The 55,093-nt window shown below is 73.7% G+C and carries 54 protein-coding genes; 25 read left to right on the forward strand and 29 right to left on the reverse strand.

Going from position 1 to position 55,093, the window contains the following annotated elements; all coding sequences use genetic code 11:
* Positions 1–98: 98 nt before the first annotated feature.
* Entirely contained in the window at positions 99–752 is a 654-nt protein-coding gene (locus AC07FY_RS15690; RefSeq protein ID WP_479005992.1) for an alpha-ketoglutarate-dependent dioxygenase AlkB family protein, read from the reverse strand.
* 37 nt (positions 753–789) lie between these two features.
* Between AC07FY_RS15690 and AC07FY_RS15695 the strand changes: the two genes are divergently transcribed.
* Together AC07FY_RS15695 and AC07FY_RS15700 are read left to right on the forward strand one after the other, a co-directional pair.
* A complete protein-coding gene (locus AC07FY_RS15695; RefSeq protein ID WP_479005995.1) occupies positions 790–1,542 on the forward strand; it encodes a maleylpyruvate isomerase family mycothiol-dependent enzyme in 753 nt (250 codons plus the stop codon).
* A gap of 178 nt (positions 1,543–1,720) precedes the next feature.
* Positions 1,721–2,248, forward strand: a complete 528-nt coding sequence (locus tag AC07FY_RS15700) for a hypothetical protein (RefSeq protein WP_479005998.1) — start codon at positions 1,721–1,723, stop codon at positions 2,246–2,248.
* Between the two features lie 169 nt (positions 2,249–2,417).
* Here the strand turns inward: AC07FY_RS15700 and AC07FY_RS15705 are convergent, their stop codons facing one another.
* Positions 2,418–3,410, reverse strand: a complete 993-nt coding sequence (locus AC07FY_RS15705; protein WP_479006001.1) for a spherulation-specific family 4 protein — start codon at positions 3,408–3,410, stop codon at positions 2,418–2,420.
* A 162-nt stretch (positions 3,411–3,572) separates the two neighbouring features.
* Positions 3,573–4,283 (reverse strand): TetR/AcrR family transcriptional regulator, encoded by a 711-nt coding sequence (locus AC07FY_RS15710; RefSeq protein WP_479006003.1) that lies wholly within the window; start codon positions 4,281–4,283, stop codon positions 3,573–3,575.
* Positions 4,284–4,436: 153 nt separating this feature from the next.
* Between AC07FY_RS15710 and AC07FY_RS15715 the strand changes: the two genes are divergently transcribed.
* Positions 4,437–4,895 carry a nitroreductase/quinone reductase family protein gene (locus tag AC07FY_RS15715; RefSeq protein WP_479006006.1) on the forward strand — a complete coding sequence of 153 codons (459 nt, stop codon included), beginning with the start codon at positions 4,437–4,439 and terminating at the stop codon, positions 4,893–4,895.
* Positions 4,896–5,203: 308 nt separating this feature from the next.
* Here the strand turns inward: AC07FY_RS15715 and AC07FY_RS15720 are convergent, their stop codons facing one another.
* Complete coding sequence (locus tag AC07FY_RS15720) at positions 5,204–6,406, reverse strand: geranylgeranyl reductase family protein (RefSeq protein ID WP_479006353.1); 1,203 nt, start codon at positions 6,404–6,406, stop codon at positions 5,204–5,206.
* A gap of 367 nt (positions 6,407–6,773) precedes the next feature.
* Between AC07FY_RS15720 and AC07FY_RS15725 the strand changes: the two genes are divergently transcribed.
* On the forward strand, positions 6,774–8,138 hold the full coding sequence (locus tag AC07FY_RS15725; protein WP_479006009.1) for a M20/M25/M40 family metallo-hydrolase: 1,365 nt from the start codon (positions 6,774–6,776) through the stop codon (positions 8,136–8,138).
* Between the two features lie 278 nt (positions 8,139–8,416).
* Positions 8,417–9,112, forward strand: a complete 696-nt coding sequence (locus tag AC07FY_RS15730) for an MBL fold metallo-hydrolase (RefSeq protein WP_479006012.1) — start codon at positions 8,417–8,419, stop codon at positions 9,110–9,112.
* Positions 9,113–9,206: 94 nt separating this feature from the next.
* Here AC07FY_RS15730 and AC07FY_RS15735 read toward each other — a convergent pair whose 3' ends face one another.
* Positions 9,207–10,244, reverse strand: coding sequence for an NUDIX hydrolase (locus AC07FY_RS15735; RefSeq protein ID WP_479006014.1), 1,038 nt, complete (start codon positions 10,242–10,244; stop codon positions 9,207–9,209).
* A gap of 189 nt (positions 10,245–10,433) precedes the next feature.
* Between AC07FY_RS15735 and AC07FY_RS15740 the strand changes: the two genes are divergently transcribed.
* Entirely contained in the window at positions 10,434–11,453 is a 1,020-nt protein-coding gene (locus AC07FY_RS15740; protein ID WP_479006356.1) for a LacI family DNA-binding transcriptional regulator, read from the forward strand.
* A 109-nt stretch (positions 11,454–11,562) separates the two neighbouring features.
* Here AC07FY_RS15740 and AC07FY_RS15745 read toward each other — a convergent pair whose 3' ends face one another.
* The 5 genes from AC07FY_RS15745 to AC07FY_RS15765 all read right to left on the reverse strand — a co-directional run bounded on the left by AC07FY_RS15745 (position 11,563) and on the right by AC07FY_RS15765 (position 16,134).
* A complete protein-coding gene (locus AC07FY_RS15745) occupies positions 11,563–12,861 on the reverse strand; it encodes a DUF6986 family protein (RefSeq protein WP_479006017.1) in 1,299 nt (432 codons plus the stop codon).
* A gap of 171 nt (positions 12,862–13,032) precedes the next feature.
* A complete protein-coding gene (locus tag AC07FY_RS15750; protein WP_479006020.1) occupies positions 13,033–13,995 on the reverse strand; it encodes an electron transfer flavoprotein subunit alpha/FixB family protein in 963 nt (320 codons plus the stop codon).
* 59 nt (positions 13,996–14,054) lie between these two features.
* Positions 14,055–14,840 (reverse strand): electron transfer flavoprotein subunit beta/FixA family protein, encoded by a 786-nt coding sequence (locus AC07FY_RS15755; protein WP_479006023.1) that lies wholly within the window; start codon positions 14,838–14,840, stop codon positions 14,055–14,057.
* Positions 14,841–15,041: 201 nt separating this feature from the next.
* The gene (locus AC07FY_RS15760) at positions 15,042–15,575 is read right to left on the reverse strand and encodes a flavin reductase family protein (RefSeq protein WP_479006026.1); all 534 of its coding nucleotides are present in this window, start codon (positions 15,573–15,575) and stop codon (positions 15,042–15,044) included.
* Between the two features lie 256 nt (positions 15,576–15,831).
* Positions 15,832–16,134, reverse strand: a complete 303-nt coding sequence (locus AC07FY_RS15765) for a TlpA family protein disulfide reductase (RefSeq protein ID WP_479006359.1) — start codon at positions 16,132–16,134, stop codon at positions 15,832–15,834.
* Positions 16,135–16,478: 344 nt separating this feature from the next.
* On the opposite strand from AC07FY_RS15765, the gene AC07FY_RS15770 reads away from it, so the two are divergent.
* Positions 16,479–17,201: a lysophospholipid acyltransferase family protein gene (locus AC07FY_RS15770; protein ID WP_479006029.1), complete on the forward strand. Its 723-nt coding sequence runs from the start codon at positions 16,479–16,481 to the stop codon at positions 17,199–17,201.
* A gap of 71 nt (positions 17,202–17,272) precedes the next feature.
* Here AC07FY_RS15770 and AC07FY_RS15775 read toward each other — a convergent pair whose 3' ends face one another.
* Positions 17,273–17,620, reverse strand: a complete 348-nt coding sequence (locus AC07FY_RS15775) for a hypothetical protein (protein WP_479006032.1) — start codon at positions 17,618–17,620, stop codon at positions 17,273–17,275.
* A gap of 328 nt (positions 17,621–17,948) precedes the next feature.
* Here AC07FY_RS15775 and AC07FY_RS15780 point away from each other — a divergent pair, with 328 nt between their 5' ends.
* The gene (locus tag AC07FY_RS15780; protein ID WP_479006034.1) at positions 17,949–19,187 is read left to right on the forward strand and encodes an MFS transporter; all 1,239 of its coding nucleotides are present in this window, start codon (positions 17,949–17,951) and stop codon (positions 19,185–19,187) included.
* Here the strand turns inward: AC07FY_RS15780 and AC07FY_RS15785 are convergent.
* Genes AC07FY_RS15785 through AC07FY_RS15800 form a run of 4 tightly spaced genes read right to left on the reverse strand, consistent with a single transcriptional unit; the run spans position 19,123 to position 23,039 of the window.
* The gene (locus tag AC07FY_RS15785) at positions 19,123–19,725 is read right to left on the reverse strand and encodes a transglutaminase domain-containing protein (RefSeq protein ID WP_479006037.1); all 603 of its coding nucleotides are present in this window, start codon (positions 19,723–19,725) and stop codon (positions 19,123–19,125) included. The genes AC07FY_RS15780 and AC07FY_RS15785 overlap by 65 nt on opposite strands.
* Before the next feature lie 46 nt (positions 19,726–19,771).
* Entirely contained in the window at positions 19,772–20,866 is a 1,095-nt protein-coding gene (locus tag AC07FY_RS15790) for a threonine aldolase family protein (protein ID WP_479006040.1), read from the reverse strand.
* A complete protein-coding gene (locus AC07FY_RS15795; RefSeq protein WP_479006043.1) occupies positions 20,845–21,606 on the reverse strand; it encodes an SDR family NAD(P)-dependent oxidoreductase in 762 nt (253 codons plus the stop codon). The genes AC07FY_RS15790 and AC07FY_RS15795 overlap by 22 nt, the downstream gene beginning before the upstream one ends.
* Positions 21,607–21,632: 26 nt before the next feature.
* Positions 21,633–23,039 carry a DUF6421 family protein gene (locus tag AC07FY_RS15800; protein ID WP_479006046.1) on the reverse strand — a complete coding sequence of 469 codons (1,407 nt, stop codon included), beginning with the start codon at positions 23,037–23,039 and terminating at the stop codon, positions 21,633–21,635.
* Between the two features lie 585 nt (positions 23,040–23,624).
* Between AC07FY_RS15800 and AC07FY_RS15805 the strand changes: the two genes are divergently transcribed.
* Complete coding sequence (locus AC07FY_RS15805; RefSeq protein ID WP_479006049.1) at positions 23,625–23,768, forward strand: hypothetical protein; 144 nt, start codon at positions 23,625–23,627, stop codon at positions 23,766–23,768.
* Between the two features lie 191 nt (positions 23,769–23,959).
* Entirely contained in the window at positions 23,960–24,652 is a 693-nt protein-coding gene (locus AC07FY_RS15810; protein WP_479006052.1) for a glycerophosphodiester phosphodiesterase, read from the forward strand.
* Positions 24,653–24,662: 10 nt separating this feature from the next.
* On the opposite strand, the gene AC07FY_RS15815 is transcribed toward AC07FY_RS15810, so the two are convergent.
* Positions 24,663–25,202 carry a GNAT family N-acetyltransferase gene (locus AC07FY_RS15815; RefSeq protein ID WP_479006055.1) on the reverse strand — a complete coding sequence of 180 codons (540 nt, stop codon included), beginning with the start codon at positions 25,200–25,202 and terminating at the stop codon, positions 24,663–24,665.
* Between the two features lie 145 nt (positions 25,203–25,347).
* On the opposite strand from AC07FY_RS15815, the gene AC07FY_RS15820 reads away from it, so the two are divergent.
* From AC07FY_RS15820 to AC07FY_RS15835, 4 genes are all read left to right on the forward strand, one after another.
* Positions 25,348–25,857, forward strand: coding sequence for a DUF5134 domain-containing protein (locus AC07FY_RS15820; protein ID WP_479006056.1), 510 nt, complete (start codon positions 25,348–25,350; stop codon positions 25,855–25,857).
* An 80-nt stretch (positions 25,858–25,937) separates the two neighbouring features.
* Positions 25,938–26,876, forward strand: a complete 939-nt coding sequence (locus AC07FY_RS15825) for a M56 family metallopeptidase (protein WP_479006059.1) — start codon at positions 25,938–25,940, stop codon at positions 26,874–26,876.
* Between the two features lie 104 nt (positions 26,877–26,980).
* Positions 26,981–27,688, forward strand: a complete 708-nt coding sequence (locus AC07FY_RS15830; protein WP_479006062.1) for a phosphatase PAP2 family protein — start codon at positions 26,981–26,983, stop codon at positions 27,686–27,688.
* A 37-nt stretch (positions 27,689–27,725) separates the two neighbouring features.
* Positions 27,726–28,346 (forward strand): TetR/AcrR family transcriptional regulator, encoded by a 621-nt coding sequence (locus AC07FY_RS15835; protein ID WP_479006065.1) that lies wholly within the window; start codon positions 27,726–27,728, stop codon positions 28,344–28,346.
* A 54-nt stretch (positions 28,347–28,400) separates the two neighbouring features.
* Here AC07FY_RS15835 and AC07FY_RS15840 read toward each other — a convergent pair whose 3' ends face one another.
* Entirely contained in the window at positions 28,401–29,885 is a 1,485-nt protein-coding gene (locus AC07FY_RS15840) for an LVIVD repeat-containing protein (RefSeq protein ID WP_479006068.1), read from the reverse strand.
* Between the two features lie 78 nt (positions 29,886–29,963).
* On the opposite strand from AC07FY_RS15840, the gene AC07FY_RS15845 reads away from it, so the two are divergent.
* Together AC07FY_RS15845 and AC07FY_RS15850 are read left to right on the forward strand one after the other, a co-directional pair.
* The gene (locus tag AC07FY_RS15845; RefSeq protein WP_479006071.1) at positions 29,964–30,650 is read left to right on the forward strand and encodes a DUF305 domain-containing protein; all 687 of its coding nucleotides are present in this window, start codon (positions 29,964–29,966) and stop codon (positions 30,648–30,650) included.
* Positions 30,651–30,702: 52 nt separating this feature from the next.
* A complete protein-coding gene (locus AC07FY_RS15850; protein WP_479006074.1) occupies positions 30,703–32,061 on the forward strand; it encodes an FAD-dependent oxidoreductase in 1,359 nt (452 codons plus the stop codon).
* Positions 32,062–32,092: 31 nt separating this feature from the next.
* On the opposite strand, the gene AC07FY_RS15855 is transcribed toward AC07FY_RS15850, so the two are convergent.
* From AC07FY_RS15855 to AC07FY_RS15865, 3 genes are all read right to left on the reverse strand, one after another.
* Positions 32,093–32,455 carry an ArsR/SmtB family transcription factor gene (locus AC07FY_RS15855; protein ID WP_479006077.1) on the reverse strand — a complete coding sequence of 121 codons (363 nt, stop codon included), beginning with the start codon at positions 32,453–32,455 and terminating at the stop codon, positions 32,093–32,095.
* A gap of 149 nt (positions 32,456–32,604) precedes the next feature.
* Complete coding sequence (locus AC07FY_RS15860; protein ID WP_479006080.1) at positions 32,605–33,705, reverse strand: NADH:flavin oxidoreductase/NADH oxidase; 1,101 nt, start codon at positions 33,703–33,705, stop codon at positions 32,605–32,607.
* A gap of 79 nt (positions 33,706–33,784) precedes the next feature.
* The gene (locus AC07FY_RS15865; RefSeq protein ID WP_479006082.1) at positions 33,785–35,125 is read right to left on the reverse strand and encodes a wax ester/triacylglycerol synthase family O-acyltransferase; all 1,341 of its coding nucleotides are present in this window, start codon (positions 35,123–35,125) and stop codon (positions 33,785–33,787) included.
* A 222-nt stretch (positions 35,126–35,347) separates the two neighbouring features.
* Between AC07FY_RS15865 and AC07FY_RS15870 the strand changes: the two genes are divergently transcribed.
* The 3 genes from AC07FY_RS15870 (at position 35,348) to AC07FY_RS15880 (ending at position 38,148) form a co-directional block, all read left to right on the forward strand.
* Entirely contained in the window at positions 35,348–36,439 is a 1,092-nt protein-coding gene (locus tag AC07FY_RS15870; protein ID WP_479006085.1) for a WD40/YVTN/BNR-like repeat-containing protein, read from the forward strand.
* An 11-nt stretch (positions 36,440–36,450) separates the two neighbouring features.
* Positions 36,451–37,137 (forward strand): uracil-DNA glycosylase, encoded by a 687-nt coding sequence (locus tag AC07FY_RS15875; protein ID WP_479006088.1) that lies wholly within the window; start codon positions 36,451–36,453, stop codon positions 37,135–37,137.
* 96 nt (positions 37,138–37,233) lie between these two features.
* On the forward strand, positions 37,234–38,148 hold the full coding sequence (locus AC07FY_RS15880; RefSeq protein WP_479006091.1) for a sirohydrochlorin chelatase family protein: 915 nt from the start codon (positions 37,234–37,236) through the stop codon (positions 38,146–38,148).
* A 127-nt stretch (positions 38,149–38,275) separates the two neighbouring features.
* Here the strand turns inward: AC07FY_RS15880 and AC07FY_RS15885 are convergent, their stop codons facing one another.
* The 3 genes from AC07FY_RS15885 to AC07FY_RS15895 all read right to left on the reverse strand — a co-directional run bounded on the left by AC07FY_RS15885 (position 38,276) and on the right by AC07FY_RS15895 (position 41,402).
* Positions 38,276–39,343 (reverse strand): lactonase family protein, encoded by a 1,068-nt coding sequence (locus tag AC07FY_RS15885; RefSeq protein WP_479006094.1) that lies wholly within the window; start codon positions 39,341–39,343, stop codon positions 38,276–38,278.
* 55 nt (positions 39,344–39,398) lie between these two features.
* Positions 39,399–40,535, reverse strand: coding sequence for a nitric oxide synthase oxygenase (locus AC07FY_RS15890; RefSeq protein WP_479006096.1), 1,137 nt, complete (start codon positions 40,533–40,535; stop codon positions 39,399–39,401).
* A 270-nt stretch (positions 40,536–40,805) separates the two neighbouring features.
* Positions 40,806–41,402 (reverse strand): GNAT family N-acetyltransferase, encoded by a 597-nt coding sequence (locus AC07FY_RS15895; RefSeq protein ID WP_479006098.1) that lies wholly within the window; start codon positions 41,400–41,402, stop codon positions 40,806–40,808.
* A 142-nt stretch (positions 41,403–41,544) separates the two neighbouring features.
* Between AC07FY_RS15895 and AC07FY_RS15900 the strand changes: the two genes are divergently transcribed.
* Positions 41,545–43,842 carry a HelD family protein gene (locus AC07FY_RS15900; protein WP_479006101.1) on the forward strand — a complete coding sequence of 766 codons (2,298 nt, stop codon included), beginning with the start codon at positions 41,545–41,547 and terminating at the stop codon, positions 43,840–43,842.
* Here AC07FY_RS15900 and AC07FY_RS15905 read toward each other — a convergent pair.
* Positions 43,832–45,328, reverse strand: coding sequence for an FUSC family protein (locus tag AC07FY_RS15905; RefSeq protein ID WP_479006362.1), 1,497 nt, complete (start codon positions 45,326–45,328; stop codon positions 43,832–43,834). The genes AC07FY_RS15900 and AC07FY_RS15905 overlap by 11 nt on opposite strands.
* Before the next feature lie 631 nt (positions 45,329–45,959).
* Between AC07FY_RS15905 and AC07FY_RS15910 the strand changes: the two genes are divergently transcribed.
* The 5 genes from AC07FY_RS15910 to AC07FY_RS15930 are packed head-to-tail and all read left to right on the forward strand — an operon-like array spanning position 45,960 to position 50,211.
* Positions 45,960–47,492, forward strand: coding sequence for a sensor histidine kinase (locus AC07FY_RS15910; protein WP_479006104.1), 1,533 nt, complete (start codon positions 45,960–45,962; stop codon positions 47,490–47,492).
* A 17-nt stretch (positions 47,493–47,509) separates the two neighbouring features.
* Positions 47,510–47,896: a roadblock/LC7 domain-containing protein gene (locus AC07FY_RS15915; protein ID WP_479006364.1), complete on the forward strand. Its 387-nt coding sequence runs from the start codon at positions 47,510–47,512 to the stop codon at positions 47,894–47,896.
* A complete protein-coding gene (locus AC07FY_RS15920) occupies positions 47,893–48,252 on the forward strand; it encodes a DUF742 domain-containing protein (RefSeq protein WP_479006107.1) in 360 nt (119 codons plus the stop codon). The genes AC07FY_RS15915 and AC07FY_RS15920 overlap by 4 nt, the downstream gene beginning before the upstream one ends.
* The gene (locus tag AC07FY_RS15925; protein WP_479006110.1) at positions 48,233–48,856 is read left to right on the forward strand and encodes a GTP-binding protein; all 624 of its coding nucleotides are present in this window, start codon (positions 48,233–48,235) and stop codon (positions 48,854–48,856) included. Before AC07FY_RS15920 ends, AC07FY_RS15925 begins: the two co-directional genes overlap by 20 nt.
* Positions 48,853–50,211, forward strand: coding sequence for a cytochrome P450 (locus AC07FY_RS15930; protein ID WP_479006113.1), 1,359 nt, complete (start codon positions 48,853–48,855; stop codon positions 50,209–50,211). The genes AC07FY_RS15925 and AC07FY_RS15930 overlap by 4 nt, the downstream gene beginning before the upstream one ends.
* An 11-nt stretch (positions 50,212–50,222) precedes the next feature.
* Here the strand turns inward: AC07FY_RS15930 and AC07FY_RS15935 are convergent, their stop codons facing one another.
* The 5 genes from AC07FY_RS15935 to AC07FY_RS15955 all read right to left on the reverse strand — a co-directional run bounded on the left by AC07FY_RS15935 (position 50,223) and on the right by AC07FY_RS15955 (position 55,004).
* The gene (locus AC07FY_RS15935; protein ID WP_479006116.1) at positions 50,223–51,323 is read right to left on the reverse strand and encodes a terpene synthase family protein; all 1,101 of its coding nucleotides are present in this window, start codon (positions 51,321–51,323) and stop codon (positions 50,223–50,225) included.
* Positions 51,324–51,334: 11 nt separating this feature from the next.
* Complete coding sequence (locus AC07FY_RS15940; RefSeq protein WP_479006119.1) at positions 51,335–52,246, reverse strand: SAM-dependent methyltransferase; 912 nt, start codon at positions 52,244–52,246, stop codon at positions 51,335–51,337.
* Positions 52,247–52,403: 157 nt separating this feature from the next.
* Positions 52,404–52,835 carry a universal stress protein gene (locus AC07FY_RS15945; protein ID WP_479006122.1) on the reverse strand — a complete coding sequence of 144 codons (432 nt, stop codon included), beginning with the start codon at positions 52,833–52,835 and terminating at the stop codon, positions 52,404–52,406.
* A 9-nt stretch (positions 52,836–52,844) separates the two neighbouring features.
* The gene (locus tag AC07FY_RS15950; RefSeq protein ID WP_479006125.1) at positions 52,845–54,356 is read right to left on the reverse strand and encodes an APC family permease; all 1,512 of its coding nucleotides are present in this window, start codon (positions 54,354–54,356) and stop codon (positions 52,845–52,847) included.
* Positions 54,357–54,410: 54 nt separating this feature from the next.
* On the reverse strand, positions 54,411–55,004 hold the full coding sequence (locus AC07FY_RS15955) for a histidine phosphatase family protein (RefSeq protein ID WP_479006128.1): 594 nt from the start codon (positions 55,002–55,004) through the stop codon (positions 54,411–54,413).
* Positions 55,005–55,093: the final 89 nt, after the last annotated feature.

The following is a 55,093-nucleotide window of genomic DNA, read 5'->3' on the forward strand; positions in this document are numbered from 1 at the left end:
CCCGATCCTCGCATGATCGGAGGGTGCCGGACGCCTCCCGCCAGGCCCCGTCGGCAAAGTCCCGCCTGGCCCGACCCGCGCCACTTTGACGACAGGACCTAGCCCAGCCCGCCGACCCGGAGCGTGATGTTCAGCCGGCCGGTGAGCCCCAGCTCCCGCGGGCCCGTGCCCGGCAGGACCTTCGGCACCCCGTGGTAGGCCAGTCGGCTCGGTCCGCCGAAGACGAACAGGTCACCGCTGCGCAGCCGCACGTCCTCGTAGGGACGGCCGCGCGAGGCGGTGTTCCCGAAGCGGAAGACACAGGTGTCACCCAGGCTGAGCGAGACCACGGGCGCCCCGGAACGCTCCTCGGCGTCGCGGTGCATGCCCATGCGGGAGTCGCCGTCGTAGAAGTTGATCAGGGCGATGTCGTAGACGACCTCCTGCCCCGGCGGCTCCCCGTACGCGGCGGCCACCGCCTCCCGCCCGAGGTCGGCGAGCCAGCCGGGCATCGGCTTGACCGGGGTGCCGTCGCCGTCGACGGCGGTGCGGGCGTAGGCGTACGGATACCAGTGCAGGCCGAGGCACACCTGCCGGGCGGTCATCGTGCCGCCCCCGGGCGTGCGCACCGTGCGCAGGCCCGCCGGGGGCAGGGCCCAGGCCCGGCAGGCGGCCAGCAGCTCCCGCTGCCGCGCGGCTTCCAGCCAGTCGGGCACGTGCACGGCGCCCGGCGCGATCTCGGTCCGCTCCCGCGGGAAGAGTTCCCCGTCCATACCTTGATTGTCGCGGACCGGCTGACAGACTTCCCGCATGGAGATCATCGAATTCGTGAAGACCTTGGAGCGGGAGGGTGAGCTGCTCTCGGAGCTCGCGGAACGGGCGGGTACGGACGCCCCCGTACCGACCTGCCCGCAGTGGCGGGTCGCCGATCTGCTCCGGCACACCGGCTCGGTCCACCGCTGGGCGACCGCTTTCGTCGCGGAGGGGCGGCGCGACCCGTTCCCGTTCCCGGAGGCGCCCGAGCTGGCGGACGCGGAGCTGCCGGCCTGGTTCCGCGAGGGGCACGCCGACCTGGTGCGGACCTTGGAGCAGGCTCCGGCGGACGTGCAGTGCTGGACCTTCCTGCCGACGGCCCCGCCCTCGCCGCTGGCGTTCTGGGCGCGGCGGCAGGCGCATGAGACGGCCGTGCACCGGATGGACGCGGAGGCGGCGCTGGGCGGCGCGTTCCCGTCGGTGTCGCCGGTCGCGCCGGAGTTCGCCGAGGACGGGGTGGACGAGCTGCTGACCGGCTTCCACGCGCGGCCGCGCAGCCGGATGCGGACCCCGGAGCCCCGGGTGCTGCGGATCAGGGCCTTCGACACGGGTGCGGTGTGGACCGTACACCTCTCGGCCGAGCCGGCCCGTACGGTGCGGGGCGCCACGGACGACCCGGTCGACTGCGAGGTGTCGGGCGAGGCGGCCTGGCTGTACGCGGCCCTGTGGAACCGGCTGCCCCTGGCGGGGCCGGGGGTCACCGGGGACCTGGCGCTGGCGCGGCTGTGGAGCGAGACAGCCGGGATCTGAGACGACCGGCCAGCGCCGGGCCGGGGTGGCGCGGGGCCGAGGGGCCGAAGGGAGCCGAGGGGCCGAAGGGGGTCGAGGGGGATGCCGGCCGGGCCCGCGGGCGGCGGTGGGCGGGGCTGCGCGGCGGGCCGCGACCGGCGGGTAGGGTCGGCCGCTCCGACGATCATGGGGGTAGCAGATGTTCCTTTCCACCGCGCGGAGCGCCACGGTGCTGGCGGTCGCCCTGGCGGCGTTCACCGTCTCCTGCGGCGCGGACCCGGCAGCCGCGCCCCCCGGCGCGCCCGCGTCGTCCTCTCCGGCACCCGCCGCGTCCTCCGCCCCGGCCTCCGCGCCCGCCTCGCCCCCCGCCTCCGCCTCCGCCTCCGCCTCGGCCTCGGCCTCGGCTCCCGGCTCCGTACCGGCCGAGAAGGTGCGGGACGCGTTCGCCGGGCTCCAGGCGACGCTGGACGACACCTGCACGCCGGCGCAGTGCGCCTACTTCCTGAACCGGGTCTACGACGAACTCCACCGCCTGGACCGGGCGATGAAGGCGGACCCGAAGGGGCCCGGCCACTTCCCCGAGCCCCTCGCACTGATCGCCAAGCTCGACGGCGAACTGGGCGGCGACCGGTCCTTCGAGAACCTGAAGAAGCACCAGGCGTCGCTGATCGGCACCCGGGACAAGATCAACACGTGGATGCAGGGGCACCCGGACGACTACCGCTGATCCGCCCGGGAGGGCCGCACGCTCCCGGGGCGCGCGCCCGGCGCGCTCGGCGACGGCCTCGGGGCGTCGGTTCGCCGGCAAGGCCCGCTGCGACGGTGACGGTGAGGGCCCGGAAGCGGCGCCTCCCGCGGATCAAGACCGGTCGTCCATCAGCCGGGGTGCCCGGCGGTCAGCCGACGGTTGCGGCGTGCTCGGTCTGGCTGCGGAAGTGCCACGAGGGGCCGGTGTTCCAGGGATTGGGCATCGCGGCGCTGGTCGCGTACGCGTAGCCCGCGCCCCGGTCGAAGGCGGTACGGAGGGTGGAGCGCATCGCGCCGGCGTCCGGAACCCCGTGCACCAGGTGCCAGAACGCCGTTCCGTCGGGGTCGAGCTCAGTGCCGGCGCGGTAGCCCTTCAGCGGATCGAAGACGTTGCCGCCGAGCCAGCCGCCGCCGGTGTAGGCGGCGTGGGTGTCCTCGTAGGTGACGAAGACGTCCGCGGTCCGGTGGCCGGGCTCGAGGAAGCAGTCGGCTATGGCCGTACCGGGGTTGTTGACCACGAGGCCGTCGACGGCGGGGTCGGTGGCGCTCAGGGCGTCCTCGACGTAGCGGCGGAGGTCCGCGTAGTGGTCCCGCGTGGCGTTGTCCGGACCGCAGTCGCGGCTGACGACGTCGAAGAAGATGCCGTCGACGTGGAGGCGGCCGTCGGGGGACTTGAGGTAGTTGTCGACGGAGGTCCTGACGGCGGCGGCGTCGCGGTTGCCGTGGTCGGTGTGGACGTAGCCGAGCACCTTGGTCCTCTCGCCGGTGGCGGTGGTGCCGCCGCGCAGGGCGTCGGCCCGGGCCCGCCAGGCGGCGTCGAAGGGGGCGTCGCCGTTGCCGGGGTTGAGGACCACGACGGAGGCGGCCGGACCGGTGGCGGTGAGGTCGGCCAGCATGCGGTCGTTCGCCCAGACGTACGCGGGAACCCCGACCTCCAGGCCCCGCACGCCGGGCATCCGCGGTACGGGAGGCTCGGTGGGGGTGGGCGCGGGTGGGAGCGAGGGCGTCTTCGCGCGGGCCCGCGCCGGGTCCTCGCCGCCGGCCGCGGCCGGCGCCGTGGCGGCGGGGGACGGGGCGGGCGACGGGGCGGCGAGTAACGCGGTGACAAGAACCGCGTACAGGGCCTTCGCGGCGCGACGCATGAACGTTCCTCCGGCGGCGGCTGGGAGTTCGACCCGAGGAACACTAGACGGGCGGCGGTTCCTTCAAGGCTGAACCGCCTGCATTCGTCGGACAAACAGAAGAGCGACGTGTCGCCGCATCGCGTGAATCCGCGCCGGAACCGGCCAGGTTCACCTCACCCGTCACCGCTCCTCTCCTACGGCGGGCAGCCCCACCCCGTGCGCCAGCCGGCCCGCGGCGTGCGTGAAGAAGACGGCCCGGTCCTCGACCACCTTGTGGAACTGACCGAACACCTCGAAGGAGATCAGGCCGACCAACTGAGCCCAGGCGGCGACCAGCGCGGCGGTGACCTCCGGGGGCAGGCCCTCGGCGAAGTCGGCGGTCATCCGGGCGGCTTCGGGGCGCAGGGCCGCCGGCAGCGGGGGCAGAGCCAGGCCACGGCCCTCGTAGGCGGCACGGAGGACCGCGATGAGCGTATGGCCGACCCGGGAGGCGGGGCCGACGGTGTCGGCGGGAGCGCTGTAGCCGGGGACGGGGGAACCGTAGATGAGCGCGTACTCGTTCGGATGCTCCAGCGCCCAGGCGCGGACCGCCTCGCAGACGGCGACCCAGCGGGCGCGGGGCTGCGCACCGGCTGCGAGGGCCCGGGCGTCGGCGTCCTCGGCCGCGGCGCCGACGCTGTCGTACGCGTCGACGATGAGCGCGGTGAGCAGCTCGTCCCGGCTGGGGAAGTAGCGGTAGAGGGCGGAGGAGACCATGCCGAGCTCGCGGGCGACGGCGCGCAGGGAGAGTTTGGCGGCGCCTTCGGCCCCCAGCATGCGGCGGGCCTCGTCCTTGATGGCGGCGGTGACCTCGATGCGGGCCCGTTCGCGGGCCCCTCGCACGGTGTTCATGGGCGCAGTCTGCCACGGGACGGAGCACTGCCCCACAATCGGAGCGACGCACTCAACCGAGAGCGCTGCTCTTGTTTTGGAGCACCGATCCGTGCACACTGGTCTCAGACGAGAGCACTGCTCTCCCTTTGGATCACCGCACCGGAGGACACCATGACCGCGCCCAGCCCGTACTACGCCCAGGCAGGCCGCTTCGCCACCCGCCTCAACTCGGTGCTCGGCAAGCTGGCGCGTATCGGCATCAGCCTCGCCGGTACCGCAGAGCTGTCGGTTCGCGGCCGCACGTCCGGCGTGATGCAGCGGATCCCGGTCAACCCGCACACCTTCGAGGGCGGGCAGTACCTGGTCTCCGCCCGCGGCCACTCCCAGTGGGTCCGCAACATGCGGGCGGCCGGCGGCGGCGAGCTGCGCGTGGGCCGCAAGGTGCGCGCCTTCACCGCCACCGAGGTCACGGACCCCGGCCGGCAGGCCGCCGTCCTGCGCGCCTACCTGGAGAAGTGGGGCTGGGAGGTCAACCGCTTCTTCCAGGGGGTCACCGCCGGCTCCTCCGAGGCGGAACTCCGATCGGCCGCGGCCGACCACCCCGTCTTCCGCATCACGGTCGCGAACTGACCATCCCCGGGCCGCCCGCCTATGCGGCCGGCCGCCGGCCGTGCACGCCGCCGCCCGGCCGTGCCGCGCCGCCGGCGGCATGGACCCGGAACCGGCAACCGGGGGCACGGCCGGGCCGACGGCACACGGCCCGGCCGGCCGGCCTCGGCCCCGACCGAGACGACAGGGCCGCCGGGCGACCGGAACCCGCCCCGACGCCGGGCCACGAGCCGCAACCGTCTCCCACCGTGCCGGGCCGTGCCGAGCTGTTCCGAACCGTGTCGTCCGGCCCTGTCGCCTGGCCCAGGCCCTGCCGCCGAGGGACTCCGCTAGGCCCTGTCGGCCCCGCCGCTGCGGACCGCCTGCCTCGCGTCCAGTGCCTGCAGGGCCCTGCGCGCCAGCGGATACGTACGCACCAGATCGGCCAGCGTGGTCGATCCCCGGGTGATCCGGGCGAAGGCCCGCCACGCCGGCCGGAAGCCGGTGATCACCGCGTGGAGCAGCCCCGGCCGGGCCTCGAAGAGGGCCAGCATCCGCCGGCCGACGCCCATCTCCACGCCCAGGCCCGCCTTCACGGCGAAGGCGTAGTTGAGCGCCTGGCGGCGCGCGTCCACGGCGTCCTGCGCCTCGGAGATCTTCACCGCCCACTCTCCCGCCAACCGGCCGGAGCGCAGCGCGAAGGAGATGCCCTCCCGGGTCCACGGCTCCAGCAGTCCGGCGGCGTCGCCCGCCACCAGCACCCGGCCGCGCGACAGCGGCGAATCGGGCTTGCGGCAGCGGGTCAGGTGCCCGGAGGACACCGCCGGCTCGAATCCGGCGAGTCCAAGCCGGGCGATGAAGTCGTCCAGGTACCGCTTGGTCGCGGCGCCCTCGCCCTTGGCGGAGATGACGCCCACCGTGAGGGTGTCGCCCTTGGGGAAGACCCAGCCGTAACTGCCGGGCAGCGGGCCCCAGTCGATCAGGACCCGGCCCTTCCAGTCCTCCGCGACCGTGTCCGGGACGGGGATCTCCGCCTCCAGGCCCAGGTCGACCTGCTCCATCTCGACCCCGACGTGCGCGCCGATCCGGCTCGCGCTGCCGTCCGCCCCGACCACGGCGCGGGCCAGCACGGTCTCCCCGTCGGCGAGCACCACGGCGACGGTGCGCCGGTCGGGCACGGCCGCGCCGTGCTGTTCCACGCGGGTCACCGCTGTGCCGGTACGGACGGTCGCGCCGGCCTTCTCGGCCTCGGCGACCAGTGCGGCGTCGAACTCCGGCCGGTTGATCAGCCCGAACAGCATCCGCTTGGAGCGCCGGGTCCGGCTGAGCCTTCCCTCCAGCGAGAAGGTCACCGCGTGGATGCGGTCCTTGAACGGCAGCACGAAGCCCGGCGGCAGGGCGTCGCGCGAAGGCCCGATGATGCCGCCGCCGCACGTCTTGTACCGGGGCAGCTCGGCCTTCTCCAGCAGCAGGACGCGCCGGCCCGCCGTCGCCGCCGCGTACGCCGCCGAGGATCCGGCCGGGCCGGCCCCGACCACGACGACGTCCCACACTTCGCCGGGCTCCCCGCTGTCCCCGGCCACCTCGTCCGCCACCTCGGCCACTCCGTCGACCGTCCCACCGGCCGTCTCGCCCGCCGTCTCGCCGGTCACCTCGTCGGCCATCTCGCCGTCCGTCCCCCGTGCGGCGTCCCGCGCGTGTGCGTCGCGTACGTCGTCGCTGTCGCTGTCGCTGCTCACGATGTGCTGCTGCTCCTGATCGCCCGTTGCTCCCGTACCGGGGAAATCCTACGGCGCGACACCGCCTCGCCCCGCTGTGCGAGGATCGGGGCTGTCTTCCGCCGTACCCGGCATACGCACACCCAAGCGGCTGCGGGTGGCGTACACACGGCACAACGTCGCACCCAAAAGGAGCGTGCCCATGTCCCAGAATCCGATCGCCGAGACCGTCGCCTCGCTGATGCCCCGCGCCAAGCGCGAGCTGACCGAGCTGGTGGCCTTCCAGTCGGTGGCGGACTGGGCGCAGTTCCCCAAGAGCGAGAGCGACGCCGCCGCGAACTGGGTGGCGGACGCGCTGCGCGCCGAGGGCTTCCAGGACGTGGCGCTGCTCGACACCCCCGACGGCACGCAGTCCGTGTACGGCTTCCTGCCGGGCCCCGAGGGCGCGCCGACGGTGCTGCTCTACGCGCACTACGACGTGCAGCCGCCGCTGGACGACGCCGCCTGGATATCCCCCGCCTTCGAGCTGACCGAGCGCGACGGCCGCTGGTACGGGCGCGGCTCCGCCGACTGCAAGGGCGGGTTCATCATGCACCTGCTGGCGCTGCGCGCCCTGAAGGCCAACGGCGGCGTGCCGGTGAGCGTGAAGGTGATCGTCGAGGGGTCCGAGGAGCAGGGCACGGGCGGCCTCCAGCAGTACGCCGAGGCCCACCCCGAACTGCTCGCCGCGGACGCCGTCGTCATCGGCGACGCGGGCAACTTCCGGCTCGGCCTGCCGACGGTGACGGCCACTTTGCGCGGGATGACCCTGCTCAAGGTCAGGATCGACACCCTGGGCGGCAACCTGCACTCCGGCATGTTCGGCGGGGTCGCGCCCGACGCGCTGGCGGCGCTGATCCGGCTGCTGGACTCGCTGCGCGCGGCGGACGGTTCGACGACCGTCGACGGGCTGGCGTCGGACGCGGTGTGGGAGGGCCTGCAGTACCCGGAGGCGGACTTCCGCGCCGACGCGAAGGTGCTCGACGGGGTCGAACTGATCGGTGAGGGCACGATCGCGGACCGCCTGTGGGCCCGCCCGGCCGTGACCGTCCTGGGCATCGACTGCCCGTCGGTGGCCGGTGCGACGCCGTCGGTGCACGCGAGCGCCGGCGCGCTGATCAGCCTGCGGGTGCCGCCGGGCGTGGACACCACGGAAGCCATCAAGCTGCTCGAGGCCCACCTGACGGCGCACACCCCGTGGCGGGCGAAGCTGAAGCTCGAGGTCGTGGGTCAGGGCCAGCCGTTCCAGGCGGACACCGACAGCCCGGCGTACGCGTCGATGGCGGCGGCCCTGCGGGTGGCGTACCCGGGTCAGGAGATGCAGGTCGCCGGCATGGGCGGCTCGATCCCGCTGTGCAACACGCTGACCCAGCTGTACCCGGATGCGGAGATGCTGCTGATCGGCCTCAGCGAGCCGGAGGCCCAGATCCACGCGGTGAACGAGAGCGTCTCTCCGCAGGAACTGGAACGGCTGTCGGTCGCCGAGGCCCTTTTCCTGGTCAACTACGCCCAGTCCCAGCACGCCTGACCGACCCCGGACGCCCGGCGGTCGCCACCGCCGGGCCCGCGGGCCGCCACATGCCCGCCCGGCGGGCCCTGCTGCCTCCCGCCCGCGGCCGCACCGCCGGGTCCGCGGACTGATCCCGCCCGGTCCCCGGGCCGCACCGCAGGGCCGAAGGCCGACCCCGACCGGCCCGTCCGGCCGCACCGCGCTCCGGGCTCGCTCTTCCCCGCCCGCACGGCCGCCCCGTCCGCTTCCGGTGAACCCGTCGGCGCCGGCCCGGGCCGAGGTCGTACGGTCGGGTCATGGACCTCGTCGAAGTGCTGCCGAACCGCCTCCACATGCTCCGCTTCCCCATCGGCCAGGCCTACCTCTGGCAGGACGACGGAGCCCTGACCCTGATCGACGCCGGCAACGTCGACTCCGCGACCGAGATCGAGGGGGCGATACGGTCCCTCGGACTGCGGCCGGACCGGCTGGAGCGGATCGTGCTGACGCACTGCCACCGCGACCACGTCGGCGCGGCCGGCGAACTCGCCGCCCGCTGGGGCGCCCGCGTGCTGGCGCACCGGCTGGACGCCCCGGTGATCCGCGGGGAGCGGCCCGGGCCGGAGCCGGTGCTGCTCGACTGGGAGGTGCCGCTGTACGCGCACGGCCTGACCGTGCCCGAGGCGCCGCCCACGGCGGTCGACCGGGAGGTCGAGGACGGGGAGGCGCTGGGCTTCGGGGACGGGGCCTACGCCGTGCACGCCCCGGGCCACACCGACGGCAGCATCGGCGTCCACCTCCCGCACCACGGCGTGCTGTTCACCGGGGACTGCGTGGCCGCGGTCGGCCCGCTGATGCTCGGCGTCTTCAACGTGGACCGGGCCGGGGCGGTGGACTCCTTCCGGCGGCTCGCCGCCCTCTCCCCCGCCGTCGCCTGCTTCGGCCACGGCGACCCGCTGACGACGGACACGGCCGCCGCGCTCGCGAAGGCGGCGGCCGGCACCGAGGTCTGAGCGGGGCGGGGCCGGTCCGGGAACAGTCCGGGTCGAACCGGACCGACCGGAACCGGACCGAACCGGACTCGCCCTGACCGGACCTGACCGGAGCTCAGCCGACCGGAACGCCGGCCTCCAGATAGAGGGCACGACCCCGCTCCCGGGCGCGCAGCGCCCAGCGCAGGCGCTCGTAGCGGTGCTGCGGGAGCAGCCCGGCGGCCTCGGTCTCGGTCACGAAGCGCCAGGCCCGCAGTTCGGGGCCGGGCAGCCGGAGCCGGGCCGCCGCGCCGTCGGGGAGGCGGCCGCCGTCGAAGAGCAGGCGCAGGCCCCCGTACCCGGGCGGTTGCGGGCGCTCCCAGTCCACGACCAGCAGCCCGGGCGCCCGGTCGAGTACCAGCCCCAGTTCCTCGGCGACCTCCCGTACGCCCGCGCACGCCGGCGCCTCCCCGGCCTCCACCACGCCGCCGGGGAACTCCCAACCCGCCTTGTACGTCGGATCCACCAGCAGCACGCGGTCGTGGTCGTCGAAGAGCAGCACACCGGACGCCACGGTCTCCCGGGTGGGCTCCGGGGTCTGCACGATGTCGCAGACGCCGGCCGCTTCCGTGCGCACGGCTTCGGCGATCCGTTCCGCGGTCTCCCGCACGCTCAGCGCGCCGTTGTCGATGACGTGCGCGTCGGCGGTGAGCCAGCCGAGCGCGTGCTGGTAGGCGGGGATGTGGTCGTAGGCCCATTGCCGGACGCGCAGGTCGACGTCCTGCGGGTCCCCGGCCTCCTCGCGCGTCGCGATCCGCGTCCGCAGGATCGTTTCCGCTGGGGCGAGGAGCACATGCCGCACCGGTATCCGCCGAGCCGCCAGCGCGCCGAAGATCTCGTCCCGGTACTCCTGCCGCAGCAGCGTCATCGGGACGACGAGCACCCCGCCCAGTTCCGCGAGCATCGCCGCCGCCGTGTCCACCACCAGGCGGCGCCAGCTCGGCAGGTCCTGATAGTCGGAGACCTCCGCCAGCCGCTTGCGCGGCAGCAGCACCCGCAGCACGTCGCCGATGAGCTCCGGGTCGAACAGGGCGCTGTGCGGCAGGATTCCGGTCAGTTCGCGAGCCGTGCTGGTCTTCCCGGCGCCGAATGCGCCGTTGATCCAGACAATCACGTCTACCCCTCTCCCCATGGCTCGTCCGGAGCCCCCAGTGGCTTGCCCGTCCCACCCCGGCGCGGAAACCTCACTATCGGCCGAGTGCTTATCCTCGAGGTCAGCGCCCCGCCCGCGATCTACGGAGGTTTCCCCGCCGTGCCCCACAGCCGCCGCCCGTCCGACCCCCGATACGGAAACCGGCCGACCATGAAGGACGTGGCGGCCCGGGCCGGTGTGGGCCTGAAAACGGTGTCGCGCGTGGTCAACGGGGAGGCGGGTGTCACCCCCGACACCGAGCGGCGGGTCCAGGAGGCCATCGACGCGCTGGGATTCCGCCGCAACGACAGCGCGCGCGTGCTGCGCAAGGGCCGCACCGCGACGGTGGGTCTGATTCTGGAGGACCTCGCCGACCCCTTCTACGGGCCGCTGAACCGCGCCGTCGAGGAGGTGGCCCGCGCACACGGGGCGCTGCTCGTCAACGGCTCCAGCGCCGAGGACCCGGACCGGGAGCGTGAGTTGGCGCTCGCGCTGTGCGCGCGCCGGGTGGACGGGCTGATCGTGATTCCGGCGGGCGACGACCACCGCTACCTGGAGCCGGAGATCAGGGCGGGTGTGGCCACGGTGTTCGTGGACCGCCCCGCAGGCCGGATCGACGCGGACGTGGTCCTGTCCGACAGCTTCGGCGGTGCCCGCGACGGGGTGGCGCATCTGATCGCGGGCGGCCACCGCAGGATCGGCTTCATCGGGGACCACCCCCGCATCCACACGGCGACGGAGCGGCTGCGCGGCTACCGCGCGGCGATGGCGGAGGCCGGCCTTCCGGTGGCCGGATCCTGGGTGTCGCTCGGTTCCACGGCGCCCGGGCGGGTCGCGGCGGCGGCCCGGGCGATGCTGGCCGGCCCCGACGCGGTCTCGGCGGTGTTCGCGGGCAACAACCGCGTGACGGTCACGCTCGTACGGGTCCTGGCGGACCGGGAGCGCGCGCGGGAGCCGGGGCTGCCGGGGGCGCATCCGGTGGCCCTGGTCGGCTTCGACGACTTCGAGCTGGCCGACCTGCTCCGCCCCGGCGTGACGGTGGTCGCCCAGGACGCAGCGGCGTTGGGCCGGGTGGCCACGGACCGCCTCTTCCGGCGCCTGGCCGGGGCGGACCTCCCGCCGGCCCGCATCGAACTCCCCACCCGCCTGATCCCCCGCGGCTCGGGCGAGCTCCCGCCTCCGGCCGGGTAGCCGGCGCCGGGGGCAGCCCCGGCCCAGGTGGCCTGCGGCCCGGCCCCGTGGGAACGGGGCCGGCTCGCAGGAGGACCGACCGGCCGGCGTCCGCGTCCGCGTCGGGTGCCTACGCGCTGGCCGTCAGGGTCGCGGACCGGCGCGGGATCGCGAAGGCGTCCAGTTCGGCGCGGGTCAGGCCGGTCAGGGCGGTGACCTCGTCGGCGCCGACGGCGCCGCAGTCCAGGCCGCGGACCAGGTAGCCGGCGAGCGCCTTGGCGGTGGCGGGCTCGTCCATCACATCGCCCTCGATCTTGGCGACGTACGCCTTCAGGCGCGCGGCAGCCGTGTGCAGGCCCTCGCGGTAGAAGGTGAAAACGGCCGCGTAGCGGGTCGGCAGGTGGCCCGGGTGCATGTCCCAGCCCTGGTAGTAGGCACGGGCCAGGGCGCGGCGGGTCAGGCCGTAGTGCAGCTTCCAGGCTTCGTGGACCTTCTCGGTGGTCCCGATGGGCAGCACGTTGGTCGAGCCGTCGGAGACGCGGACGCCGGTGCCGGCCGCCGCGACCTGCATGATCGCCTTCGCGTGGTCGGCGGCCGGGTGGTCGCTGGCCTGGTAGGCGGCGGAGACGCCGACGCAGGCGCTGTAGTCGAAGGTGCCGTAGTGCAGGCCGGTGGCGCGGCCCTTGGACGCCTCGATCATCCGGGCCACGGTGGCCGTGCCGTCGGCGGCCAGGATGGACTGGCTGGTCTCGATCTGGATCTCGAAGCCGATCCGGCCGGAGCGCAGGCCGCGGGTGGCCTCGAAGGCCTCCAGCAGCTTGACGAAGGCGCTGACCTGCTCGGCGTAGGTGACCTTGGGCAGGGTGAGGACGAGGTTCTCCGGCAGGCCGCCGTGGGCGAGCAGGCCGGAGAGGAAGACGTCGGTGGTGCGGATGCCGCGGTCGCGGACGTTGGACTCCATGCACTTCATGCGGATGCCCATGTACGGGGCGTTCGTGCCGTTGGAGTACGCCTCGGAGATCAGGCGCGCGGCGCGCGCGGCGGCCTGGTCCTCCTCCTCGTCGGAGCGGACGCCGAAGCCGTCCTCGAAGTCGACGCGGAGGTCCTCGATCGGCTCGCGCAGCAGCTTGGCGCGGACGCGGTCGTAGACCGGTACGGCCAGCTCGTCGGAGATGCCCAGTACCTTGGCGAAGGTGGCGGCGTCGGGCGCGTGCTCGTCGAGCGCGGCGAGGGCCTGGTCGCCCCAGGAGCGGATGGTGTCCGCGGCGAAGACGTCACCGGGCACGTAGACGGTGTGGATCGGCTGGCGGGTGCCGGGGTCGCCCGGGTAGTGGCGCGCGAGTTCCGCGTCCACCGGGGCGAGGGAGGCGCTGATGCCCTCGCTGACCGCGCCTGCGAGGCTCGTCGCCACCTTCTCCTGCTGACCCATCGTGCACTCTCCTCTTTTCCGCTTCACGGAATCTTAGATCCGCATAGCAGAATTTAGTCACGGGGTTCCGCTCAGTCAATGGTCCCTCCGCCGTCCCGGGGAAACGACTCGGGGCCGTGCGGTGAGAATCACCACACGGCCCCGGAGGCGGAGAGATACGCAGGTCAGGGACTAGCCCTTGCGCGCCTTGATCTCGCCGGTCAGCTGCGGGACGACCGTGAAGAGGTCGCCGACCACGCCGTAGTCGACCAGGTCGAAGATCGGGGCCTCGGCGTCCTTGTTGATGGCCACGATGGTCTTCGAGGTCTGCATGCCGGCCCGGTGCTGGATCGCGCCGGAGATGCCCGAGGCGATGTACAGCTGCGGGGAGACCGACTTGCCGGTCTGGCCGACCTGGTTGGAGTGCGGGTACCAACCGGCGTCGACGGCGGCGCGCGAGGCACCGACGGCGGCACCGAGGGAGTCCGCGAGCTCCTCGATGATGTGGAAGTTCTCGGCGCCGTTGACACCGCGGCCGCCGGAGACCACGATCGCGGCCTCCGTCAGCTCGGGGCGGCCGGTCGACTCGCGCGGGGTGCGGCCGGTGACCTTGGTGCCGGTGGCCAGGGCGCCGAAGGTGACGGCGAGCGTCTCGACGGCGCCGGCGGCCGGAGCGGCCTCGACCGGGGCCGAGTTCGGCTTCACGGTGATGACCGGGGTGCCCTTGGAGACGCGGGACTTGGTGGTGAACGACGCGGCGAAGGCGGACTGCGTCGCGACCGGGCCCTCGTCACCCGCCTCGAGGTCCACGGCGTCGGTGATGATGCCGGAGCCGATGCGGACGGCGAGGCGCGCGGCGATCTCCTTGCCCTCGGCGGAGGACGGGACGAGCACGGCGGCCGGGGAGACCGCCTCGTACGCGGCCTGGAGCGCGTCCACCTTCGGTACGACGAGGTACTCGGTGAACTCGGGGGCGTCGGCGGTGAGGACCTTCACCGCGCCGTGCTCGGCGAGCACCGCGGCGGTGGCGTCGGCGCCGGCGCCCAGGGCGACGGCGACCGGCTCGCCGATGCGGCGGGCCAGCGTCAGCAGCTCGAGGGTGGGCTTGCGGACGGCGCCGTCCACGTGGTCGACGTAGACGAGAACTTCAGCCATGGGACTGCTCTCCTGCGATTGCGAAGTGTCTGGGGGCTACTGAGAGGTGGCCGAAGCCCTTAGATGAACTTCTGGCCGGCCAGGAACTCGGCCAGCTGCTTGCCGCCCTCGCCCTCGTCCTTGACGATCGTGCCGGCGGTGCGCGCCGGGCGCTGCGCCGCGGAGTCGACCGCGGTCCAGGAGCCGGCCAGACCGACCTCGTCGGCCTCGATCTCCAGGTCCTCCAGGTCCCAGGACTCCACCGGCTTCTTCTTGGCGGCCATGATGCCCTTGAAGGACGGGTAGCGGGCCTCGCCCGACTGGTCCGTCACCGAGACGAGCGCGGGGAGGGAGGCCTGCAGCTGCTCGCTGGCGGTGTCGCCGTCGCGGCGGCCGGTCACGGTGCCGTCCTCCACCTTGACCTCGGAGAGCAGGGTGACCTGCGGGACGCCCAGGCGCTCGGCCAGGATCGCCGGGAGGACGCCCATCGTGCCGTCGGTCGAGGCCATGCCGGTGATGACCAGGTCGTAGCCGGCCTTCTCGATCGCCTTGGCGAGCACCAGGGAGGTGCCCATGACGTCGGTGCCGTGCAGGTCGTCGTCCTCCACGTGGATGGCCTTGTCGGCGCCCATCGACAGCGCCTTGCGCAGCGCGTCCTTGGCGTCCTCGGGGCCCACGGTCAGGACGGTGATCTCCGCGTCGTCGGCCGCGTCGGCGATCTGCAGGGCCTGCTCGACGGCGTACTCGTCGAGCTCCGACAGCAGGCCGTCGACGTCGTCACGGTTGACGGTCAAGTCCTCGGTGAACTGCCGGTCGCCGGTGGCGTCGGGCACGTACTTCACACAGACAACGATCCTCAGGCTCACGCCGGCTCTCCTACCGCATCGTCTTTTCTGGTACCGCCTTGTGCAGGCAGCATAGGCGCCTCGTCGGGCGGATCCCGGTCGGGGCGGCCCGCGCTCCGAAGGGAATGTTACTCGTCAGTACACCGTGGGTGCCGCACGGGCGCAAGCTCGGCGAACTGTGATCTGTCCAACGCCGACCAACCCGGCCCCAACAGGGACGATTCAGTCGCGCAGCGCGTTGAAGCGTCCTTGGTGGTACAGCAGGGGGCGGCCCTCCCCGGCCGGATTCCCCGCGACCGCCTCAGCGATGATCACACGGTGCTCGCCCGCCGGCACCCTCGCCACCACCTTGCAGACCAGCCAGGCCGGCACGCCGTCCAGTACGGGAACCCCGTGCGGCCCCGTGCTCCAGTCGGTGTCCGGGCCGAAGCGGTCCGCCCCGCTCCGGGCGAAGAGGCCCGCGAGCTCCCGCTGGTGCTCCCCGAGTATGTGGACCCCGAGGTGGTCGCTGTCGCGCACCGCCGGCCAGCTGGAGGAGCCGGTGGCGATGGTGAAGGACAGCAGCGGCGGGTCGGCGGAGACGGAGTTCAGCGAGGTGGCGGTGAAGCCCGCCGGGCGCCCGCAGGTCTCGGCGGTGATCACCGCGACGCCGGCGGCGTGCCGCCGGAACACGGAGCGCAGCAGGTCGGGCGAGCCGGGTCGCACCTCGGCGGACCGGGCGGCGGGGGCGGTGGGCGGGGCCACAGGAGCGGTCATCGGGGTGCTTCCTTCTGCCGCGGAGCACGCGGGCGCTGTCGTGTCGGGATCGGGGGCCGGGACGCTCAGTGGCCCGGACAGCGCGCGCTCGCACAGCGTACGAGGTCCACGTGGACCCGCCCGTGGAGCAGGAGTTCAAACGGCATACGGCCAGCGTGGCGATCTCCCGTGTACACAGTCAAGCGGGAACCGTCAGATGTCGGGCGCGTCACGCCGCGTGCGGGTCCGCGGTGCCGCGCGCGCCCCGGCGCGGGCCTCATACGGCGGCGCCCAGGGCCGCGATCACGTCCGCCTTGCGCGGCATCCCGGCCGCCCGGCGCACGATCCTGCCCGCCGCGTCCAGGACGAGCACGGTCGGGGTCTTCTCGATCCCCAGGGACCGGACCAGGGCGAGCCGGTCCTCGGCGTCGATCTCGATGTGCGCCACCCCCTCGACCATCCCCGCGACCTCGGCGAGGATCCGCCGGGTGGCCCGGCAGGGCTGGCAGAAGGCACTGGAGAACTGCACCAGGGTGGCGCGCTCCCCCGGCTCCGCCCCCAGCTCCGCGGCGCCGAGCACGGCCGGGCCGTCCGCAGCGCGAAGCCCGCCCGGGCCGTCCGGGCCGTCCGCCCCGTCGCCGTGCCGCCCGCCATCCTGTGCGCGCACCCGCACTCCCCTCGCCCTCTTCGCCCGCGGACGCCGTCTTACGCTTACGCGCCCCCTGCTCGTACGCTCGTACCCTGTTCGCAGCGCCCTGTGCGGGGAGCGCATTCCCGGCGTGACGAGAATCTCTCCGGACCCGGTCGTCTGGGCTGGCCAGCGAGCCCGCGTTTGGGGCACCATCCCCCATGGGTCGCGTACCTACGCTTCCGTAACTTCCGGCCGGGAGCACCTCCCCAGGCAGAAAGCGGGATCTCCCCACCATGGCTGAGCTCGTCTACCCTCCCGTGATCGGCGCCGCGCACGGCCTGTTCCGTGCGCTGGACATCCGTATCGACATGAAGGGCACCGAGAACATCCCCCGCAAGGGCGGCGCGGTCCTGGTGTCGAACCACATCGGCTACCTCGACTTCATCTTCGCCGGGCTGGCGGCACGGCCGCAGAAGCGCCTGGTGCGCTTCATGGCGAAGGAGTCGGTATTCCGGCACAAGGTGTCCGGTCCGCTGATGCGGGCGATGAAGCACATCCCGGTGGACCGCAAACAGGGTGAGACGGCCTACGAGCACGCCCTGGACTCGTTGCGGTCCGGTGAGATCATCGGGGTGTTCCCGGAGGCGACGATCTCCCAGTCCTTCACCCTCAAGAGCTTCAAGTCGGGTGCGGCGCGCATGGCCCAGGAGGCCGGGGTCCCGCTGATCCCGGTGGCCCTGTGGGGCACCCAGCGACTGTGGACCAAGGGCCGCCCGAAGAACCTCAAGCGCAGCCACATCCCGGTGACGATGCGGGTCGGCGAGCCGATCGAGGCGCCCACCGATCAGTACGCGGGGGCCATCACCCGCCGTCTGCGCGAGCGCGTGCAGGAGCTGCTGGACGCGGCGCAGCGCGCCTACCCGGAGAAGCCCCGGGACGCGGGCGACTCCTGGTGGCTGCCGGCCCACCTCGGCGGGACCGCCCCGACGGCGGCGCAGGTCCGCGAGGCGGGCTGACCCCTCCCCCACCGACGAGGTCGGCCCCGGGACCCGGCCGGGTCCCGGGGCCGACCCCTTCCCGGCGGTGTTCAGTGGCCCGGCGGGCCGCACGGGGCCGCGACGCACTGCCATTGCGGCGTGCGGGGCGGGATGAACACCCCGGGGTCGTCCGGTGTGCCGTGGGCGTCCTCCCGCCCGACGGGGGGTTCGCCGGTGGGCGGGTCGCCCTGCGGCCGGTGTCCGAAGATGCTCCCGGCGCCGGGGGGCGCGAGGTACAGCAGGTTGGCCTTGTCGCCGTCACCCCGGTCCGCCGTGGCTGCCGGCGGCGCCGCGGGGGTGGCGGCGAAGGCGGTCGTGGGCACGAGCGCGCCCCCCGCGGCCAGAGCGGCCGAGACGGTGAGCAGGGCGACCCGTCGGGTCGGGAACGGGTGGGTCATGGCGGTTCTCCTCGGGGTGGTAAGGACGGATCGGTCCCTCCAGTACGCCCCGCCGGCTGCGGCGCGTCATGCCCCGGCCTGTCGTGGCTTGACGGATCGAGGAGCTCATGGCTCGCCGTTAGGACTCGCGCTCGCGGCGTGGGTGGGCCGCCACCCGGGAGCGGCCCGCGTGGTGGAGCGGTACCGGCGGCGGACCGGTCCGCGCCGCTCCCGCGCGGGATCTCCGCCCTCCGGCGGGAGGCTCCCGCAGCCGGATGCTTTCGCCGTACACACCCACGACGTAACGTCCTCAGCGGTCATGGCGTTGCACCGGCGGGAAGGGGGCGGGATGAGCGGGTTCGGGCGGTACCTCGCGGCGGCGCTGGCGGCGCGGTTCGCCTCCGAGGGCATGGGGATGGCCGTGGTCCTGCTCGCCCTGGAGCGCACCGGCAGCGCCTCGTACGGGGCGTTCGTACTGACGGCCTGGCTCGCCCCGCACGTCCTGGCGGCTCCGCTCGCGGGCGCCGCCGCGGGCCGGACCCGTCGGCCGCGGCTCTTCCACCTCGGCACGCTGGCCGGGTTCACGGCCGCCGTGGCAGCGCTGGCCCTGCTGGTGGGCCGGGTGCCGCTGCCGCTGGTGCTCGCCGTGGCGGTGCTCGGCGGCAGCTGCGGGCCGATGGTGACGGGGGGACTGTCCAGCCTGGTCACCGGGCTGGTCCCGGCCGGCGCCGGGCGGGACCGCGCCTACGGCTGGGACGCCTCCACCTACAACGCGGCCGCGGTGACCGCGCCGGCGGCGGTCAGCCTGGTCGCGGCCGCGGGATCGGCGGCTCCGGCCATGGCGGTCCTGGCGGTGTCCGGTGCACTGGCGGCCGCGCTCGCCGCCACCCTGCCGTACGGCGCTCCGGGCGCGGGTGCGTCCAAGGAGCCGTCCCGGGCCGGGCTGGGTGCCGGGCTCGCCGCCCTGTGGCGGGTGCGGCAGCTGCGGGCGGTCACCTCGGCGACCACCTTGGCGTTCCTGGGCATCGGCTCCCTCACCACCACCTCGGTCCTGCTGGCGGCCGGGCTCGGCAGCCCGGGCGGCGGGGGCCTGCTGATGACGGCCTTCGCGGTGGGCGCCCTGGCGGGCTCGCTGACGCTGGGGCGGATGACGGCCGTGGAGCCGGGCCGGCTGGTGCGGTGGGCCCTGGCCGGGACGGGGGCGGCGCTGACCGCGGCCGCCTTCGCGCCGTCCCTCGCCGCCATGGCGGCCCTGTTCGCGGTGGCCGGGGTGTGCGACGGGCCGCTGCTGACGGCCACCTTGCGGATCCGCTCGGAGCACGCGCCGGACGCGGTGCGGACGCAGGTGTTCACCCTGGGCGCCGGGCTCAAGATGACGGCGGCCTCCGCCGGGGCCGCCCTGGTCGGGTTCGCCGCCGACGCGCCCGCGTGGACGCTGCTGGTCGGGATCGCCGCGCTCCAGCTCGCGGCGGCCCTGCTGCACGTGCTGACGGCGGGGCGTCGGGCCGCGCCGGCGGCCGCTGTCACAGGGCCGTCGGCAGGTTCTCCCACAGCCGCGTCCGGTCGGCGGAGTCCTGGAGCGCCGTGAGCGCGGCCGGGTGCGGGGCGGCGTACAGCTCGGGGTAGTCGATCTCGCCGAGCTCGGGGCGTATGGGGAACGCCAGTCGCTCCACGTCGAGGCTGAACCGGGCGTCCACGCCGGGCTTGTTGCCGCGCGGGTCCACCCGGGACCACCGGTCGGCGCCGGGGAGCCGGAGCGCGACCAGGCCGTGGACGACCGGGTTGGATCCGTCGTCGTCGGCGAGCAGCTGGTAGCACAGGGCCGCCGGAATGCCCCGGGCACGCAGCAGCGCGGCGAGCGCGTGCGCCTTGGCGTAGCAGATGCCGTTGCGGGTGGCCAGGACCTCGGAGGCGCGCCAGGCGACGCGGGGGTCGCCGGAGTCGGCGGAGTGCGGGACGGCGTCACGCACGAAGGTGAAGACCGCTTCGGCGTACGCGTACGGGTCGCCGTGCGTCGCGGTCCAGAAGGCGTCGGCGGTTTCGCGCACCAGCGGGTGCTCGTGGTCCACGGCGTCGTCCGCGGCCAGATAGGCGGACAGGTCGGGCTGCTCCTGGATCAATTCCATGACCCAGGAGCATACCTATGCGACCATTCGCAAAACTATCGAATATTCAGCGCGCCAGTTCTTCCTTCAGCGCCTGGAGGAAGCCGTCCACGTCTTCCTCCTGGGTGTCGAAGCCGCACATCCAGCGGACATCGCCCGCGGTCTCGTCCCAGAAGTAGAAGCGGTACCGCTCCTGCAGCCGCCGCGAGACCTCGTGGGGCAGCCGCGCGAACACCGCGTTCGCCTGCACCGGGTAGAGGATCTCCACGCCGTCCGTCTCGCGCACACCGGCGGCGAGCCGCTGCGCCATCGCGTTGGCGTGACGGGCGTTGCGCAGCCACAGGTCCTTCGTGAGCAGCGCCTCCAGCTGGACGGAGACGAACCGCATCTTGGACGCCAGCTGCATCGACATCTTGCGGATGTGCTTCATCTGCCGGACCGCGTCCGGATTGAGCACCACCACGGCCTCGCCGAACATCATGCCGTTCTTCGTGCCGCCGTACGACAGCACGTCCACGCCCACCGTGTTCGTGAAAGTGCGCATCGGCACGTCGAGCGAGGCCGCGGCGTTGGCTATCCGGGCCCCGTCGAGGTGCACCTTCATGCCCAGGCCGTGCGCGTGCTCGCAGATGGCCCTGATCTCGTCCGGCGTGTAGACCGTGCCGAGCTCGGTGTTCTGGGTGATCGAGACGACCTGGGGCATCGCCCGGTGCTCGTCCTCGAAGCCCCAGGCCTCCTGGTCGATCAGCTCGGGGGTGAGCTTGCCGTCCGGCGTCGGGACGGCGAGGAGCTTCAGGCCCGCCATCCGCTCCGGCGCGCCGCCCTCGTCCACGTTGATGTGGGCGCTCTTGGCGCAGATCACCGAGCCCCACCGGTCGGTCATGGCCTGCAGGGCGGTGACGTTGGCGCCCGTGCCGTTGAAGACCGGGAAGGCCTGCGCGTACGGGCCGAAGTGGCTGCGGAAGACCTTCTGCAGGTGTTCGGTGTACTCGTCCTCGCCGTAGGCGACCTGGTGGCCGCCGTTGGCGAGCGCGACGGCCGCGAGGACCTCGGGGTGCACCCCCGCGTAGTTGTCGCTGGCGAAACCGCGGACCGCCGGGTCGTGGTGGCGCCGGGCGTCGGTCTTCCCGGTATCGGTTCTCACGGTTGCGGAGTGAGCCACAGACGCTGTCCGTTCACATCGATTGCGGGGCGGTCCCAGACGCCGGCGACGGCCTCGGCCAGCTCCTTGACGTCGGTGAAGCCCGCGAACTTCGCATTGGGACGCTCGGCGCGCATCGCGTCGTGCACCAGTGCCTTGATGACCAGGATCGCAGCCGCCGCACCGGGCCCGTCCTCGCCCCCCGCCTTGCGGAAGGAGTCCGCGAGGGCCAGCGTCCAGGCCTCCGCGGCCGCCTTGCCCGCGTTGTAGGCGGCGTTGTTGGCGACCGGCTTGTGCGCACCGGACTGGCTGATCAGGACGTAGCGGCCGCGGTCGCTGCGCAGCAGTCCGTCGTGGAAGGCGAGCGAGGTGTGCTGGACCGTGCGGATGAGGAGCTTCTCCAGGAAGGCCCAGTCCGTGAGGTCGACGTCGGTGAAGGTCTTGCTGCCGCGCCAGCCGCCGACGAGGTGGACCAGCCCGTCGACCCGGCCGAACTCCTTCTCGATCTGTTCGGCCCAGGCCCGTGTGGCCGCGAGGTCGAGCAGGTCCACGGTGTCGCCGGTGATGGTGGCACCGCCGTGGGCATAGCGCGCGGCGTCCACGGCCTCGGCGAGCCGCGCCGGATCGGCGTCGGACGCGATGACCACGGCGCCCGCCTCGGCGAGGCGCAGCAGGGTGGCGCGGCCGGCGGGGCCGCCGGCCCCGGCCACCGCCACGACCGCTCCGTGCAGGTTTCCGTTGCCGTCTGCGGAGCCGTTCATCTGTACAGCCTCCTGTGGGCGGTCGCTCACGCGGCGACTCGCTCGGCCTGCTCGGCGTTGCCGGCGGTGATGCCCTTCGCGGAGGCGATCACGCCCTTGAGCTTCTTGGCGAGGGCCTCATAGAACATGCTGAGCGGAAACTCGTCCGGAAGCACGTCGTCCACCAGTTTGCGCGGGGGCAGCGTCATGTCGAGGGCGTCGGGGCCCTTGGCCCACTTGGAGCCCGGGTGGGGAGCGAGGTAGGTCGAGACCAGCTCGTAGGCCTTGAACCAGTGCACCAGCTTCGGGCGGTCGATGCCGGCCCGGTAAAGGTCCTCGATCTCGGCACACAGCTGGTTGGTGACCTGCGGGGCGCGCATCCAGTCGATCTTCAGCTTGTTGTCCGTCCACCGCACGACGTCGTGCTTGTGGAGGTAGGCGAAGAGCAGCTGGCCGCCGAGGCCGTCGTAGTTGCGGTTGCGGTCGCCCGACACCGGGAAGCGGAACATCCGGTCGAACAGGACGGCGTACTGGACGTCGCGGCCGTGCTCGTTGCCCTCGGACTCCAGCTTCACGGCCTCCTTGAAGGCGGTGAGGTCGCAGCGCAGCTCCTCCAGTCCGTACATCCAGAACGGCTGGCGCTGCTTGATCATGAAGGGGTCGAATGGCAGGTCGCCGTGGCTGTGGGTGCGGTCGTGGACCATGTCCCACAGGACGAAGGCCTTCTCGCAGCGCTCCTGGTCCTGGACCATGGCGGCGATGTCCTCGGGCAGCTCGATGCCCAGGATGTCGACCGCGGCCTCGGTGACCTTGCGGTAACGGGCGGCCTCGCGGTCGCAGAAGATGCCGCCCCAGGTGAAGCGCTCGGGGGCCTCGCGCACGGCGATGGTCTCCGGGAAGAGCACGGCGGAGTGGGTGTCGTAGCCCGGGGTGAAGTCCTCGAAGGTGATGCCGAGGAAGAGCGGGTTGTCGTACCGGGTGCGCTCGAGCTCGGCGAGCCACTCGGGCCACACCATGCGCAGGACGACGGCTTCCAGATTGCGGTCCGGGTTGCCGTTCTGCGTGTACATGGGGAACACCACGAGGTGCTGGAGCCCGTCGGTGCGCTCGGCGGCCGGCTGGAAAGCCAGCAGCGAGTCGAGGAAGTCGGGCACCCGGAAGCCGTCGGCAGCCCACTTGCGCAGGTCCGCGACGAGCGCCCGGTGGTACGCCGCCGCGTGCGGGAGCAGCCCCGACAGCGCCTCGACGCCCTCGATCACGCGCTCGACCGCGGCCTCGGCCTCGGCCCGGGTGGGTGCCCCGGCGGCCTCGAAGTCGATGGAGCCGTCCTTGGCCTGCCAGGGGCGGATCTCCTCCACGGCGGCCTTGAGCGCGGGCCACGCGGGGTGGTCGACCACCCGCGCCCCGGCGGTTATCGCGGCACCGCCGACGCCCGGCACAAGAGTTTCCGTCATGTCACTTCCTCCACAGGAGAACCTCACGTCAAGGCAGGGTAAACGGCGCAGGCTCTCCCGTTCAAGAGGGATCTCCGGAAATTATCCGGCGCCACCCCCTGCTTCGCCGAAAGTCTTCCCGTCCGCCAAGGTGGAACTGATAGTTCCGCCGAGTGTGGCCATGGCGTCCCGGGCGGGCGGCAGCACGCCGGTCAGGGCCAGGAAGCCGTGGAACATCCCCGGTACTCGTCCGGGAGGGAGGGGACGGCGCACGCGCCGAGCCCGCGGTGGTAGGCCCGCCCCTGGTCCCGCAGCGGGTCGCACCCGGCCGCCACCAGGTGCGCGGGCCGCGCGCAGCGGGGAGGCCAGCGGATTCGCCCCGTTGCCGCCGGGTCCCCGGTACTGCTCCCAGAACCAGCGCGGGTGGGCGGGCCCGGGCGGCGGACGCCGAGGCCCCGGTGCTCAAGCACGGGCTGCTGCTGCGGGTCCGGCTCGGGCACCTCGCCGAGCCGCCCGGCGCGCGATGGCGGAGGGCCATCCGGAGCGCACCCGGGAGGAGCTCGCCGCCGTACGGGAGGCCACGGCCCGGGCGGACCGGGATCCGGAGTGGCCTTCCCCGCGCTCGCGCTGCGCTGGAGCGAACGGCAGCACCTGGCGGAACCGGAGCTCGGCGAAGCCCTGCTCCAGGACCTGGCCGGTCTGGCCGGCGCAGCCCGTCAAGCCGATGGGGACGCGCCCACCCCCGGGTGACGGCGACGGCCCCGCGACCGGCCTCGCGGGGGCTCACAACCCCGACGGGAAGCGGCCCGTGCCCCCGGGCGGGGCCTTGCACGGCCGGTCCCTTCGCACCGTCGGCGCACTAGCATGCGTGCTCATCGCGCGCGGCCGGTCGGGACACCGCGTCCGTGCGGGGAGCCGCCGTCGACGGAAGCGAGAGAACCTTGACTTTCCTCACCATCGGTCACCGCGGGGTCATGGGTGTCGAACCGGAGAACACCCTGCGGTCGTACCTCCGAGCGGAACGTTCCGGCATGGACGTCATCGCCGTGGACGTCCGGCTGAGCAAGGACGGCGCCCTCGTCGCCCTGCACGACCCCGAGGTGGACCGGACCACCGACGGCTCGGGGGCCGTCCGCGATCTGACCCTGGACGAACTGCGCGGACTGGACGCCGGTCAGGGCGAGCGGGTGCCGGTCCTGGAGGACGTGCTGGCAGCGGTCCGGACCCCGCTCCAGGTGACGGTGCGCGACCGGGCCGCCGCCGACGCCCTCGCGGAACTGCTGCTGCGCCGCGACCTGACCGCCCGGGTCGAGGTGGCCTCCGGTGACGACGCGCTGCTCGCGGAGGTGGCGCGGCGGGTGCCCGGCGTCCGGACGGTGCTGCACGCGGCCGCGCCCGCCGACGGGGCCGAGCACGTCGTGGGCCGGGCGGCGGCCGCGGGCGCGGCGGCGGTCACGTTGGACATCCGGCGGCTGAGCCTGGAGACCGTGCAGGCGGTGCACGCCGCCGGACTGCGGGTGACGGGCCGGTCCGTCAACACCCTGGACCTGCTGCGGCTGGCGCGGGCGCTCGAACTGGACGGCGCCCTCACCGACTTCCCCGAGATCCGCAGCACCGGCCGCTTCACCGCATAGGTGCGCCCGGCTACAGCGACTTGACCAGCAGCTCGAAGGCCAGGTCGTCCCGGAGCGGGACGCCGAAGCGCTCGTCACCGTAGGGGAAGGGGCTCAGCTCGCCGGTCCGCCGGTAACCGCGGCGCTCGTAGTAGGCGATGAGCTCCTCCCGTACGTTCACCACCGTCATCCGCATCTCCTTGGCGCCCCACGTGTCACGGGCGCGACGCTCGGCCTCGGCCAGGATCTCCTTGCCGAGGCCCGCGCCCTGGAGCCCGGGACGGACCGCGAACATCCCGAAGTACACGTGGTCACCCCGGTGTTCGAGGTGGCAGCAGGCGACGATCTCCTCCGCGCGCTCCACGACCACCAGCGTGCTGTCGGCCGCTTCGATGATCTGGCGGACCCCGCCCTCGTCGGTGCGCTGCCCTTCGAGGTAGTCGGCCTCCGTGGTCCAGCCGCCGCGGCTGGCGTCGCCCCGGTACGCCGACTCCACGAGGGCCACCAGCTCGCTCACGTCCGCCTCGACGGCACTGCGGAAGCTGAGGGCGGCGGGGTTGGCGGTCGACATCGTGACTCCGTTCTGCGCGGTGGCATGCGGCATGCCGGATGCGGCGGGGAGAGCCTATCCCGGCGCCGCGTGAAGGGGCGGCGAGAGGGGCATCCCTTCCCCTGACGCCGACGAACCGGGAGGTTCCGCCGTGCACGGTTCCGCCATGTCCCCTTCCGACCTCGCCTCCGCCTGGCTGCTCGTCGTGCTCTGCGCGGTGAGCGGGGCGTACTGCCTGCGCCAGGTCCGCAGATCGGGCGGCGCGGCGGCCGGGGAGGCCGTGATGGCGTTCGGCATGGCGCTGATGGCGGTGCCCCTCGGGGACCGGGACGGGTGGCAGGCGCTCCTGCTCGGCGCGGTGTTCTGCGCCGCCGCCCTGCACGGGGTGTGGCTGCTGCGCGGCGGGGCGCACCACGCCCACCACCTGGTGGGCTCGCTGGCCATGGCCTACATGGCGCTGAGGGCTGCGGCCGGACACGGGCACGGCGGCGGGCCGTCCCTGGTCACCGGCCTGCTGCTGCTCTACTTCGCCGGATACGTCCTGCTGGGCGGGGCCCGGCTGGTAGCGGCGGGCGGGGGCCCGCAGGGCGGCTATCCGGTCGCGTCGCCCGAGCTGTCCCGGGCCTGCCGACTGGCCATGGGGATGGGGATGTTGGCGATGCTGCTGATGATGTGAGGGCCGGGCGCACGTGTCCTGCGTCACCAATCCGCCGCGGCCGTACCCGCAGGTAGCCCCGCGCTCATAGGCTGGCGCCCATGATGGTCCCCGCCGCACTCCTGCTGCTCGGCGCCCTGACCGCGCTCCTCGCGCCCCGGCTGCTCGCCCGTGCCCGCTGGCCCGAACGCGAACCGGTCGTGGCCCTGTGGGTGTGGCAGTGCGTGGTCGGCGCGGTGCTCCTGTGCTTCGGGCTGTCGATGCTGCTGAGCGCGGCCGCGGCCTGGCAGGCGGTGCGCGGCCGGCTCTTCGCGGCCGCCCCGCACGGGGTCGTCGACGCCTACGCCCTGGGCGCTTCGGGCGGCCCCTGGGCGGCCGGTACCGCGCTCGTCCTCGCGGGCGGGGCGCTGTGGACCGCGGCGATGCTGGCCCGCGAGGTGCTCGGGGCGCGGGCCAGGCGCCGGGCGCAGGGCAGCGAACTGCTGGTGCGGGCCCCGCTGCTGCCCGGGGAGGACCCGACGGGCGCGCGGCTCGTCGTCCTGGAGGGCCCGCGGCCGGATGCCTGGTGGCTGGCGGGGGCGGCCCCGCAGCTGGTGGTCACGACGGCGGCGCTGGGCCGGCTGAAGGGGAGCCAGCTCGACGCCGTGCTGGCCCACGAGCAGGGGCACGCGGCGGCCCGGCACGACTGGCTGCTGCACTGCTCGCGGGCTCTGGCCGGGGGCTTCCCGCAGGTGCCGGTCTTCGCGGCCTTCGAGGCGCAGATGCACCGCCTGGTCGAATTGGCCGCCGACGACGTGGCCTCGCGGCGGTACGGGCGGCTCACGATCGCACTGGCCCTGGTCGGGCTGAACGAGGACCGCGGGGTGTTCGGCCCCTCCGCGGCCCCGCAGGCGCACGTCCAGGAGCGGGTCGCCCGGCTGCTGTCGGCCGCGCCGCGGCTCTCGGCGCTGCGCAGGCTCCGGCTGACGGCGCTGGCCGCGCTGGTCCCGGCGGTACCGCTGCTGGTGGCGTTCGGGCCCGGACTGAGCGCCCTGGGATAGGCGCTGCCCTCCACGTGGAGCCTGGCCCGCGACCCTTCGACGACAGGACCCGGCGCTCCGCGCGGCTCCGGGCTCCTGACCCGGGCGGTGCGAGGATCGTCCGTATGCGCAGTGATCAGCGGGACGGCCGGCGGGGTGGTGGCCTGCGGGGGGCGGGTGTCGCGTGTGCGTTGCTCGCGGCCGTGCTGACGGCGCTGGTCGCGGCGCGGTGGCGGCCGCTCCCCTCGTACGAGGGCCGGCTGCTCCGGGACCTGCACCTGCACGCCGTCGCCCAGCCGGGGGTCACCCGGGCGATGCGGATCCTCACCGACTGGGTGTGGGATCCCTGGACCATGCGGATCCTGGCCGTCGTCGCGTGCGTGCTGCTCTGGTGGCGCGGTCGGCGGGAGGGGGCGGTACGGGTGGCGGTGGCGGTGCTCGTGGCCAGTGCGGTGCAGCAGGGCCTGAAGGCGCTGCTGGGGCGGGAGCGTCCGCAGTGGCCCGATCCGGTGGACCGGGCCGACTTCGCGGCCTACCCCTCGGGCCACGCGATGACGGCGACGGTGGTGTGCGGAGTGCTGCTGTGGCTGCTCCCCCGCGGGGCCCCTCGGTGGGCGCGGCTCGCGGCGTGGGCCGCGGCCGCGGTCTCGGTGTTCGGGGTGGGGTTCACCCGGCTGTACCTCGGGGTGCACTGGCCGTCGGACGTGGTGGGCGGATGGCTGCTGGGCGTGGCCGTGGTGGCACTCGCCGCGGCCCTGCCGGCCCGCCCCGGGAGGTGTGCCTGCCCTGGGCGATCCCCCGTGTCACCCAGAGCAGGCGGTCCCGCGCGCTGAGTATATTGGCTCAGAGCCAGTCAACGCAGGAGTAAGCATGGTCCCGCGCAGCGCATCGGTCAATGAAGAATTGCGCAGACGTTCCCGGGAGCGGCTGCTCCAGGCGACGGTCGAGCTCGTCGCCGAGCGCGGTTACGAGGCCACGACCCTCGGCGACATAGCCGACCGGGCGGGCGCGGCACGCGGCCTGGTCTCGTACTACTTCCCGGGCAAGCGGCACCTGCTGCAGTCGGCGGTGCACCGGCTGATGCACCTCACCCTGGACGCGGCACTGGAACGCGAGCCGCGCAGCGAGGACGGGCGGGAGCGGCTGGCGCGCGCCATCGACGCGATCCTCGGGCTGGCCCGGGAGCAGCCGCTGCTGATGCGGACGCACATGGCGGGCATCCTCACGGCCGAGGGTTTCGTCCGGTGCCCGGAGCAGCAGCGCCTCGCGGAGCTGCTCCGGGACACCCTCGCCCGGTACGGCTCGTCCGACGTGGACGCGGACTACCCCCTGCTGCGGGCGCTGCTGATGGGCGCCGTGGTGGCGGTCCTGCTGCCCGGTGCGCCCATGCCGCCGGCCCTGCTGCGGGCGGAGCTGTTCGCCCGCTACGGACTGGACTGGGAGCTCGGTGTTCCGCCGGACGGCGAACCGCCCGGCGGAACGTCTCCCTGAGGTCGCCGGAGGCCCTGGCGGCCGGGACCCCGGCCGCCAGGGCCCCGGCGCGGGTCAGTTGTACTCGGGCTGCGTCTGGACGTTGAGCCGGTCCATGCGCACCCGCGCGGCGCTGTCGGTGCGCCGGTCGTCGAGCCGCAGCACGTCGAAGCCCTTGGCGATGTCGTTCGAGTAGATGTGGCCGTTGTAGTAGTAGGCCGACCAGGAGCCGCCGAGGCCGAGCGCGTCGGTGGTCAGCGGGCCGCGCTCGAAGTAGCCGATCTCCTTGGGCTGTGCGGAGTCGGTGAACTCCCACACCGAGACACCGCCCTGGTACCAGGCCTGCACCATGATGTCGCGGCCGCCGCCGACCGGGATCAGCGAGCCGTTGTGCGCCACGCAGTTCTCGGTGTCGGCCTGGTGGCGCGGGATCTTGAAGTAGCTGCGGAAGGCGAGCTTGCGCTGGTCGCCGCGGCCGGTGATGTCGTAGATCCCGTCGGCGCCCCGGTCGGGGCCGGTGGCCGCGTTGCAGGTGGCGCCGCCACCGCCGCCGAGCTCGTCGGTGAACACCACCTTGTCCGCCCGCTCGTTGAAGGTCGCCGAGTGCCAGAACGCGAAGTTCACGTTGTCCTGCACACGGTCGATGACCCTCGGCTGCTCGGGCCGGCTGATGTCGAAGAGGATGCCGTCGCCCATGCAGGCGCCGGCGGCCAGGTTCTTCGAGGGCAGCACGGTGATGTCGTGGCAGCCGGTGGTCTTGGAGACGCCCGGGTTGGTGGGCCCGCCCGGGTTGCCGCCGTCGGGGAACAGGATCGGGAAGGCGACGACCGCGGCCCGGGTCGGCGCCTTCTTCGGGACCTTCACCACGGAGATGCCGTCGTGCGGCGGCTTGCAGTCGGGGAACGCCTCGTTCGGGGAGTAGGAGGCGACGTACAGGTAGATGTCGCGGCCGTCCGGCACCAGCGTGTGGGTGTGCGAACCGCAGTTGGTCTCGACGGACTTGATGTACTTGGGGTTCTTCTTGTCCTTGATGTCGAAGATCTTGATGCCCTCCCAGGAGGACTTCTCCGTGGCGGGCTGGGAGACGCTGCTGCAGGAGTCGTCGCTGCGCGAGGAGTCGGTGGAGAGGAAGAGCAGGTCCCCGTGGACGGAGATGTCGTTCTGCCCGCCGGGGCACAGCACCTGGCTGACGGTCTTGGGCGCCCGCGGGTTGCCCAGGTCGTAGATCGTGAATCCGTTGTAGTTGCCCGCGTAGGCGTACCCGCCCTGGAAGGCCAGGTCGGTGCTGATCGCCGCGCTCTCGGCGAGCGGGACGTTCGCCAGGTGCTTGATGTTCTTGCTGTGCACGATCTCGTCCTGGCCGGGGATCTCGCCGGGGGCGATCTCCCGGCCCTCGGCGAGGCCCGCGTCCTGCCGGCTGCCGCCGCCCGGCACCAGGTCGCCCGGGTCGGGGGTGGCGGCCGCCGGCCCGGCGGTCAGGAGCGTGGCGAGGAGCCCGGCCGCCGCGACGGCCGCCCCCACCCTCGCTGTGCGCACTCTTCGGCTGTGGAACGAGCTCACTGTGCCCTCCCAAAGGAGTCCGGTCGGTTCCGCTCGATGGGGGAACGGAACCCGGACGACGGCAGTATCTTCCTTTCCATGGACATGGCAAAAGACCCCCTGCGGCGCCGGTCCCCCGGAAGGCGCCGGGTCCGGTTCCGCGCACCTGCCGTGGCCGCCGGGCTCCTGCTGGCGCTCACCGGCTGCCAGGACGACGGCGGATCCGGCGCGGCGGCGGCCGGGGACGGCCGGGCCGTGGTCGTCGCCCCGGGCAAGCCGGGCGAGGAGGCGCGCACCCTCAACCCCGAGCAGGCCGCCCGGGAGAAGCCCGACGACAGCCCCAACGCCGCCGACCACGCCTACGTGCGCGGCATGATCGAGCACCACCGGCAGGCGCTGACGATGAGCGCGCTGGCCCCCGGACGGGCCTCGGCGGACGGGGTCACCCGTCTGGCGGAGCGGATCGCGGCCGCCCAGCAGCCCGAGATCGGGGCGATGGAACGGTGGCTGGCCCTCCACCCCGCGCCCCCGGCGGGCACCGGAGGCCACGACCACGCAGCGATGCCCGGCATGGCGACGGAGCAGCAGCTGCGGGAGCTCGCCGCGGCCACCGGCCCCGACTTCGACCGGCTGTTCCTGCGGTTGATGACCGCGCACCACGAGGGCGCGCTGAAGATGGCGGGCGAGGCGCTGGCCGGCGGCAACAACGTCGCCGTGGAGGAGATGGCCACCGAGGTGGTGGCCACGCAGAGCGCCGAGGTCCACCGGATGCGCGCGATGGGCTGACGGCCGCAGCGCCCGGTGTCATGCTGAAACCACCTGCGGGAGGAGCTCGGCCGTGCTTCGTGTCGCCGTCGTCGGATCGGGCCCCAGTGGGGTCTACGCCGCCCAGACCCTGGTGCAGCAGCGCGAGGTGCCGGGGGTGCTGGTCGACGTACTGGACCGGCTGCCGGCGCCGTACGGGCTCGTGCGGTACGGGGTCGCACCCGACCACGAGAAGATCAAGTCCCTGCAGGGCAACCTGCGCGGCGTGCTGGAGGACGAGCGGATCCGCTTCCTCGGGAACGTCGAGGTCGGCGGGGACCTGCTGCCCGCCCGGCGGCTGCTGGAGCTCTACCACGCGGTGGTGTACTGCGTCGGTGCGGCGCGGGACCGGATGCTGGGGATTCCCGGCGAGGAGCTCGCCGGTGTGCACTCCGCGACGGCCTTCGTGTCCTGGTACAGCGGACATCCCGACGCCGCCGCCGAGACCTTCGGTCTGACCGGGGTGGATGCGGCGGTCGTGGTCGGCGCGGGCAACGTGGCGGTGGACGTCACCCGGATCCTGGCCCGCGGCGAGGCGGAGCTCGCGCCGACGGACATGCCGCAGCGGGCGCTCGGCGCGCTCGCCGAGAGCGGGGTGCGGCGGGTGGCGATGGTGGCCCGGCGCGGACCCTCGCAGGGCAAGTTCACCACCAAGGAGCTGCGGGAGCTGGGCACGCTGCCCGGCGTGGAGGTCCTGGTGGACCCCGCGGAGGCGGCCCTGGACCCGGTGTACGGCGATCCGGCCGCGGCCGCGGCGCTGCCCGCGGTGGCCCGGCGCAACCTCGAGGTGCTGCGCGGCTGGGCCGAGCAGGCTCCGGGCGGGGCGGAACGCCGCATCGACCTGCGGTTCTACCTGCGCCCGGTGGAGATCCTGGGCGGGCCCGACGGCCGGGTGCGCGGCGTGCGCTTCGAGCGGACGGCCCCCGACGGGCGCGGTGGGGTGAGCGGGACAGGGACGTTCGAGGACGTGGAGGCGCAGCTGGTGCTGCGCTCGGTGGGCTACCGGGGCGTCCCGCTGGAGGGCCTGCCGTTCGACGCGGCGAAGGGCACGGTCCCGCACGCGGCGGGCCGGGTCCTGCGCGCGGGCCGCGCCTCGGTCGGGGAGTACGTGGCGGGGTGGATCAAGCGCGGTCCTACCGGGGTGATCGGGACGAACCGGCCCTGCGCCAAGGAGACCGCCTCCTCGCTGCTCCAGGACGCAGGCGTACTGGCCCGCCGGGAACTGCCCGGTGACCCCCTGGACGCGCTGCGCGCGGCGGGCCTGCGGCCCGTGGAGTGGCCGGGCTGGCTCGCCGTGGAGGCCGCCGAGTCGGAGCTGGGACGCTCGCTCGGCAGGCGGTCGGTGAAGATCCCCGACTGGGAGGGGCTGCGGGAGGCGGCCGGCCTCGCTTAGGCGGTCCTGGTCGGCCGGTCGGGCTCGCCGGTCAGGGGGTCGCGAGCGGGGTGCCGAGTCGGGCCTCCTCGGCGGCGGCGGCCTTCAGGACGCTGTCGAGGAGACCCGGGAACAGCTCTTCCAGCTCCGCCCGGCGCAGGGCGTTCAGCTTGGTGGTCCCGCGGTAGGTCTGCCGTACGATCCCGCTCTCGCGCAGGACGCGGAAGTGGTGGGTGGTCGTGGACTTGGTGACCGGCAGGTCGAAGGAGGAGCAGGCCAGCGCGGAGCCCGAGCCGGCCAGGTCCCGGACGATGGAGAGCCGGACGGGGTCGGAGAGCGCGTGCAGCACGTCCTCCAGCCGGATCCCGGCCGCCTCGGGGTGGGCGAGGGAGCGGGCCGCGTCACGTTCCGTCATGTCCCTGCTCCGCTCGCTCGCTCGCCGTGGTCCTGGCCTCATCGTACGAGAGCCGTCGTAGGAGCCGGGCCGGTTCGGGCGGCTCGCGCTCCGGCCTCCCGCTCTCTGCGTGCCTGCTCCTGCGTGCCTGCTCCTGCGCGCCTGCCGTGTCACCAGGACCGGTGGTAGGGGGCCGGCGTACGGATCTCCGCGCCGAGTTCGGCGGCCGCACGGCGGGCCCAGTAGGGGTCGCGCAGCAGCTCGCGGCCCAGCAGGACCGCGTCGGCCTCGCCGTTGGCCAGGATCTTCTCGGCCTGCTCCGGTTCGGTGATCAGGCCGACGGCCGCCGTCGGCATGCTCGTCTCCTGACGGATCCGCGCCGCGAAGGGCACCTGGTAGCCGGGGCCGACCGGAATGGTCGCGCCCGGCGCGAGCCCGCCGGTGGAGACGTCGAGCAGGTCCACCCCGTGCTCGTGGAGCAGCGCCGCCAGGCGTACGGTCTCCTCTGCCGTCCAGCCGTCCGCCTCCAGCCAGTCGGTGGCGGAGATCCGGAAGAACAGCGGCAGCTCCTCGGGCCAGACCTCCCGTACGGCGTCGACGACTTCGAGGGCGAGGCGGGTGCGGTGGGCGAAGGAGCCGCCGTAGGCGTCGGTGCGCCTGTTGCTGTGCGGCGAGAGGAACTGGCCTATCAGGTAGCCGTGGGCGCCGTGGATCTCCAGGACCTCATAGCCCGCCGCGAGCGCGCGCTCGGCCGCGGCCGCGAACTGCCGGACGATCTCGCGGATCTCCTCGACCGTCAGCTCGTGCGGCACCGGATGGGTGTCGGAGAACGGCACGGCGCTCGGCGCGACCGTCTGCCAGCCGTGCTCCTCGGGGCCGACGGGGCCGCCGCCCTTCCAGGTGCGGTCGGTGGATCCCTTGCGTCCGGCATGGGCGATCTGGATGCCGGGGACGGTGCCCTGCGCCTTGAGGAAGCCGGTGATCCGGCGCAGCGCCGCCACCTGGGTGTCGTTCCAGATGCCGAGGTCGTAGGGCGAGATCCGCCCCTCCGGGGAGACGGCGGTGGCCTCCTGGATGATCAGACCGGTGCCGCCTGCGGCCCGGGCGGCGTAGTGGGCGAAGTGCCAGTCGTGCGCCACGCCCTCGTCCGGGCCGGCCGGTTCGGCGCTGTACTGGCACATCGGGGCCATCCACACGCGGTTCGGGGCGGTGATGGAGCGGAGGGTGTAGGGCGCGAACAGAGCTGCGAAGGCAGCGGGGGCAGCACTCATCGGGGCTCTCCAGACGTCACCGGCGCGCCGGGGATCGGCGGCTAAGTACGAGATTCACCGTACTACGAAATCCTTCGTACTACGAGACCTCTCGTACAAGTGCGTCGAGTTCGGCGCGCAGCGCCGCCGCCAGGGCGGGCAGATCCGGGACGGCCGCGGCGTCGGCGACCAGGCCGTAGTGGGCGGCCCCCTTGTACGTGGAGACCGCGACCGCCAGGGACTGGCCGTGGGCCAGCGGGGCGAGCGGATAGATCTCGCGGACGGGGCTGCCGCCGAGACGGAAGGTCAGGCCGGGCAGCGGGACGCTGGTGACCAGGATGTCGAAGAGCATCCGGGCCGCCTGGGCGACGAGCGGGCCGCCGAGCCGGTGGCCGAGCGGGTGGACGTGGTCGGCGAGCAGGGCGACGGCCCCCGCGCCGCGGGCCGGTCCGGCCTCCTTGTTGCGGTCCATCGCCGCCCGGACGCGGTCCAGGCGCAGCAGCGGATCGCGCTCGGCGAGCGGAAGCCGCAGCAGGTATCCGGAGAGCCGGTTGGCGCCGCCCGACCCCGGCCGGCCCCGGCGGGACACGGGGATCAGGGCCCGGGGGCCCGGGCCGCTGGGCGCGGGGTCGCCCCGGCCCTCCAACCAGCGCCGCAGGCCGCCGGCGACCACGGAGATCAGTACGTCGTTGACGGTGCCGCCGGCGGCCTTGCGGACGAGCCCGACCTCGTCGAGGTCCAGCGCGAGGCCGGCGGCCACCCGGGTCGCCGGGCCGGAGGCTCCCGAGGTGAGCACGCGCGGGACCCCGGCGGGCAGCCCGGCACGGACCACGGCGGCGCCGATCTCCAGGGCCTGGCCGACCTCCTGGACCCGGGCCGTGACGACTCCGCGCAGCCGCCGCAGGGCGGAGCCGGGCCGCCGGTCGGGACCGGGCCGCCGCTCGGGCCCGGACCGTGCGGAGGCGCGCAGCTCCGGACCTTCGTCGAAGAGCGCCGCGACCAGCGCGAGGGCGCCCAGGCCGTCGGCGAGGGCGTGGTGGAACTTGAACAGCACCGCGAAGGAGTCCGGGTCGGGGCCGGCCAGCACGTGCGCCTCCCACGGAGGCAGTTCCCGGTCCAGGGGACGGGCCATCAGCGGGCCGGCGGCCGCGTGCGCCCCTTCCTCCCCCGTGCGGACGAGGAACACGTGTCGCGCCGGATCGAAACCGGGGTCGGGGGACCAGGCGGCGGCCCCGACCGGCAGCAGGACGTCCCGGATCCGACGGCGCAGGCCGGGCACCGCGGCGCAGCGGGCGGTGAGCAGTTCGGCGGCGTGCTCGGCGGCGCGGGGTCCGCGGCCGGGGGCCTCGAAGACGGCGAGGGCACCGAGGTGCATGGGGTGGGCGGCGGATTCGATCCGCCAGAAGGCGAGGTCGAGCGGGGACAGGGGCTCGGTTGCCACGTACGTCCTCTCGCATGCGGTGACGAGACCTGAAGTCAACCCATTCCGGACACCGAGATGCAAGGAGCAACCATCTCGCGATCGTAAATGAGTCGTAAATGATCGCTCTCGACCAGGGTCTCGAAACGCCGCGCCGTCCACCGGGCCACTGTCAGCGGGCGGGTGCAGACTGGCCGAAAAGCTCGGAAAAAGCATGGACGACGAAGTCCGGAGGTACCGGCCATGGCCGACGTACTGCTGCTCGTGGGCACCCGCAAGGGGCTCTTCATCGGCCGCCGCCGGGGCACGGCGCCCTGGGAGTTCGACGGCCCCCACTTCAACGCCCAGGCCGTGTACGCCGTCGCCGTCGACCGGCGGGGGCCGGCGCCCCGGTTGCTCGTCGGCGGGGACAGTGCGCACTGGGGACCGTCCGTCTTCACCTCCGACGACCTCGGGGCCACGTGGCAGGAGCCCGCGGCCGCCGCGGTGAGGTTCCCCCGGGACACCGGCGCCTCACTGGAGCGGGTCTGGCAGCTCCACCCCGCCGGACCGGAGGCCCCGGACGTGGTCTACGCGGGCACCGAGCCCGCGGCCCTGTTCCGCTCGGTGGACCGCGGTGAGTCCTTCGAGCTGGTCCGCCCGCTGTGGGAGCACCCGAGCCGGGGCAGCTGGCAGCCGGGCGGCGGCGGCGAGGGCCTGCACACGGTGATCACCGACCCGCGCGACCGGAACGCGGTGACCGTGGCCGTTTCCACCGCCGGCGTGTTCCGCACGCAGGACGGCGGGGCCAGCTGGGAGCCCTCCAACGACGGGGTCTCCGCGGTGTTCCTGCCCGATCCGCACCCCGAGTTCGGGCAGTGCGTCCACAAGATCGCCCAGGACGCCGGGAACACGGACCGGCTGTACCTGCAGAACCACTGGGGCGTCTACCGCAGCGACGACGCGGGCAAGCGGTGGACCGACATCGGCGCCGGGCTGCCCTCCGACTTCGGCTTCGCGGTGGCCGCGCACCCGCACCGCGGTGACACCGCCTACGTGTTCCCCCTCAACGCGGACTCCGACCGGGTACCGGCCGGGCACCGCTGCCGGGTCTTCCGCACCCGTGACGCGGGCGCCACCTGGGAGCCGCTCACGAAGGGCCTGCCGGAGGGGGACCACTACGGCACGGTGCTGCGCGACGCCCTGTGCACGGACGACGCCGACCCGGCGGGGATCTACTTCGGCAACCGCAACGGCGAGCTGTACGCCGGCCAGGACGACGGCGACGACTGGCGGCTGCTGGCCGAGCACCTGCCCGACATCCTCTGCGTGCGGGCGGCGACGATCGGCCAGTAGAGTGATCCACCGTGGCAGCACGACCGTTGAACGAGATCGTCGAGCCGGGCTGGGCCCGGGCTCTGGAGCCGGTGGCGGGGCAGATCGCCGCGATGGGCGACTTCCTGCGCGCCGAGATCGCGGCGGGCCGGACGTACGTCCCGGCCGGGGCCCACGTCCTGCGCGCCTTCCAGCAGCCCTTCGACGAGGTGAAGGTGCTGATCGTGGGCCAGGACCCTTACCCCACGCCCGGGCACGCCGTGGGACTGTCCTTCTCGGTCGCGCCCGAGGTGCGGCCGGTGCCGCCGAGCCTCGACAACATCTTCCTGGAGCTGCACCGGGACCTCGGCACCGGCCGCCCGGCGAACGGCGACCTCACCCCGTGGACCCGGCAGGGCGTGCTGCTGCTCAACCGCTCGCTGACCACCGCCCCCCGCCGCTCCAACGCGCACCAGGGCAAGGGCTGGGAGGCCGTCACCGATCAGGCCATCCGGGCGCTCGCGGCGCGCGGCAAGCCGCTGGTGTCCATCCTGTGGGGCCGGGCGGCCCGCAATCTGCGGCCGCTCCTCGGCGAGCTGCCGGTGGTGGAGTCCTCCCACCCCTCCCCCAAGTCGGCCGATTTCGGGTTCTTCGGCTCCAGGCCGTTCAGCCGGACGAACCGGCTGCTCGAGGAGCAGGGCTCACAGCCCGTGGACTGGCGCTTGCCGTCCGTCAGTTGATCCTGTCGCCCCTTCACCGGATAAATACGGACAGATGCCGCCGGAGAAGGCCCTGCCCGAACACTCCGGTCCGATAAGCCAGTAGCATGCGGCGCCATGAGCTCCCCCACTGGGCCCGCACATGGCCTGCCCGTACGAATGCCGCGACCCCGCCAGACCGGACGGCACCGCCGGCCCGAGCCCGCGGTGGCGCCCGAGGGCGCGCCCGCGCTGGTGCTCGCCGTGCCCGGGGTCCCTTCGGCCGCCTCGCGCGGGCTGGCGGAAGAGATCATCAGCATCGGCCGTTCCGAGCTGCCGGGCCTCGATGCCCGCATCGGCTTCCTCGACGGTGACGACGCCTCCGAGTTCCCGTCCCTGTCCGGTGTGCTGACCGCCGTCGCGGCCGAGCGTGCCGCGCGCGCGGAGTTCGCCCGCGCCGCCGGCCACGAGGTTCCCGCGCCCACCGGCCCGGACGCCGTGGTGGTCCCGCTGCTGGTCGGCCCCGACGGCGGCCTGCTCCGCCGGGTCCGCCAGGCACTCATGGACTCCTCGGCCGCGGCCGAGCTGGCCGACGTGCTCGGCCCGCACCCGCTGCTCGCCGAAGGTCTGCACGTGCGCCTGTCCGAGGCCGGCCTCGCGCGCGCCGACCGCGCCCGGCTGTTCACCGTGACCACCGCCGCCGACGGCATCGTGCTGGCCACGACCGGTGGCGAGGAGGCCGTGCAGGCCGCCGGGATCACCGGGATGCTGCTCGCCGCCCGGCTCGCCGTGCCGGTCAAGGCGGCCGCGCTCGACCAGGAGGGCTCGGTGGCCGCCATCGCCGAGCAGCTGCGCCGTGAGGGCTCGACCCAGCTCGCGCTCGCCCCGTACCTGATCGGCCCGGAGGCCGCCGACGGGCTGCTGGACACCGCCTGCAAGGAGGCGGACTGCGCCGCCTCCGAGGTGCTGGGCGCCTACGGCGCACTCGGCAAGCTCGCCGTCGCCCAGTACTCCGCGGCCCTCGGCCTCCCCCAGGGCGCGACGGCCCACTGACCCGCCCGCGCGGGTTCACGTGCGCCGGCGCGGGCCGAGGCGCGCCAGCGCACCGGCGGCGCGCCTCGGCGCCCGACGAAGCGAAGGGCCCCCGCCGGTCGGCGGGGGCCCTTCGCGTTCGCCCGTGTCAGCCGAAGACCACGCACGTGGCGGCGGGCACGGCCACCGAGCCGGCTCGGCGTGGTTGCCCGGTGGCGGGGTCGAGGTCGAACCAGGTGACGTCCCCCGAGCGCTCGTTGGCCGCGTACAGGCGGCGGCCCGCCGGGTCGGCGGTGAGATCGCGGGGCCAGCTGCCACCGCAGCCCACGACGCCGGTGAGCTGCGGCTTCTCCGCGCCCGCAGCCAGGGAGAGCGTCACGATGGTGTCCGCCCCGCGGACCGCCGCCCAGACGAACCGCCCGTCGGGCGAGGCGACGATCGCCGAGGGGTAGGCCCGTGCGGCCCCTGGAGGCCCCTCCGGGGCGATGGGAACCTCGGCGACCGGCTCCAGTTGCCCGACGGCCGCGTTCCACCGGCAGACGGTCAATTGGGGCTCCAGCTCGTGCAGGACGTAGGCGACCGCGCCGCCTGGGTGGAACGCGAGGTGCCGGGGCCCCGTCCCGGCCCGCAGGGTGGTCTCGGCGTGCGTCCGCAGTCCGCCCGTGGCGGGGTCCGGCGCGCAGACCCGGACCGAGTCGGTGCCGAGGTCCACGCTGAGCACCCAGCGGCCGCTCGGGTCGGGCAGCACGTGGTGGGCGTGCGGCCGCTCCTGCCGCTCGGGGTCGGGCCCGGATCCCTCGTGCGCGAGGACGGACGCCGGACCGCCCGGCCTGCCGTCGGCGGCGAGCGGGAGGCTGCTGACGCCGCCGGAGGTGTAGTTGGCGGTGAGCAGCCGGCCCCCGGCCACGCTGAGGTGGGTGGGCCCGGAGCCCCCGACGGGCACGGGAGGACCGAGCGGGTCGAGACCCTCGGCGGTGCGCGTGAAGGCGGCCACCGCTCCGTCGCCGGTCTCGCTCACCGCGTAGAGCACACCCGTGCCGGGGGCGATCACGAGGTACGAGGGGTCGGCGACGGCGGCGGTGGCCGCCAGCGGGGTCAGCGCCCCGGTGTCCGGATCCACGGCCGCGACGGTGACGCCGCGGCCGCCCCCCGAGGTGAACGAGCCGATGTAGGCCCGGTGTTCGCCGCCCTGGTCCGTGCTCTGCGCGCCGTCCACCGGCTGCCCCTCTCCGCCGTCCCGGATCCGTCAGGAGCCGACGGTAACAGAAGGTCTATACCAAATCCCGCCCTTGGGCGCGGTCCCTGGCGCCCGGGTGGTGGACGTAGGCGGTACTGCTCGGCCGGTCCTCGTAGGTCCGGTGGAAGACCGGGGTCGCCGAGCCGGAGATCGGCGGCACGATCCAGGACCAGTCCGCCCCCACGTCGCGGCCCTTGCGCTCCTCCCGTTCCAGGTGGGACAGGAAGCGCCGGGACTCGGTGTGGTGGTCGGCGATGGTGACGCCCGCGCGGTCGAAGGAGTGCAGGACGGCGCGGTTGAGCTCGACGAGGGCGCGGTCCTTCCACAGCGAGCGGTCGCTGGAGGTGTCCAGGCCCAGCCGGCGGGCCACGGCGGGCAGCAGGTTGTACCGGTCGGTGTCGGCGAGGTTGCGGGCGCCGATCTCGGTGCCCATGTACCAGCCGTTGAACGGCGCGGCGGGGTAGTGGATGCCGCCGATCTCCAGGCACATGTTGGAGATGGCGGGCACGGCGTGCCAGCGCAGGCCCCAGGAGGCCCAGCCTTCGTCGTCGGGGTGCCCGATCGGGACCTCCAGGACGGCGTCCGCCGGGGTGTCGAACCAGCGGGGCTTGTCGTCGACGCCCTGGACCACGAGCGGCAGGAGGTCGAAGGGGGTTCCGGCGCCACCCGGCCAGCCGAGCCGGAGCAGGGCCTCGGTCAGCGGCGCGTTGCGGGCGTCGCCGACGGTGACGGAGTGGTGGTCGCCGTAGCCCGCGTACCGGACGAGCTGTTCGCTCCAGATCAGCGGCCCGGGGCGGCCGGGTGCGTCCGGGGCGAAGACGGTGATGGTGGGGCGGATCCGGCCCCCGTTGGTCGCCTCGCGCAGGTGCTCGAAGCATTCGGCGGCGATGTCCTCGCCGACCGTCGTCCCGCGCCGGTCACGGACCCGCAGGGAGTTCCAGTAGAGCCTGCCTATGCAACGGTTGCTGTTGCGCCAGGCGACGCGGGCCCCGTGCACCAGTTCCTCGGGCGTGTGCCGGTAGGTACCGGTCTCCGCCAGTTCCGCGCGTACGGCGGCGAGCCGGTTGCCCGGATCCCCGGCGTCCGGGTTCTCCCGGTGGAAGAGTCGGATGAACTCCTCGGCCGCTTCCCACACCTGAGCGATGCCGGAGCGCTGCTGAAGTATTTCCATTCCGGGCCGGTACCCCCTGTCCCCACAGATCCACCCTGTGCATGCCGGATGCATGTGTGCAGTGAACCATGACACGTTGTACATGCCGCAGGTCAGCGTCGCGGGCAACACCCGTTCGAAACACCCCTCCGAGTGATCTTCGCGTGATGGCCCGCCGGCGGGGATCGAAGAGGCGTACGATCCGCCGCACTCACGGGAGTTGGGCCCTCGCGGCAGCCCTCCGGGGCGGTGCGCTCGGACGCGCCGCTGCGTTCAGACGTGCCGACGCGATCAGGCGTGGCGGCGCCGGCAGGGACGGCTCATGAAGAGCGCCTGCTCGCCCGAGGCGGGCGTGCCGCCGTACAGGGTGGTGTCGAGGCCGCAGAGGGTGAAGCCCATCCGCCGGTAGGCGTGGACGGCCGGGGCGTTGACGGAACTCACCTCCAACCACAGGTGGTCGGCGCCCCGTTCGCGGGCGAAGTCCGCCGCGCACTCCATCAGCGCGCGGCCGATGCCGCGACCCCGGTGGTCCGGCCCGACCTCGATGTCCTCGATGGTCAGCCGCCGGTTCCACGTCGCGTACCCCACGGCGGCGAATCCGCACACCCGGCCGCCGTCGAGGGCGACATACGTCCGCGCGTCCCCGCCGGCGCCCGCGATGCCGCCGGACCCCTGTTCGTCGTGCTCCTCGGGCGGGAACTCCTTGAACAGGGGCGGGTCCACGGGGACCTCGCGGAGCAGGAACCCCAGGGCGGCGCCGTCGGCGGGGACCACCTCGAAGACGGTGTCGGTGGTGAAGGAGCCGTCGACGGCCTCGATGGCCCCGGCGTCCTCGGGGCGGGCGAGGCGGCAGACGATGCCGTCGGCGGAGCCGTGTGCGGTGGTCATGGGGTCCACGGTACGCAAAAAATCCCCCGGCGGAATTCGCTGCCGAGGGAGGAGAGAGCGTATATTCAATAATTCATGACTTCACTGGGATGCGGAGTCATGGGAAAGCTTTCGTGGACACTGTATCGCGGCAGGAGTGCAATTGTCAACCGAGGAATTCCGGAAAGAGCAGCAATTCGTCACCGATCTCTATGCGCGCCTCGACCACCTGCGTGACCAGGCCGAACGCGCGGTCGAGGGGGCACTGCGCGAGGTCGGTAACGGCGCTCAGGCACGTCTGGAGCGCGATGTCCTGGTCGCCGAGCAGTCCGGGCTGCTTTCCGCACTGAATGCGGGAGAGAACGGCCTGTGTTTCGGCCGTCTGGAGTTCTCCGACGGCCGTGACCACCACATCGGCCGCATCGGAATCCGCGCGGACGACACGGAGCGCACGCCGCTGGTCCTGGACTGGCGGGCGGAGGTGGCCAGGCCCTTCTACCTCGCCACCGGCCACACCCCCATGGGCCTGCGCCGCCGCCGGCACATCAGCAGCCGCGGCCGCGTGGTCACCGCCCTGCACGACGAGATCCTGGACTTGACCGACGCCGAGCGCACCGGTCACGAGGGCGCCGACGCGGACGCCGTGCTCCTCGCCGCGCTGGACGCCGCCCGCACCGGGCGGATGCACGACATCGTGCGCACCATCCAGGCCGAGCAGGACCGGGTCATCCGCTCCACGTACCGCGGCGTGCTGGTCGTCGAGGGCGGCCCCGGCACCGGCAAGACGGCCGTGGCCCTGCACCGGGCGGCGTACCTGCTCTACGCGCACCGCGAGCTGCTCGCCCGGCGCGGGGTGCTGATCGTCGGGCCGGGCCCGGCCTTCCTCGGCTACATCGGCGGGGTGCTGCCCGCGCTCGGCGAGACGGGCGTCCTGCTCGCCACGCCGGGTGAGCTCTACCCCGGGGTCCACGCGACGGGCACCGACCGGCCCGGCGCCGCCGCGGTGAAGGGCCGGGCCTCGATGGCGCAGGTGCTGGCGCGGGTGGTCGAGGACCGGCAGTGCCTGCCGGAGACGGTGCCGGCCGGCGCGGGCGAGGAGTACGACACCGTTCCCGAGCCCGCGCTGGAGATCGACCACGACGACTACGGGACGCTGCTGCTGGACCGCACGATGGCCTACGAGGCGCGCGACCGAGCCCGGGCCACCGGGCTGCCGCACAACCAGGCACGGCCCGCCTTCGCGTTCCGGATCATCGACGCGCTCACCGCGCAGCTCGCCGACCGGCTCGGGGCGGACCCGTACGGCGGCCCGAACCTGCTCGGCCCCGACGACGTGGCGCAGCTGGGCAAGGAGATCGCGATGAGCCCGGCCGTGCAGGCGGCGATCGACACCCTGTGGCCCTCCCTCACCCCCGAACGCCTCGTCGGCGACTTCCTGGCCGAGCCCACGCACCTGCCGGCGCACGAGGCGGAGCTGATCCGGCGCGCGCCCTCGGCCCGGCCGGACTGGACGCCGGCCGACGTGCCGCTGCTGGACGAGGCGGCGGAGCTGCTCGGGGAGGACGACAGCGCGCGGCGCGCGGCCGAGGAGCGCGAACGGCAGCGGCGCATCGCGTACGCGCAGGGGGTGCTGGACCTGTCGGAGGGTTCGCGCTCGTACGAGTTCGAGGACGAGGAGAACGAGTACCTCGCGGCGCACGACATCATCGACGCCGAGCGGATGGCCGAGCGCCAGGAGGAGGCCGACCACCGCAGCGCGGCCGAGCGGGCCGCCGCGGACCGCACCTGGGCGTTCGGGCACGTCATCGTCGACGAGGCGCAGGAGCTGTCGGAGATGGCGTGGCGGCTGCTGATGCGGCGCTGCCCGACCCGTTCGATGACGCTGGTCGGCGATCCGGCCCAAACCGGCGAGGAGGCCGGCTGCGGGTCGTGGGAGCGCATCCTCGGCCCCTACGTGGGCGAGCGCTGGGAGCTGGTGCGGCTGGAGGTCAACTACCGCACGCCGGCGGAGGTCATGGAGGTGGCGGCCGCCGTGCTGCGGGAGCGCGATCCCGGTTTCGCCCCGCCGCGTTCGGTCCGGTCCACCGGGGTGCGCCCCTGGGCCCATGCGACGGACGACCTGGCGGGCGCGGTGGCACGGGCGGTGCGCCGGGAGCCGCCCGCGCGGGGGCGGCTCGCGGTGATCGCGCCGCGGGAGCTGCACGCCGCGCTGGCCGGCGGGCTGCCGGGGGTACGGGCCGGGGCGCAGCCGGACCTGACCCGGGAGGTCGTCCTCCTCGACCCGCGGCAGGCCAAGGGGCTGGAGTTCGACACGGTCATCGTGGTGGAGCCGGCCGCCTTCGGGCCGAGCGACCTGTACGTGGCGCTGACCCGGGCCACCCAGTCCCTGGGGGTGGTGCACACCGCCGGCCGGCTGCCGGCGGGGCTGGAGGCGGCCGGGGAGGGGCTGCTCAGGCGCTGATGACCAGGGGCGCCCGGGGGTCGGTGCGCAGCGGGGCGGCGAGCGCGACCAGGGCGTGCTCAAGGCCGTGCAGGTGGGCGAGGGCCGGTTCCGCGGGCGCGGCCGGTTCCGGCCGGGGCGGGATGAAGGGCTGGGGGGCGCCGCCGGGCGCGGTGAGCGCCTCGACGGCGGCCTCCACGCGCCAGCACGCGGCGGCCAGCCGGGCGTCGTGCGACGCCTGCGGGTCGGCGGCGACGGCGACCAGCCCGCGCACCTCCCGGGCGCACGCGTCGAGCAGGGTCAGGACCTGCCGGGCCCGGGCCTTGCGGGCGCGCAGCGGGCTCAGCGGGTGGACCAGGGGGGCGAGGGCCATCCGTACCCGGCCCAGCAGCAGCTCCAGTTCGGCGGCGTGCGGGGCGGGGTCGGCGGCGGGGTCGCCCGCGAGCCGGTCCAGGGCGGCCGCGGTGGAGGCGCGCACGCAGTGCAGGGCGCGCTGGATCCAGGCGTCGTTGGCGGCGTGGGTGGTCACCGGCAGGATGAGCACGACGGCCAGGGCCGCGCCGAGCGCGCCGATGGCCGTCTCCTGGAAGCGCAGGAGCAGCAGTCCGGGGTGGAGGACCCCGAGGAGGCCGTAGAGCAGCCCGGCCATGACGGTGACGAAGAACATCATCCAGGAGTAGGACGGCGCCGCGGTGTAGAAGATGCCGAAGACGCACACGGCGACGAGTGCGGCGGTCGGTGCGGGTGCGCCGTGCAGCGGTACGGCGACCAGCAGTCCGGCGGCGATGCCGAGGACGGTGCCGAGGACGCGGCGGAAGCCCCGGACGAGCGTCTCCCCGCGGGAGGCGGTGTTGACGAAGATCCACCAGGCGGTGCCGACGGCCCAGTACCAGCGGTCCTCGGAGAGCGCCTGGCCGATGGCGAGGGCGAAGGCGCAGGCGGCGGTGGCCTGGAACGCCTGGCGGGTGGTGGGCCGCGCGAGTCCGGTGCCGGGCAGGCCGGGCGGGGCGGGGGCGGGCGGAGTGCGCCGCTCGATGGGCCACAGCACAAAGCGCACCGCCCCGGCGGCCAGGAGGGCCAGCCCGACGGCGGCGTACAGCTCGGCCAGCTGTCCGGGGACGGCGTGCAGGAACTGGGTGACGAAGAACATCATGAAGGCGAAGATGCCGAGCGCGTGCCCGCGCGGGCCGTGGCGGCGGGCGTGGACCCCGGCGAACACGACGGCGAGGAAGGCGGCGTCCCTGGCGAGCGGCACGCCGTGGAGGGTGGTGGCCAGCGCCAGGACGGGGAATCCGGCGACGGGCAGCAGGGCGGTGGTGACGCGCTGGGCGCGCACGCTCGCGTCGACGACGGTGAAGAGGGCGAGCAGGGCGGCCAGCCCCCCGGTGATGGAGGCGGTCAGGGAGAGGCCGCAGAGCTCCGCGAGGGCCACGGCGGCGCCGACGCCGATCACGGCGCGGGCCGAAGTGCGCAGTCTCAGACGCCCCGGGTCCGGAGCCACGAACATCTTCTTCACGGCGGTGTGCCGCCCCCCTTGCAGTCGTGCGCGCCGGTCCGGCGGCCGCCCGGGGGTGGTGGGCGGTGTGACGGGCACGGCGAAGGCGCCGCGCTCCGGATCCGGCCTCGTTGCCGCCCGGCGCTGCGCGGCGCCGTAAGTACATGGATAGGACACAGATAAGCACCCGAAGGCCCACTGGCTCAAGCCGACCCCGCCGGACTGGGCCATTGGCCCAGCCCTGGGGCGGCCGATTCGGCATACGAGAGGGCCATCGGACCGGCGCGGGCCAGCGTGAGCACGTCAGGTCGGTCCTCGCGCGGCCCTACGGCTGCGTTCAGCCACGGCGGTCCGGCGGACGACCGATGGAAACCAGCCGAATACCGCGAGCGGCCCGCCGCTGCCGCCGGGCCCCGCGCGGGGCGCGCGGGCGGGCGTCGTACCGGGTCCGGCGGTCCGAACGGCGAGGTCTGCGGGCCGGAGCCCGCACACGGGTGCGGATCCATTTCCGGACAGGACTCGCGAACCCAACTGCCGGACCCCGCGCGCATGATGACCTGTTGTCAAGTGCCATGCGCTGAACGGATAAGATCCCGGGCTGTTGTCCCAATGATCTTTCGCACTCGATCGTTTGAGGGTTCTGATGGTTCGAGAGGGATCGTCGCCCGGCAGTCCAGGGCCCGCCTCACCCGTCGTATGGGCGCTGCCCCCCCTGCTCACCGCGGCCCTTGCCGTGGTCACCGTGGTCATGGTCTCCGCCCCGGCCCGGACCCCGGTCGCCTGGGTCGGCGCCGCGGCCTTCGTCGCCGTCGCGCTCGCGTGCGGTGAGGCGGCCCGGCGCGGCAAGGCGGTGGCGGCGCTCCGCGCCACCGTGGCGGTGCAGGAGGCGGCCCTGTCCCGGCAGCAGACCGAGACCGTACGGCTGGCCGAGGCGCTGCTGCCCGACGTGGTGACGCGCCTGCGCAAGGGGGAGTTCCCGGAGGACGTCCTCGCCTCGCTGGAGGACGCCAGTACCTACCAGCCGGGCCTGACCCCCGCGTTCCGCGCCGCCCACCACGCGGTGCTGCGCTCGGTGCTCGACGCCGTGGTCGCGGAGGAGGACCTGCGCGACTCGGCGCAGCGCGCCTTCGTGAACATCGCGCGGCGCGTCCAGGCCATCGTGCACCAGCAGGCGCAGGAGCTTCGGGAGATGGAGGACCGGCACGGTCAGGACCCGGCCGTCTTCGGCGATCTGCTCCGGCTCGACCACGGCACCGCGCTGATCGGCCGGCTCGCCGACTCCATCGCGGTGCTCGGCGGCGCGCGGCCCGGCCGCCAGTGGAACAGGGCCGTGCCGCTGTACAGCGTGCTGCGCGGTGCCATGTCCAGGATCATCGACTACCAGCGCGTCGAGCTGCACTCGGTCTCGCAGGTCGCCGTCGTGGGGCCGGCCGTCGAGCCGCTCATCCACGCGCTGGCGGAGCTGCTGGACAACGCCACCCGCTACTCCCCGCCGCAGACCAAGGTGCACCTGACGGCCGTCGACGTGAACTCGGGCATCGCGATCGAGATCGAGGACGGCGGCCTCAGCATGAGCGAGGAGGCCCGCAAGCGGGCCGAGCGCATGCTGCGCCAGGCACAGGAGGGCATCGACCTCGCCGACCTGGGCGAGACCCCGCGCCTGGGCCTCGCCGTGGTCGGGCGGCTCTCCCAGAGCTACGACTTCCGCGTGTCGCTGCGCTCCTCCGCGTACGGCGGCGTACGGGCCGTCCTCGTCGTCCCGCAGGGGCTGATCACCACCGTCTCCACCGCCACCGGCGTCGCCCACGGCATCGGCACCTCCTCGGGGCCCCGTGCGGCCCTCGCACCGGCGGATCCGCCCGCGCAGCCGCCCCGGCAGGCCACGGGCCCGCGGTTCCCGGCAGAGAGGGACGAGGAGGTCCCGCTGGTGACCGAACGGACCGCCAACGGACTGCCGCAGCGCCGCCGCAAGGAGCGCGCCAACGCCCCCGAGGAACCCGCCGCCGAGCCGGCCTCCGCCGAGGCCCCGGAGCGGACCGAAGCACAGCCCGGGATGTGGCTGGCCGCCTTCCAGAGCGGTCTGTCCGGGGACAGCCGGACCCCCGGGAGCCCCACCGCGGAAAGCCGGACCACAGACGCCTCGCCGGCCTCGGCGAGCAAGGGAGAACAGCCGTGAGTCAGCTGCAGACCAATATGGACTGGATGCTCAAGGACCTGGCCGAGAGCGTTCCGCAGACCCGGCAGGTCATCGTGCTCTCCGCCGACGGCCTGCGGATGGCCCAGTACGGTGCCGAGACCGACACGGCCGACCGCCTCGCCGCCGCCTGCGCCGGACTGCAGAGCCTGGCCGGCGCGGTCGCCTCCGAACTCCCGCAGAGCAACGGCCGGATGAGGCTGGTCGTGATCGAGATGGACGGCGGCTTCTTCTACCTGATGGCGGCGGGTGCCGGAGCCTACCTCGCGGTGCTGGCCGGGGAGGGCGTGGACGCCGGCCTGATGGGCCAGCGCATGCGCGACCTCGTGGCGAGGATCGGAGAGCATCTCAGCAGCCCGCCGCGCAGTGACAGGCAGACCGCGTGAGGGAGCCCGGCACCACCTGGGAGGACGGGAGCCCGGAGCGGCTCTACGTCATCACGGGCGGCCGCAGCCGGCCGTTAGTTCCCAGCGGCCTCGACCTGGTCACGCTCATCGTCGCCAAGTCGGGGCCCAGGCCCGGCATGCAGCCCGAGCACACGGCGATCATCCGGCTGTGCCAGGCGCCCCTCTCCGTGGCGGAGATCTCCGCCTACCTGGGCCTGCCGGTGAGCGTGGTCACCGTCCTGATCGACGATCTGCTCACTTCGGGCCAGGTGCTCTCCCGCGCACCCGTGGCCCGCGCCCACCTCCCCGACCTGGCATTGATAGAGGCAGTGATCGATGGACTTCGAAAGCTCTGAGGCGTCGCCCGCCGGGCCGCGGCGCGAGGACGTACTGCCGGCCACGGCCGCCGCGGCGGTCAAGGTGGTGATCGTGGGCGGCTTCGGGGTCGGCAAGACGACCCTGGTCGGCGCGGTGAGCGAGATCAGGCCCCTGACCACCGAGGAGACGATGACCCAGGCCGGGGTCGGCGTCGACGACACGGCGGGGGTGGAGCGCAAGACCTCCACCACCGTGGCCATGGACTTCGGCCGCATCAGCATCAACGAGGAACTGGTGCTGTACCTCTTCGGCACCCCCGGCCAGCAGCGTTTCTGGTTCCTGTGGCGCGGCCTGTTCGAGGGCGCGCTGGGCGCGGTCGTCCTGGTCGACACCCGCCGCCTCGAGGTCAGCTTCGACGTGATCGGCCGGCTGGAGGAGCGCGGGGTGCCCTTCGTGGTCGCCGTCAACTCCTTCCCCGACGCGCCCCACTACCCGGTCGAGGAGCTGCGCAGCGCCCTCGACCTGCCGACGGCCGTCCCGCTGGTCCTCTGCGACGCACGGCGGCGCGACTCCAGCCGCGACGTCCTGATGACGCTGATGCGCTACCTGCACTCCCTCGCCGCGACCCCGGAGGCATCGTGAGCACCTACCCCTCCCCCGCCGCTCCCACCCCGCCACCGGGGTGCCCGGCGCACCGCCTCTACGGCCCGGAGGCCGAGGCGGACCCCATGGCCCTGTACGAGAAGCTGCGCGCCGAGTACGGCCCGGTGGCCCCCGTGCTGGTCCAGGGCGACCTGCCGGCCTGGCTGGTGCTCGGCCACCGCGAGAACCTGGACGCGACGCGCACTCCGTCGCGGTTCTCACGGGACCCGCGCCACTGGCGGGACCAGCGGGAGGGCCGGGTGCCGGCCGACCACCCGCTCACGCCGATGACCGCGTGGCAGCCCGTGTGCCACCTGGTCGACGGCGCGGAGCACGAACGGCTGCGCGGGGCCGTCACCGAGTCGCTGGAACGCTTCGACCGGCGCGGCGTACGGAGGTACGTCAAGCGCTTCGCCGACCACCTGATCGACCAGTTCGCGCAGACCGGGCGGGGCGACCTCGTGGCGGACTTCGCCGAGCCCCTGCCGATGCTGGTGATGACCCAGCTGGTCGGGGCCCCGGACTCCTACGGACCGCGGCTCGTCGAGGCCGCCCGCGACATGCTCCAGGGCACCGAGACGGCCGTCGCCAGCAATGCCTACGTGACGCAGACGCTGCGCGAACTCGTGATGCGCAAGCGGGCGGTGCCCGGCCGTGACTTCACCACCTGGATGGCGGAGCACCCGACGGCGCTGAGCGACGACGAGATCGTCGAGCACCTGCGCCTGGTGATGATCGCGGCGTTCGAGTCGACCGCCAACCTGATCGCGAACACCCTGCGCCTGGTGCTCACCGACCGCCGGTTCCGCGCGAACCTCTCCGGCGGCCACATGACCCTGCCGGACGCCTTGGAGCAGGTGCTCTGGGACGAGCCCCCGTTCACCACGATCCTGGGGCGCTGGGCCATCGGCGACACCGAGCTCGGCGGGACGCAGATCAAGGCCGGCGACATGCTGCTGCTGGGACTCGCGCCGGGGAACGTCGATCCGGAGATCCGGCCCGACCTGACGGTGCCCGTCCACGGCAACCGCTCCCACCTGTCGTTCAGCAGCGGGCCCCACGAGTGCCCGGGCCAGGACATCGGCCGGGCCATCGCGGACACCGGTATCGACTCCCTGCTGGCCCGGCTGCCCGACCTGGAGCTGGCCGTTCCCGAGGACGAGCTGCGCTGGACGGCGTCCCTCATGTCGCGCCACCTGGTCGCCCTTCCGGTGCGGTTCAGCCCGCGGGGGACCTCGGTCACCGGGACGACCCGAGCGCCGGCCCCGGCGCCCGCGCCGGCCGCCCCCCTTCCCGGGGAGCGGCCGGCGCGGCGGGTGCGCTGGTGGTCCCGGCTGCTGGGCCGCCGCCGCTGACCGGTCCGGTGTCAGGCGTCGAGCTGCCGCCACCACCAGGCGAGAGCCGGGACAGGCGGCGGCTCGATGCTCCCGTCGCTCGGCGTGTCCCGGAAGGCGAGGTCAAACCGGGCGCCGTCCACCGGGAGTTCGTTGCGGTTGCGCGGGCTGGCGTAGCGCGGCGCCAGGGAGTGGTACTCCAGGTCGCCCGCGATCCAGTGCTCCAGTGAGTCGAGGTACCGGCGCAGCTGCCCGCCCGCGCCCCGGCCGATCTGCTCGCGCAGCCGGACGAACAGGGTCACCGTCCGGTCCCGCAGGGCGTAGGCGGCGGGCAGCGCCTCGGCGGGCGTGCAGCCGTTCCGCGCGGCCAGGACGTTGACCAGGTTGTGCTCCCAGGGCTCCTGGTGGTCGTCCTTGTTGTACGAGAACAGGTCGTTGTCGCAGCCGACGATGAACCCGGCGGCGTCGGTGAGGGCCTGGACGGGCGCCGAGTACAGCTCGTCGCCCGGGACGGCGATGCCGTTCGCCACGTCGCACCACGTGAGGGTGAACCGGGTTCCGTTGCTCGAGATCCGGGCCGCCACGAAGTCGTTCAGGATCGGCATGACGCCCCGCTCGGCGGCGGCGCTCTGCCAGCCGGCCCCGGTCACCCAGTCCCGGATGCCCTCGGTGAAGCGCTTCAGCTGGACGGGACCGAGCATGTCGCGGGTGCGGGCCACCAGGTCTTCCAGGGCTGCGGTGTGCGGTCCGGGCGGCAGCAGGCCGGAGCCGGGCGCCTCGACGGTGCGGACCAGCCGGGCGCCGTGGTCCACGACGGACGCCGTGCCGGAGGCGCCCGTGCGGGAGTCCTGCCAGTCGTCGGTGGCGAAGGCCCAGTAGTTCCACTGGGTGAAGAGCAGCATCGGCTCGACCTCGCCGTACGGGATGATCCGGCTGGTGAACTCGGCACTGCGGGTGGCCAGCCCCCACGCGCGCTCGGTGGCGTCCGGGTAGAAGCCGTAGGTGTCGATCCAGTCGACGGCCCGCTTCTCGATCTCCGCCGCCGCGGGATGGATCAGGCCCTTGTCGAACGGGCAGTAGAAGGGCGGCAGCCGCCAGCCGATGCGGGAGGGGTGGGAGTCCTTGGCGTACACGGGTGGCACGGTCAGTCGCCCCCGCCCAGCCGGAAGAGCAGCAGCCGGGTCTCCAGCGCGTGGTCGCGCCAGATGCGGAACAGCTTGCCGTGCGTGATGGTCGAGTCCCGCAGCCGCTCGCGGGACCAGGCGGACGGCGCCCCGGTCTGCTCGACGCGGTCCAGCTCGGCGGTGTTCCAGGCCATGGACTGGACCCAGAACTCGGCGACCCGGTCGGTGATGTCCTCGTCCTGCTCCAGCTCGAAGCCGGCGGCCGCGCCGGCGGCGATGTATTCGCTGAGGGTGCCCAGGCGCGTCTTGTAGTAGCCGTCGATGAACTCGGTCCACTCGGGGCGGCGGATGAAGTGCTCCTGCAACCCGAACCAGCCCCCCGGCTTCAGGGACCTCGCGACCACTTCGAAGAGCCGTTCGCGGTCCAGGTAGCCCGAGCTCTCGCAGGCGTACGCGGCGTCGTACCGGTGCGGCGCGGTGAATCCGTGCACGTCCGCGAGGAGCGGTGTCACCCGGTCGCCCACCCCGGCCTGCCGCGCCAACTGCCCGACCAAGGAGACGTGTTCGGCGGCCACGGTGATTCCGGTGACGGCGGCTCCGTGTTCCTGCGCCCAGTAGAGCGAGCCGCCGCCGAGCCCGCAGCCTATGTCGAGGAGGGTGGCGGGCGGAGTGGCGTACGCGCCCCACGTGCGGGCGGCGTGGTCGACGACCGCCTCCTGGGACGCGATGATGCGGGATTTGAGTATGCGCTGGGAGACCGTGGTGTTCGGGGTCTCGCCGGGAGCGAAGAGGCCCACGTGGAAGTGGACCCGGGGTCCCGGACCGTACTTGTGGAGAATGTCAGCCGTCTTGCGGCTGTAGTAGAGCGGTACTTGGCTCTCATCGAAGCCCTGGCCACCAGCGTGGGGCTGGATGACGAGGTTGCTGTCCATCGGTTCTCCGGTCTTGCGCTCACGTGGGGGTGTTGATCGGCCGCCCCACTCTGCCCAACTGCGGTCGACGCGCAACGCTTTGATCACACAGGCAATGAGCATAGTCACACATGAAATAGCGCGATTTCCGGCCAAGTTGGGCGTTGGTGGCGCACTTTCACCCCACGTCCCCGCCGTCCTCCGTCGGTACGCACAGCACCGGGATCGGAGACAGGTGCAGGAGCTTGTGGGGGGTGGATCCCAGCAGGGCGCCGCGGATGGGACTGTCGCCCCAGGTGCCGACGATGATCACGCGCGCGGCGTGCCGCCGGGCCGCGTCGAGCAGGGCCTGCGCGGGCCGGTCGTCGACGATTTCGACCGTCGAGGGCACCCCCGCCTCGTCGGCGGCCTCCACGGCGTGCGCCAGGGCGCTGCGGCCCGCCTGGCGCACGGCCTCGCGGTGCGCCCGGTATTCCTCACCGGTGGCGCCGGGGGCGGCCGCCCCGTACACCAGGACCAGGGGCTCGCCGAAGGCGGTGGCCACCTCCAGCGCCACCCGCAGCGCCCGCTCCGCGCCGGGCGACTCGTCGTATCCGAGGACCACGGACATCGGGCCTCCTCAGCTCTTGCGGCCGTGGACGAGGTCCGGGTCGGCCACCCCGGGGCGCTCCTGCCAGAACCTGCCGTCCCGCAGCCGCCAGAAGCCCATCACCAGGACGCCGACGACGGCGATCACGATGCCGATGACCAGGGGCGGGCCGAGCCCGAACCACGAGACCCCGCCGGCCGAGTTCTCCGGGTCGGCCATGTCGCCGACCGACTCCACCAGCAGCCAGCCGAGGAGGACCGCGCCGAGCACCGGGCCGAGGCCGATGAGCAGGAAGTTGTGCGCGTTCTCCAGCAGGTGGCGCCGGTAGTAGACGGCGCAGGCCAGGCCGGTCAGCGCGTAGTAGAAGGCGATGAGCAGGGAGAGCGCGGTCAATGAGTCCAGCAGGGCGTTCTCGCTGATCTGGTTGACGACGAGGTACCAGCCGATCGCGATGCCGGCCACCCACCAGGTGCTCACGTCGGGGGTCCGGAAGCGCGGGTGGATGTGGGCGAGGCCGGGCGGCAGGGCGTGGCGGCGGGCCATCGACAGGGCGGTGCGGGAGGCGGGGATGATCGTGGTCTGCGTGGAGGCGAGGGCGGAGGTGCACACGGCGAGGAGGACCACCCAGTCCCAGCCGCCCATGACCTCGTGGGCCAGTACGGCGAAGACGGCCTCCTCCTCGGCGGCGTTCTCGGCGAGGAAGGCGGTGCCCGCGTAGCCCACAACGGCGAACCCCACGGACAGGTAGGTCACCAGCAGGACCACCGTCGACCAGATGCCGGCCTTGCCCGGCGCGGTGGCGGAGTCCTGCACCTCCTCGGTGAGGTTGACCGCGGACTCCCACCCCCAGTAGATGAACACGCCGAGCAGCAGCCCGCCGGTCAGTGCGGCGCCGCCGGCGCCGAAGGGGTTGAGCCAGGACAGGGACGGCTCGATCGCGTCGAGGGTGCCGGTGCCGGCGTAGACCCGGTAGAGGGCGACGACCGCGAAGGTGAGCAGGAAGAAGACCTGGGCGAGGATGAGGACGTTCTGCAGGTGCGCCGACAACTCGGTGCCGATGACGCAGATGGCGGTCATGACCAGGATCACGGCGACCGTGAGGGTCTGCCTGATCACGTCGTGGGCCGCCCAGTCGTCGAGTCCGGCGGCGAGCAGACCGAAGGTGACCGCCACGTCCGCCAGCGAGCCGATGACGAGCACGCCGGTCATGGCGATGGCCCAGCCGCCGAGCCAGCCGGCCCAGGGACCCATGGCCCGGGTGACCCAGGAGAAGGTGGTGCCGCAGTCCTGGTCGACCTTGTTGAGGTAGTAGAAGGCGGCGGCGATCAGCAGCATGGGGACGAAGGAGGCCAGCATCACGCCCGGCGCGTAGATCCCTACCAGCGCCACGATCGGCCCGAGCACCGCGGCCAGCGAGTAGGCGGGCGAGGTGGAGTTCAGGCCGATGACCAGCGCGTCGAGGAAACCGATCGCGTCGGCCTTCAGCCCCGGTTCCGACCCCTCGGCCCGCGGGCCCGCACGGCCCGTGCTGTCTTCGGCCATGTACGCATCCTCACCCGCCCGCGGGCGCCGCGCGAGGCGGGAGCGGCGGGCGGGTCAGGGGCGGGTGTTCCAGCCGGCGATCACGGGAAGGCCGTGCTCCGTGGAGAGGACGCTGACGGTGCCGGTGCGCAGCAGGAACAGCCGCCCCGCCTCGGGTGGCAGGCACAGGTAGCGGGCGGTGAGGACGCGCAGGAAGTGGCCGTGGGCGACGACGACCACGTTGCCGGCGCCGGCCCGGAGCACGGGAGCGATCCTGGCCAGCGCCCGGTCGGCGCGGGCGCCCACCTGGGCGGCGCTCTCGCCGGGGTGGTCCGCGTCGCCGGGCGGCACCCCGTGGGTCCACAGCGACCAGTCGGGGGTGGTGCGCCGGATCTCCGCGGTGGTGACGCCCTCGTAGCCGCCGTAGTCCCACTCGTAGAGGTCGGGGTCGGCGACCCCGCCGTCGAGCCCCGCGAGCCGGGCCGTGGCGACGGCCCGCCGCAGGGGGCTGGTCAGGACCAGCGCGGGGTGGCGGTCCCGGAAGCAGGGGGCCAGCGAGAGGGCCTCCTCCACTCCGCGCGCGGTCAGCGGGATGTCGGTGCGGCCGGTGTGCCGCCCGTCGGCGCTCCACGCCGTCTCACCGTGCCTCACCAGCAGCAGGTCGCTCATCCTCCGGACCCTAGGGCCTGGCCGGCGTGTCGGCGGCACGCCGGCCGGGCCGGGCGTGTCACTGCCGGGGCCGCCCGTGAAGGCGGGTG

The organism is Streptomyces sp. NPDC045967, assembly GCF_056430495.1.

Bases quoted from the DNA above. Each gene is read 5' to 3' on its own strand.
- AC07FY_RS15705 (WP_479006001.1), bottom strand. From the start codon at position 3,410: ATGCGTCGCGCCGCGAAGGCCCTGTACGCGGTTCTTGTCACCGCGTTA.
- AC07FY_RS15785 (WP_479006037.1), bottom strand. From the start codon at position 19,725: ATGGAATTGATCCAGGAGCAGCCCGACCTGTCCGCCTATCTGGCCGCG.
- AC07FY_RS15795 (WP_479006043.1), bottom strand. From the start codon at position 21,606: ATGAACGGCTCCGCAGACGGCAACGGAAACCTGCACGGAGCGGTCGTG.
- AC07FY_RS15750 (WP_479006020.1), bottom strand. From the start codon at position 13,995: ATGGCTGAAGTTCTCGTCTACGTCGACCACGTGGACGGCGCCGTCCGC.
- AC07FY_RS15815 (WP_479006055.1), bottom strand. From the start codon at position 25,202: ATGTCGACCGCCAACCCCGCCGCCCTCAGCTTCCGCAGTGCCGTCGAG.
- AC07FY_RS15910 (WP_479006104.1), top strand. From the start codon at position 45,960: ATGGTTCGAGAGGGATCGTCGCCCGGCAGTCCAGGGCCCGCCTCACCC.
- AC07FY_RS15690 (WP_479005992.1), bottom strand. From the start codon at position 752: ATGGACGGGGAACTCTTCCCGCGGGAGCGGACCGAGATCGCGCCGGGC.
- AC07FY_RS15925 (WP_479006110.1), top strand. From the start codon at position 48,233: ATGGACTTCGAAAGCTCTGAGGCGTCGCCCGCCGGGCCGCGGCGCGAG.
- AC07FY_RS15855 (WP_479006077.1), bottom strand. From the start codon at position 32,455: ATGACGGAACGTGACGCGGCCCGCTCCCTCGCCCACCCCGAGGCGGCC.
- AC07FY_RS15830 (WP_479006062.1), top strand. From the start codon at position 26,981: ATGCGCAGTGATCAGCGGGACGGCCGGCGGGGTGGTGGCCTGCGGGGG.
- AC07FY_RS15770 (WP_479006029.1), top strand. From the start codon at position 16,479: ATGGCTGAGCTCGTCTACCCTCCCGTGATCGGCGCCGCGCACGGCCTG.
- AC07FY_RS15700 (WP_479005998.1), top strand. From the start codon at position 1,721: ATGTTCCTTTCCACCGCGCGGAGCGCCACGGTGCTGGCGGTCGCCCTG.
- AC07FY_RS15895 (WP_479006098.1), bottom strand. From the start codon at position 41,402: ATGACCACCGCACACGGCTCCGCCGACGGCATCGTCTGCCGCCTCGCC.
- AC07FY_RS15725 (WP_479006009.1), top strand. From the start codon at position 6,774: ATGTCCCAGAATCCGATCGCCGAGACCGTCGCCTCGCTGATGCCCCGC.
- AC07FY_RS15835 (WP_479006065.1), top strand. From the start codon at position 27,726: ATGGTCCCGCGCAGCGCATCGGTCAATGAAGAATTGCGCAGACGTTCC.
- AC07FY_RS15820 (WP_479006056.1), top strand. From the start codon at position 25,348: ATGTCCCCTTCCGACCTCGCCTCCGCCTGGCTGCTCGTCGTGCTCTGC.
- AC07FY_RS15780 (WP_479006034.1), top strand. From the start codon at position 17,949: ATGAGCGGGTTCGGGCGGTACCTCGCGGCGGCGCTGGCGGCGCGGTTC.
- AC07FY_RS15760 (WP_479006026.1), bottom strand. From the start codon at position 15,575: ATGACCGCTCCTGTGGCCCCGCCCACCGCCCCCGCCGCCCGGTCCGCC.
- AC07FY_RS15710 (WP_479006003.1), bottom strand. From the start codon at position 4,283: ATGAACACCGTGCGAGGGGCCCGCGAACGGGCCCGCATCGAGGTCACC.
- AC07FY_RS15940 (WP_479006119.1), bottom strand. From the start codon at position 52,246: ATGGACAGCAACCTCGTCATCCAGCCCCACGCTGGTGGCCAGGGCTTC.
- AC07FY_RS15715 (WP_479006006.1), top strand. From the start codon at position 4,437: ATGACCGCGCCCAGCCCGTACTACGCCCAGGCAGGCCGCTTCGCCACC.
- AC07FY_RS15745 (WP_479006017.1), bottom strand. From the start codon at position 12,861: ATGGGTCAGCAGGAGAAGGTGGCGACGAGCCTCGCAGGCGCGGTCAGC.
- AC07FY_RS15950 (WP_479006125.1), bottom strand. From the start codon at position 54,356: ATGGCCGAAGACAGCACGGGCCGTGCGGGCCCGCGGGCCGAGGGGTCG.
- AC07FY_RS15740 (WP_479006356.1), top strand. From the start codon at position 10,434: ATGAAGGACGTGGCGGCCCGGGCCGGTGTGGGCCTGAAAACGGTGTCG.
- AC07FY_RS15730 (WP_479006012.1), top strand. From the start codon at position 8,417: ATGGACCTCGTCGAAGTGCTGCCGAACCGCCTCCACATGCTCCGCTTC.
- AC07FY_RS15870 (WP_479006085.1), top strand. From the start codon at position 35,348: ATGGCCGACGTACTGCTGCTCGTGGGCACCCGCAAGGGGCTCTTCATC.
- AC07FY_RS15695 (WP_479005995.1), top strand. From the start codon at position 790: ATGGAGATCATCGAATTCGTGAAGACCTTGGAGCGGGAGGGTGAGCTG.
- AC07FY_RS15890 (WP_479006096.1), bottom strand. From the start codon at position 40,535: ATGGAAATACTTCAGCAGCGCTCCGGCATCGCTCAGGTGTGGGAAGCG.
- AC07FY_RS15880 (WP_479006091.1), top strand. From the start codon at position 37,234: ATGAGCTCCCCCACTGGGCCCGCACATGGCCTGCCCGTACGAATGCCG.
- AC07FY_RS15825 (WP_479006059.1), top strand. From the start codon at position 25,938: ATGATGGTCCCCGCCGCACTCCTGCTGCTCGGCGCCCTGACCGCGCTC.
- AC07FY_RS15845 (WP_479006071.1), top strand. From the start codon at position 29,964: ATGGACATGGCAAAAGACCCCCTGCGGCGCCGGTCCCCCGGAAGGCGC.
- AC07FY_RS15775 (WP_479006032.1), bottom strand. From the start codon at position 17,620: ATGACCCACCCGTTCCCGACCCGACGGGTCGCCCTGCTCACCGTCTCG.
- AC07FY_RS15800 (WP_479006046.1), bottom strand. From the start codon at position 23,039: ATGACGGAAACTCTTGTGCCGGGCGTCGGCGGTGCCGCGATAACCGCC.
- AC07FY_RS15860 (WP_479006080.1), bottom strand. From the start codon at position 33,705: ATGAGTGCTGCCCCCGCTGCCTTCGCAGCTCTGTTCGCGCCCTACACC.
- AC07FY_RS15905 (WP_479006362.1), bottom strand. From the start codon at position 45,328: ATGTTCGTGGCTCCGGACCCGGGGCGTCTGAGACTGCGCACTTCGGCC.
- AC07FY_RS15955 (WP_479006128.1), bottom strand. From the start codon at position 55,004: ATGAGCGACCTGCTGCTGGTGAGGCACGGTGAGACGGCGTGGAGCGCC.
- AC07FY_RS15945 (WP_479006122.1), bottom strand. From the start codon at position 52,835: ATGTCCGTGGTCCTCGGATACGACGAGTCGCCCGGCGCGGAGCGGGCG.
- AC07FY_RS15915 (WP_479006364.1), top strand. From the start codon at position 47,510: ATGGACTGGATGCTCAAGGACCTGGCCGAGAGCGTTCCGCAGACCCGG.